Source organism: Thermoplasmatales archaeon (assembly GCA_014361245.1).
In the GTDB taxonomy this organism is placed as follows: Archaea; Thermoplasmatota; E2; order UBA202; family JdFR-43; genus JACIWB01.
In genome coordinates, this window is the sequence record JACIWB010000008.1 from 1 (window position 1) to 42,634 (window position 42,634).

Sequence of the window (42,634 nt, forward strand, 5' to 3'; positions counted from 1 at the left end):
TCCCATCCCATTTTAATCAAAAAAATGATGGGATCCTCTCTTTATTTTTTTATAAATTTTTCAGGCTACGAGTTATACCAAAAATGGTTAGCCTTTTATATGATGAAGCCTAATCTGTATCCGCCAATATCAACTAAAAGAAAAATCTATCTTTATTATGGAAAGAAGATTTTTAAATATAATATTTTCTTGTATCTTTCAAGATTTTCCTTAATAGAAATTGCAATGGTTCTTCATAGATGAAACAATGTTGACAGTGGTAGAACTGATGGAATACCTTGTATCTAATGTTGAGGAGATAGGTTTTCGGCATTAGGTTATTTCTGGAGGAATTATAAATTATTCAGGAGGAGTTATATTGCCAATAAAATATAGAACAAAAATTTTTTGAGATTTATTCTAGTGTTAATTGAGTTTTTGTGATACCAAAATTGAATGGCATAGAAATAACACATAAAATTAAGCGGGTGTATAAACAATTAGGCAAGGGACAAATGAATATATATAAACATTTAAAAATTTTATCAACATTTTAAGAAATTTTTAAATATTCAATTCCTATATCCCTTTTGATGCGTGCATTCATCGCAACATCGATATTTTGCTTTATAATCTGGCTTTTGCTCACATACGGCGGCTCAATCTGGGGGGTTGATGAAATAGTTGCTGGGGTAATTTTTTCTTTAATATGCGGTTTTGTAGCGAGAAAAATTTTTGTAAAGGAATTTAAACTTGCAAGTCCAAAAAGATGGGCTTTTATCATTGCTTATTTACCCCGCTTCTTTTATGAGATGGCAAAAGCAAATTTTGATGTTGCGTATCGTGTTATAACAGGAAAAATAAATCCAGGCATAGTAAAAATATCTCCAAACTTAAAAAGTGATCTTTCATTGACCATATTGGCAAATTCAATTACTCTCACGCCGGGCACATTAAGCGTTGATGTTGATGATGAAAGAAATCTCTATGTGCACTGGATAAATGTTGATGAAAAAATTTTAGAAAAAATGCCTCGCGATTATAAACCAATTTGCTCAAATTTCCCAGAATGGGCAAGGAGGATAGGAGAATGAATGTATTCATGCTTTCATTGGTAATGATATTCATATCAATTGCAATAGCGATGATAAGGATTTTATTGGGCCCAACAATTCCAGATAGGGTTGTAGGGCTTGATACTATAAACACGCTTGTAATAGCTGGTATGATTTTATTTGGGGTAGCAACTGAAGATGTAATATACATTGATGTAGCAATAGTTTATGCATTGCTTTCCTACATCACAACCTTATTCATAGCAAAATATCTTGAAGGAGGGAAAATATGATATGGGAAATAATATACATATTACTTGCAATAGGAATAATATTCAATCTGCTTGCCTCAATTGGCTTAATTCGTTTTCCTGATGTATATACCCGCTTGCACGCTGGAACAAAATGCACAACTTTTGGAAGTATATTTATATGCCTTGCAGCAATTGTTTATGGCTTATGGAAATGGTATAATGGTTATGCAAGCATGATTATAATATCAATTCACTCATTTTTTGCCCTGATAGCAATATTGCTTACAAATCCAACTGGAGCACATGCAATAGCAAGAGCAGCACATAAAAGCGGAGTAAAGCCAAAAAAAGCGGTTGTTGACGATTTGGAGGAGAAAAATGAGCATGTTTGAAATAATTCTAATCCTTCTTTCAATTTCAACTGTCTCTTCAGCATTAATAGCAATATGGTTCAAAGATTTGCTCGCGAGCATTATTTCTCTTGCTGTCATGAGTCTGTTACTTTCTCTTTATTTCTACATCCTTCACGCTCCAGATGTTGCGATAGCGGAGGCGGGCGTTGGCGCCTGCCTTACAACAGCGATAATGATAATGGCGGTTAAAGCGACAAAGAGAATGGAGGATGAAAAATGAGGCGAGTAGCGATTGTTGCTTTTGCAATCTTTCTTTTATTCCTTTTCTTCTCTGCATATGAAATAAGGGATTTTGGAGAGCCAGCGGACACAAGAATGGACGACAGAATAATAGGAATGGCGAAAGAAGTTAAGATAGAAAGAAGCGATGAAGGAATAAATTTTCTGGTTGATGGAGAGGAAAAAACTTTGCAGGAAGGGACAAAAAACATTTCAATCGGCAATTTCACATTTTATATTGAAGGAGAAAAAATAAAAATAAGCATCTATAATGAAACAGTTGATGAAATAAATAAGGATGAACTTCCTTATCAAGAAATTTTCTGGATATATGGGGCGGTAAAGGAAACAGGAGCAAACAATGCTGTTACAAGCGTTGTATTTGATTACAGAGGGTATGATACTCTTGGAGAAGCAACAATTCTATTTGCGGCAATTGCAGGGGTTCTAACCCTTTTCAGGAGGGAGAAAAAATGAAAAAAGAAGAAATGACTGTAATTGTTAAAACAATTGCTGGCTTGCTATTTCCAATTGCAATGATATTCTCCTTCTATGTGATAATGCATGGTCACCTCACGCCAGGCGGTGGCTTTCAAGGAGGGGCAATAGGTGCGTCGGCGGTTGCTTTGCTTGTTGTTGCTTTTGGAGTAAAATATGTTGAAAAAAAGAGTAGCGAGGAAAACATATCCACTTTTGAGAGTATGGGAGGAGCTATTTTTGTTCTTGTTGCACTTCTGGGTATTTTTATTTCTGCAACCTTTTTAACAAATTTCCTTGTTGGAAAAGAAATTTTTGGTAAAATACCGGGATGGGGTGAAGCACCTCTGAATAGTGGAGGAATTTTGCCAATTTTAAATATAGCTATTGGGATGAAGGTTATAGGCGGGTTATCTGCTGTTTTAATGATAATTGCCCTCGCCGCCAGGGAGGTGGAAGAATGATATACAACATTCCGTTTTTCACTGTAATTGCTCTGATTGCAATAGGTATGTATGCTGTAATTTTCAAAAGAAATCTTATAAAAATTGCAATAGGAATATCAATAATAGAAAGTGGGGTCAATCTATTTTTAATAACCCTTGGATATAGAGAAGGAGGAATTGCTCCGATATTTACAAACTTGCCACCTGATATAACTCCCGCTGATATACCTGAAAAAATGGTTATGCCAGTCCCTCAAGCATTAACTCTTACAAGTATTGTTATAGGAGTTGCAGTTCTTGCCCTAATTCTTGCATTTATAATGAGAATTTATAAGGAATATGGGACGCTTGATGCAAGGGAAGTAAGGAGGTTGAGAGAATGAACTGGCTTATAACACATTCACCCGCTCTGCTAATTCTTTTGCCATTGCTTGCGGCATTTTTGATGCCAATAATAGATAAAATAAATAAGAAAGCAAGAAATATTTTTGCCATACTCATCTTTATAATTGTAGAAATTCTGGTTATAATACTTGCTTTTGATATAATTAAAAATGGAATGCATGTATATGCAATAGGAGAAAAAAATCCCTTGCAGACAATACCAAGCCAGGCGGCGGTGCCCATAAGAATAGTTCTTCAAATAGATGCGATGGGCATATTTATGGGATTAATAAGTGCAACTGTTTGCTTGGCTGCATCTCTTTATTCTCTTGCATATATAGAAGAGGGGAAGGGCAAGGGAAAATTCTATACATTGCTTCTGCTAATTCTTGTCGGAATGCTTGGAATGGAATTTACAGGAGATATTTTCAATCTTTTTGTTTTTTATGAAATTCTTTCGATAGCATCAGCAGCCCTTATTGCTTATAGCAGAAAAGGGGAAGCAAGTGAAGGGGCTTTTAAATTTTTGGTGATATCAAGCATATCTGCTTTATTCATTTTGTTTTCAGTTGCCCTGTTTTATGGACAATATGACTTGCTAAATATAGCAGCTCTTGCAAAAAATATGAAATACACCCATCTTGATAAAATTGCCCTTGCTTTGCTTGTTTCTGCTTTTGCGATGAAATGCGGCTCCGTGCCAATGCATTTCTGGTGCCCTGATGCATATTCTGTTGCTCCTTCTTCAATAACTGCTACACTTGTTGCCGGCAGCCAGGCAAGCTTATATGCATTATTCAGAGTTTGCTTTACTCTTTATGGAGTTAAATTGGACCTACAGCTTATAGGAGGAGCATTGATTATTTTTGGATTACTTTCAATGTTTGTTGGAGTAACAATGGCAATTCCTCAGAAGGATATAAAGAGGCTCATGGCTTATCATGCAATAAGTCAAACAGGATATATGCTTCTTGGTGTTGGCGCTGGATTATATTTGCTTGGAAAACCTGAATTTGATAGCTATGGTATAAGGGCTATGGAAGGGGGAATCTTCCATATAATAAATCATGCAATGTATAAGGGATTACTATTCCTTACCGCAGGCGCAATATTTTATCGCTTAAAAACAAGAAATTTAAATGAGATGGGAGGGCTTGCTCATAAAATGAAATATACATCAATATTTTTCATAATAGGTGCTCTTGCAATAGCTGGTGTGCCACCATTTAATGGATTTGCCTCAAAATTAATAATATATGAATCTGTTTATAAAATAAGTCCTATACTCTCAATAATAGCAATGCTTGTTTCAATTTTAACCCTCGCATCTTTCGTAAAGGTATTTCACTCCGCCTTTATGGGACCAAAAATACATGATGTGGAGGAAGTTCCAAAAAGCATGCTTATTGGAATGTGTGTGCTTACTTTTGTTATAATATTTTTTGGGCTTTTCCCTGGCTTTATTGTTAATAATCTTGTTCATCCCGCGGCAATGGCTCTTGCAGAGCAGGCAAAATATCTGCAAGCAATAGGTGGTTAAATGTATGAAATAGCATGGCAACCAATAATATGGATAATATCCTTTGTTGTAATAGCAATAGTTGCCTATATAATAAGAGCGAGTGGAAAGGCTGATTACAAAGGAGGTGAGCAGGAAAAGCCATTTTTATCAGGAAATGAGGCGCCGAAGGAAGAAATGCATATAGGGGGAAGCAATATTTACTGGGGATTTCTTCATTCACTTGAAGGATATTATAATTCAATGAAAAAAATGCATAGCGGGATAATAAATGATTATGTCTCATGGTTTGTTCTTATAACCGCAATAATATTCATTTCGTTATTCTTAATGGAGGTGATAAAATGATTTCTAAATCCTTCAAGCGGGCTCTGTGGGTTTTTCATGTAAATAGTGGCTCATGCAATGGTTGCGATATTGAAATTATAGCTGCTCTTACCCCTCGCTATGATGTTGAGAGATTTGGAATAAAACTCGTTGCTTCCCCGCGCCATGCAGATGTCATTGCTTTTACTGGCCCTGTAACAAATGATATGGTTGATAAGGTTAAGAGAATATATGAGCAGACACCTGATCCAAAAGTTATTTTGGTTGTTGGTTCCTGCGGAATAAGTGGTGGAGTTTTTCATGAGTCATATCACCTTGCTGGTCCTATAGAAAAAATATTGCCTCAAGCTAAATGCTTTTATGTGCCAGGCTGTCCGCCTCGCCCTGAAGCAATAATCTATGGGGTTGTAAAAGCATGGGAATATCTGGAGGGGTTTGAATGAATGTTGATGAGATAATTCAAAAATTCAAGGAAAAAGGATACGAAGCATGGGTGAAAGAAAAGGAGGCGGGAGTGAAAATTAAGGCAAAAAAAGTGAGCATATGGGTGAGTGTTGATAGGGAAAAAATAAGAGAGGCGATAGAGTTAATGATAAATATATCTGACGATTTTCCCCATTTCAGTATTATATCTGCAAGTGATTTAGGAAATGATATTGAGTTAAATTATCACTTTACCGTTGATTATGGAAAAAATATGGAGGAAAAGATAGTTTCATTTAAAGTTATTATACCAAAAAAGGATTTGAGAATAAAATCAATAACACCCCTTATTCCCTCAGCAATATTTTCAGAAAGAGAAATAAAGGAAATGATGGGTGTTGAAATAGAAGAAATACCAGATGGAAGGCATATGTTCCTTACAAAAGACTTTCCAGATGGAGTGTATCCATGGAGAAGAGATGAAACATCACCAAAAGAAACAAATAAACTTTATGAGAATTGGAGGTGAGAAATGAAATATGAAGTTCCTGTTGGACCAATACATCCTGCATTGAAGGAGCCAATTCTTTTAAGATTTACTCTTGAAGGTGAAAAAATAGTTGATGTTGATGTGATTGCAAGCCAGAACCATAGAGGAGTTGAATGGATAGGAATGAATAGAAATAATCCAATACAAAGCATATATCTTGCAGAAAGGGTTTGTGGAATATGCAATTTTTGCCATCCTTCATGTCTTGTTATGGCAGTTGAAGAAATTGCGGGAATAGAAGTTCCAGAGAGAGCAGAGTATATAAGAGTAATACAGGCTGAGCTTGAGAGGATACACAGCCACTTGCTATGGGCTGGCGTCGCCGCCCATGAACTTGGTTTTGATTCATTGCTTCATTATGTCTGGATGGTAAGAGAAAAGGTAATGGATATTCTTGAAATAGTAAACGGGAATAGAGTAACAAAATCAATAATTATGTATGGAGGGGTTAGGAGGGATATTAAGGAGGAGCATATACCAAAAATAAGGGAAATGATAGATTATTACAGGCAGGGATTTAAAAAGATTGCAAAATTATTTTTGGAGGATAAAACAATAAAGATGAGGACAAGAGAAATTGGCGTGCTTACCAAGGAAGATGCTATAAAGCTATCTGCTGTTGGACCAACTACAAGAGCAAGTGGTGTAAAGAAGGATGTTCGCCAGGACATGCCTTACTTTGCTTATTCCGATTTTGAAGTTAAAGCAATAACACCTGATTTAATCACTGGCGAAATAATTGGAGATACATATGATAGAATTGTTGTAAGATTGCTTGAAGTTAGGCAGTCACTTGATATAATAGAGAAAGCAATTGAGGAAATGCCAAAGGGAGAAATATTATCGGAGCAGAAGGTTATTAAAATTTTAGCCCAGATAAAGAAAAGCGAGGGCGAGGCAGTTGCAAGATATGAAGCACCGAGAGGGGAGGATATACATTATGTAAAATTAAAAAGCAATTTTGAACAACTTTATTCATGGAAAATCAGGGCACCGACTTATATTAATATTCTTTCATGGCGCCCGATGTTGCTTGATATGCAGATTGCGGACATACCAATTGTTGCCGCATCAATCGACCCTTGCATGTCATGTACAAATAGGATCATTGTTGTAAAAAATAATAAGGAAAAAATTTTAACAGCGGAAGAACTTCATGAATTATCCGTGAAAAAAACGAGGAGGATGATGAGATGATTGAAAAAATATTTTTTGCGGTTATAGGATGTATTTTTATTGCCTTAATTTCAATATTTTTTGGTCTGCTTTTCAAAGGTATAGACCGCAAGATTGTTGCTAGGATGCAGAAAAGAGTTGGTCCGCCAATAAGGCAACCATTTCTGGATGTTGCAAAATTGATGACAAAAGAAAATATTGTTCCAGAAAATGCTGTAAGATGGATGTATAATCTGGCTCCCCTAGTATGTCTTGCATCAAGTATTCTACTCCTGCTTTACATTCCTATTCCAGGACTTGAAAAAATACAACTCAATGGAGAAAATGATATAATCTTAGTAGTTTATATTTTCATAATCCCAGCTCTTGCAATGGTGGCTGGTGGTTTTTCAAGCGGCTCGCCATTCGCCACCATAGGGGCGCAGAGAGAGATGGTAACGATGATATCTTATGAATTCCCTCTTGCCATAAGTGTAGTTGCGATTGCATGGAAGTTATCAACAATTTTTTCTGAAAATGTTTTCACAATTTCTTTTATTTCCAGTAATCCAGTGTTTAATAATGTTGGTTTGATTGGATTTATAGGTTTAATAATATTGCTTTTCTCCCTAATAATTGTAATACCTGGGGAAGTTGCAAAAATTCCTTTTGATGTTGCTGAAGCGGAAACAGAAATTGCTCAGGGTTTGGTTGTAGAATATTCTGGAAGAAATCTTGCATTATTTTATATGGCCGATGGTGTAAGAATTTTTGCAATGGCTTCTCTTGTTGTAAATATATTTTTCCCTTATAATATTTCAAATATAGTTGGCTTGACAGGTTATCTTGCCACAATTTCAGATTTTCTGTTTTTCCTTCTTAAAGTATTTTTATTGATATTTTTCTCTATTACAATGATTAGAGCAGGAATGGCAAGGTTAAGAATAACCCAGGTAGTTACTTCCTATTGGGTAACAATAACTTTAATATCTCTAATTGGATTATTATTGCTCATATGGGACAATCAGTTTGCAATATCTTTGCCATGGTGAGAAAATGTTTCCAATGCTAAAACAGCTAATAAGGCAAATGTTTGAAAAACCATTTACAAATAAATTCCCTGCAAAATATGCTCCAAAAAGCGTAAAAAATTTTTTGGAGAAAGTAAATGAAGGAAAAATAAAGATAAATCCACCTGTTGAAGTTCCAGAAGATTTTAGAGGAAAAATAGTTTATGAAAAGGAAAAATGTATTGGATGTAAAACATGCATAAAAGTATGTCCTGCAAAAGCAATTGAATTTAAAGAAAATGAAAAGAAAATAAGAATATATGTTGGGAGATGCATATTCTGTAGCCAGTGCAATGATGTTTGTCCGGTGAACTGTTTGCATATGAGCAAGGAATTCTTACTTGCAAGCGATAACAAAGCGGGAGAGAATTTAATTGTTGAATGAATTATCGTTTTAATCATGGGGCAAAACTTTTATAACATTTATATTTCCTTTTCATGGACTGGGGACTTAAAAACAGACTTTCTAGAATAATAAAGGGAGATAATAGAACAGTTATGCTTGCCGTTGACCACGGCTATTTTATGGGTCCAACAACTGGCTTGGAAAATCTTGGAAAAACAGTTTCTCCTTTGCTTCCATATACAGATAGTTTAATGCTAACAAGAGGTGCTTTAAGGAGATATATATCTCCAGAGATTGATATTCCAATTGTTCTTCGCATCTCTGGGGGAACAAGCATATTAAATAAAAATTTGCTTCATGAAGGTATAATAACATCGATGAAGGATGCAATAAGATTAAATGTTGCTGGCGTGGCTTTTTCCATTCTTGTAGGCGCAGAATTTGAGAGAGATACATTACTCAGTTTTGCAAAAGTAGTTGATGAAGCTGAAGAATATGGAATTCCTGTTGTTGCAGTTACTGCTGTGGGGAGAGAAATGGGAAAGGATGCAAAATATCTCAGCCTTGCTTCAAGAATAGCTGCTGAATTCGGTGCTCACATAGTTAAAACATATTATTGCGAGAACTTTGAAAAAGTTGTTGAAACTTGCCCCGTGCCAACAGTTATTGCTGGCGGCAAGAAAATCCCAGAAAAGGAGGCGCTTGAAATGACATATAATGCAATTCAGGCGGGGGCGGCGGGCGTCGACATGGGAAGGAATATTTTCCAGTCATCAAATCCCGTGGGAATGATAAAGGCGGTTAGAGCCATTGTTCATGAAAATGCGAATGTAAAGGAAGCATATGAAATATTTGAAGAAGGTTAGGTGTTTTTGATGCGCGTAGGGATGTATTATAGCAATAAGGATGTCAGAGTAGAGGAAATGCCAACTCCAGAAATAGGGGATAGAGAAATTCTTGTAAAAGTAAGAGCGAGCGGTATATGTGGAAGCGATGTAATGGAATGGTACAGGATAAAAAAAGCCCCTCGCGTTTTAGGACATGAAATAACTGGGGATATTGTTAAAGTGGGGAAGAATGTTAAAAAATTTAAGGTAGGGGATAGAGTATTTGTTTCCCATCATGTTCCATGCAATAAATGCAAATATTGCTTGGAAGGAGAGCACACAATCTGCGATACCCTCCGCTCAACAAATTTTGATCCAGGAGGATTTGCTGAATATATAAGGGTCCCTGAGATAAATGTTGATAGAGGGGTATTTATTCTTCCGGATGAAATTTCTTATGATGAAGGAGTATTTATTGAGCCACTGGCCTGTGTTGTAAGAGGATTTAAAATAGCTGATATAAGAGCAAATAAGACAATATTAATAGTAGGAAGTGGAATAGCAGGGTTACTTCAAATAAAGCTTGCAAAGGCATGGGGTGCGAAAAAAATAATAGCTGTCGATATAAATGATTATAGGTTAAAAAAAGCTGAAGAATTTGGAGCGGATTTGGCATTGAAGGCGGGAGAGGATATTGAGAAAAAAATAAGAGAATTTAATGACGGCTGGCTGGCGGACAAAGTTATTCTTTCTGCTGGTGCGGTAGATGCTTTTATTCAGGCATTGAAATGCGTTGAAAAAGGGGGGACGCTTTTACTTTTTGCCCCTCTTAAGCCAGATAAAGAAATACCCATCAATATTTTTGATATATGGAATAGAGGAATAAGAATAGTTTCCTCGTACGCGGGTTCGCCCGCTGACATATATGAAGCAATAGAAATTTTAAAAAATAAAAAAATAGAAGTGGAAGATATGATAACTCACAGGCTTAGCCTAGATGAAATTCAAAAAGGTTTCAACCTTGTTGCTGAAGCAAAAGAATCAATAAAAGTGATAATTTATCCTTAATTTGAATTTATGCTGGATTTTCATTTATTTTTAAATTTTCGATGGATTAAAATGTTAATTACCTTTCCCTCTCACCCTTTTCTCTTTACTTAATCTTTTACAATCATTTTCTGGAGGAAAGCAATTCCTTATTCCTGTACAATGAATTATAATTGAATTAGAATCTATTTAGTTTCCTTAATTATTTATTATTGCCCCTGAGCTTTTTTCTAAAATTTTACTTTCTGAAATATTGAGGTATGCTCCCGTCGGGATTTGAACCCGAGTCTTCGGCTCGAAAGGCCGAAATGATTGTCCGGGCTACACTACGGGAGCATGTAGCCCCGGGCAGATTCGAACTGCCGTCGGCGGGTCCAAAGCCCGCCATGCTTGACCGCTACACCACGGGGCTAAATTGCATGGTTTATATACAATCAAATATTTAACTTTTGATGGTTGAGCCAGGTGATTTGGTTGAGATAAGGAAAGGCGAAAAAATTTATAAAGGTATTGTTATGCCTCATCACTCTTTTAGCGGGAAGAATATAATGGTTATAAAACTTGAAAATGGATATAATGTTGGAATAAATATTAAGGGATGCGAGATAAAACTGATAGAAAAAGGGAGGAAAAAAGAAATTGAAAAAAGAGAAACTCCTTATTCAGAAGGAAAACCAGAAATTGCAATAATTGGAACAGGAGGGACAATAGCAAGTTATGTTGATTATGAAACTGGTGCGGTGCATCCCGCAACAACAGCTGAAGAAATTGCAATGAGCGCGCCAGAAATATTTGAAATATGTAATATAGAAGCAAAGATATTGTTTCAGAAATTCAGTGAAAATATAAAGCCAAAGGATTGGAGAAGAATAGCAAGGGAAGTTGCTAAATTTTTAAATTATGGAAAAAAAGGAGTCATAGTTACACATGGGACAGATACAATGTGCTATACTTCAGCCGCTCTTGCTTTCATGCTTAAAAATTTAAGCGGACCCGTTGTATTCACCGGCTCTCAGCGCTCTTCTGATAGACCGAGCAGTGATGCATTCCTTAATCTTATTTCCTCAGCAAAAGTTGCAACAACTGATTTGGGAGAAGTTGTTGTTGTTATGCATAGAAACATATCTGGGGAAATAGCAATTCATAGAGCAACAAAAGTAAGGAAAATGCATTCCTCGCGGAGAGATGCTTTTGTTTCAATAAATTCAAAGCCAATTGGTTATGTTGAAGAAAATGTAATTTTTAACCAGCCATATAATAGAATAAAAGAAGGAAAAGTTAAAGTTAAGGATGGATTAAATGAAAATGTATGCCTTATTTATTATTATCCTGGGATGAGGAAAGAATATTTTGAGAGAATAACAGATGGAAAAGATGGAGTTGTTATTGCTGGCACAGGACTGGGGCATGTAAATGATGAAATAATAAAGTCAATAAAAAAAATAACTTCAAAAGGAATTCCTGTTGTTATGACAACTCAATGTTTATGGGGAAGTGTAAATTTAAATGTTTATGCTACTGGAAGGAAGTTGATTAAAGCAGGGGTTATTGATGGAAAGGATATGCTTCCAGAAGTAGCATATATAAAACTGATGTGGGTTTTAAAAAATGAGAAAAATGTAAAGGAGGCAATGCAAAGTAATATTGCGGGAGAAATATCAGAGAAAAGAAGCGTTGATGATTTCCTGAGTAAATGATAAAATTTATATTCATATTTATATTCAATTTGGGATGGCGATGAATGAAGAAGAAATAAGAAGAGAAAGGATAAGAAGCCTTATAACGCCTGATGTTGTTGTTTGTAAGGACTGCAGGGAAAGATATAAAGAAGAGGTATCTTGCTCTATATGTGGAAAAAATATGCTTGATCCAAATTATAAAGGGCTTGTTTATGAGTGTCCTGTCTGTGGAAAGCTTTATTGTCAGGATTGCTGGGTTAAAATAGAAGAAAGGAAAATCCATTAGATTTTAAGATGGTAGCGGAAGAATATGGAATAGATAAGATTAAAGTACTTGATGGCTTAGAGGCGGTCAGGAAAAGACCAGCAATGTATATTGGCTCAACAGATGAAAGAGGGCTCCATCATTTAGTTGAGGAAGTTGTTGATAATTCTGTTGATGAGGCAATTGCTGGATACTGCAATAAAATAGATGTTGTAATCCATAGGGATGGAAGTATAAGCGTTGAAGATAATGGAAGAGGAATTCCAGCAGAAATACATGCTGAATACGGGCTATCAGGAATAGAAGTGGTTATGACAAAGCTCCATGCGGGAGGAAAGTTTGAAAAAGGGGCGTATAAGGTGGCGGGCGGACTGCATGGGGTGGGGGTGAGTGTGGTTAATGCTCTTTCTGAATGGCTTGAAGTGGAAGTAAGAAGGAATGGGAAAATTTACAGGCAGCGCTATCATAGGGGGAAGCCATTTAAGCCAGTTGAAATTGTTGGAGAGGCAAATGAAACTGGAACAAAAGTTTCTTTTCTGCCAGACGCAGAAATTTTTGGAAATCTTGCATTTGATTATCATACAATCCGGAGAAGATTGCAGGAAATAGCATTTTTGAATAGGGATTTAAGAATAAGAATTTTTGATGAGAGGGATGGAAGAGAAGATGTTTTTCAATATAAGGGAGGAATTTGTGAATTTATTGAACATTTGAACAAGAATAAAAATTCAATTCATCCAGTGATTTATTTTAATGGAAAAAGAGAGGATGTGGAAATTGAAATAGCATTTCAATATAATGATGGCTATACAGAAAATATATTAACATTTGTGAATAACATAAATACAAAAGAAGGAGGAACACATTTATCTGGCTTTAGATCAGCTCTTACAAGAGTTTTGAATGAATATGGCAAAAAGAATTTTTTCAAAAACAATGAAACATTTAATGGAGAGGATGTGAGGGAGGGTTTAACTGCTATAATAGCATGCAAAATTGAAAATCCCCAGTTTGAAGGGCAGACAAAAACAAAGCTGGGAAATAGTGAGGTAAAGGGAATTGTTGAAACAATGTTTTATGAAAAATTGATGGCCTATCTTGAGGAAAATCCATCGATTGCAAGGAAAATAATAGAAAAAGTTTTACAGACAGCAAGGGCGAGGGAGGCGGCGAGAAAAGCAAAAGAACTTGCAAGGAAAAAAAATTATATTGAGTCATTAACTTTGCCAGGCAAACTGGCGGACTGTGTTGAGGATGACCCGGATAAATGCGAGCTTTTCATAGTAGAAGGGGATTCTGCTGGTGGTTCTGCGAAGCAGGGGCGAGATAGAAAGTTTCAGGCAATTCTGCCGTTGAAGGGTAAAATATTGAATGTTGAGAAATCAACTTTTGAAAAGTTGCTCGGAAATGAGGAAATAAAGGCAATGATCTCTGCCATCGGAACTGGCATAGGAAATGAATTTGATATAAGGAAAATAAATTACAAAAAGATCATCATAATGACTGATGCGGATGTTGATGGTGCTCACATAAGAACGCTTCTTCTTACATTCTTCTTCAGATATATGCGGGAGCTAATTGAGAACGGATATATTTACATTGCACAGCCACCCCTTTACAGAATTAAGAAAGGAAGTGAGGAATACTATGCATACAGTGAAGAGGAAATGAGGAATATAGCAGGCAATGGAGCAACCATACAGCGCTATAAAGGTCTGGGAGAAATGAACCCAGAGCAGTTATGGGAAACAACAATGAATCCTTCGAAGAGAATACTGAAAAAAGTTGAAATAGAAGATGCAATAAAAGCAAATGAAATATTTACAATTCTGATGGGTAAAAATGTTGAGGAAAGAAGGGAATTCATAAAAAAGCATGCAAAGGAAGTGATGAACCTTGATATCTGATGAAAGAGTTTTTATAAGGGCTATTGAAGAAGAGATGAAAACTTCTTACCTAGACTACTCAATGAGTGTAATAATAGGAAGAGCCTTGCCAGATGTTAGAGATGGGTTAAAGCCAGTTCATAGGAGAATACTATACTCAATGAATGAAATGGGTTTGAGGCATAACAAGCCCTACAGAAAATCAGCGAGAATAGTTGGAGATGTTCTTGGTAAATATCATCCTCACGGTGACAAGGCAGTTTATGATGCATTGGTGAGAATGGCTCAACCTTTTTCAATGAGATACCCTCTTATAGATGGGCAGGGAAACTTTGGAAGCATTGACGGCGATGAACCGGCGGCGATGAGATATACGGAGGCAAGGCTTACGAGAATAAGTGAGGAAATGCTTAAGGACATAGATAAGGATACTGTTACATGGCGAGATAATTTTGATAGCACCTTAAAAGAGCCTGAATTTTTGCCATCTCTATTGCCAAATCTGCTTGTAAATGGCTCAACTGGAATAGCGGTTGGGATGGCAACTGAAATTCCACCCCATAACTTAAATGAGATTGTTGACGCAATAATGGCAATAATTGATAATCCTGATATAACAATTGAAGAATTATTTAAATATGTAAGAGGGCCGGATTTTCCAACAGGGGGGATAGTTTATGGAAGGAATGCAATATTGAATGCTTACAAAAATGGGCAAGGTATCATAAAAATAAGGGCAAAAACAAAAATTGAGGAGGACAGCATAATAATAAATGAACTTCCATATGGGGTAAATAAATCAAAATTGATTAAAGATATTGCAAATTTGGTTAAAAAGGGAAAAATAGAAGGAATTGCTGAATTGAGAGATGAGTCAGATAGAAGCGGATTAAGGATATTTATAAGAGTTAAAAAGGGTATTGATGCTGAGGTTGTGATGAATCAACTTTTCAAGCATACACAGCTTGAAAAGTCATATGGAATTTTAAACATTGCAATTGTAGATGGTATTCCAAAAATATTGAATTTGAAAGAGATGATTCTTGAGTATATAAAACACAGAAAAAATATAATAACAAAGAGATGTGAATATGAGCTTAAAAAAGCGGAAGAAAGAAAGCATATTCTTGAAGGACTTGCAAAAGCACTTGAAAATATAGATACCATAGTTGATATTATAAAAAAATCAAAAGATAGTAAGGAGGCGATGGAAAATCTGATAAAAGAGTTTAATTTTTCTCAAATACAGACAAAAGAGATTATATCTATGCCACTGTCAAAATTAACTTCTTTTGAAACAGATGAAATAAAGAAGGAAAAGATTGAGAAGGAAAATGAGGTTGAGAAGCTTAAAAAAATTCTTGGAGATGAGAATGAGATATATAAAATAATTAAGGAAGAACTTTCTTATTTAAAAAAGATGTATGGTGATGAAAGGAGAACTGAAATAGTTGAGGAGATGGGTGAATTTGATAGAGAAGATTTTATTCCCGAAGAAAATGTTGTTATAATTTTAACTGATAGAGGGTATATCAAGAGGGTGAAACTGGATGATTATAAAAGGCAGAGGAGAGGGGGAAAGGGAATTCTGGGGATGAGGGTAAAGGAAGAAGACGCAGTTTATAAAACAGTTATCTCATCAACACATGATATATTATTTTTCTTTTCATCTGATGGAAAAATATATAAGAAGAAGGCCTATGAAATTCCTCCAGGAGATAGATATTCAAAGGGAAGGGCAATAGCAAATATACTTCAATCAAATGAAATAAGAGAAATTTTACCTGTAAAAAGTTTTGATGATTACCTCGTCTTTGCTACAAAAAAAGGAATTGTTAAGAAAACATCTCTTAAAAAATTCATAAATATAAGGAGAAATGGATTGATTGCAATAAAACTTAAGGATGATGAAATCATAGGTGTTAAAATTTTAAAGGAAAATGATAAAATAGTTTTATCAACAAAAAATGGATATGCATGTGTTTTTAATGAAAAGGATATCAGGGCAATGGGAAGAAATGCAAGAGGGGTAAGAGGAATAAAATTAAGGGATGGTGACGAAGTTATATCTCTTGAAATAGGAAAAGATGATTTACTTACAGTAACTGAAAAAGGATACGGAAAGAGAACAAGTATAAGCGAGTATAGGACGACAAAAAGAGGGGCTAAAGGAGTAATTACAATAAAAATTATTGAGAAAAATGGTAAGGTGGTGAGTGTTTTATCTGTAAAGGATGAGGATGAAATTTTAATATCCACTTCTCAGGGAATGGTTGAGAGAATAAAGGTTTCAGATATAAGAAAGCAGGGAAGAAACACAATCGGAGTAAGATTGATGAAGCTGGATGAGGGGGATAAAATAAGGAGTGTATCCAAAATAAACTTTTAATGGGCCGGTGGATCAGAGGAAGATCGCCTGCTTCGCAAGCAGGAGGCCGCGGGTTCGAAATGCGCCACGAAAATCCCGCCCGGTCCATTAATCTTCTTTAAATCTTTCCCACTCGCTTATTAAGCATCCGCAATATTTTTGAGTGTAGAGCCCATAAACTTTTATAATTGCTCTTGCCTCGCCTGCTCCTTCTCTGAAATCTTTATAGTAAAACTTAATACCATATTTTTCTCCTATTTTCTCGCCCACTCTTTTTATTTCATTATGATATTGATTATGGGAAGAGAGCAGTGTTGTTGAAAAAGCATCAAAGGAATTATTTTTTGCATATTCTGCAGTTTTATTCAATCTGTATTCATAGCAATTTATGCACCTATCCGGTCGCTCAAAATTTTTTATTTGTTTCAGATAATCTTTAAAGTCATATTCTCCATAAATTATTTCAACATTTTCAATTTTTGAATATTTAATCAAAGCATCTTTCCTTGCTTTATATTCCATATAGGGATGTATATTTGGATTATACCAATAACCAATAACTTCATGTTCTTCCTCTCTCATTTTTTTATGTGGATATGCAAAACAGGGAGCACAGCATATATGCACTAAAATTTTCATAATATTAAACTTTTTAAAAATTTAATTTTAACTATCGAGAACACTTCAAAAAATTCTCGCCCCTGGATTGTAAATGGCTAAAATGCAGTTAAAACATTTCCAGAATCTCTTCAATCTTGCTTTGAGGATGTTTTTTAATGCCCATCTATATTGGAGCCCTATCTTAATTAGTGGCTTATTCTCGCGATAAACCAAGAAGCTATTGACAAATTTTATTACATCTATTACCATGCAACGCCTGTATTTTCTGGAATTAGTAAATAATTGGGCAGATTTATGATACCATTGCCTTAGGGCTTCATTATCCTGCATAGTAAAGAATGATGGCAATCATAATTTCTATCTTTTTCTTGTCCCAGCAAAAGATATTTTTTTCTAACTAATTCTATTAATTGGTGTAGCATTTCTTATTTTTTAAATTTTCAAATTCTTACAGTGCCACTATTGAGCGAAATTATTATAGAGTTGAAATTAATATCTATTCATGAAAAACAAAAAAATTGTTGTGATTGTAAGCGCTGTACTCATTGCAACAATTTTTTCTGGATGTATAGAGAGTGTTAAAGAGGTTGAGGGTTTTAATATAAAAACTGTTGAGCAATTAAGCTCGGAAAGAATTACTGATGAAATACCAGTAATAGTAGATGATGATAATCCATTTTATGCACTTATTGCAACTCCCGCATCCTTATATTATAATGGCTCTTCATTGCATGTTGCCCCTCTTTTAGTTGAAAATTTTGATAAACCATCAGGAGCTATTGAAAGATTTAAGAAAATTTATCCAGCGAGTTATAAAGAATTTTATGGAATAACAGCAGAAAATTTATCAATAGAGTTAAGCAAGTTATGGAAAAGAAGCGATGCAATTATGCTTATTGAAGAAAGTGAAAAAGGTTACAGCATGGGTGTTGTTGCGGTGCCGTTGGCTTGCTATTTGAATATTCCTGTTTTTGTTACAAATAATACCGATAGAATAAAGGATGATTTGAAAAGATTGAATGTAGAATATACTTTTGTATGCGGTGATTTGAAAGGTTATAAAACAACTTGGCGATTTAATAGTGTAGAAGAAATAAATGATTTTATGATTGAATTTTTGAAAACAAGATTTGGAGGGGTAAATTATATCACAATCACGAACCCAGCAGACACAAGGAGGGCGCAGGTATTAAACAGCACTACCTATGAATTTGAAAATGAGACATTATCTGCAAATGTTTTACTTGCTCAATCAATAAATGCGATATTAAATGGGTTTGCTCTTTTCTCATATAATCAATTTTTAATTCCAGATTATAAATATACACGCCTGAAAATAGATTTAATTAATGAAAATTCCGAATATGTAAGTGAATTAGGAGATGATTTAATATTATTAATTTATAATCCAGATGATGAAGTATATGTTTATACATCAACCGCAGCAGGCTTGCCAGAGGTGGAAGACGGGGATATAGTTGTGGATAAGGTTCATTATGAAACAATAATATATAACAAGCCAGGGGAATATTATGCAGAAGTTTTGGGGAGATGGGTTGCTTTTACAAGCGGAAAATATAGATTAAAGATAGATGTTGAAGAATTATCCCATCCTTATGAACCACTTATGAAAAATCTTTCATCGATGGCACCATATATAACCTCCTACCATAAAGGGATTGTCTTTGCAAAACCTGAATTTGCTTTTGCTGGAAATGAAGAGATTGGAATTGAAGGGGTTGTTTATCCATCAACAAATGAAAGGCTTGTTGAGCCATGCAACAGGCATGTTCTTGAAATACATAACCAGCTAAATAAAATTCTTTCAAAAATTGCAAATATATCAGATGAGAAAGAACTGAGAAATTTTTATGCAAATAATCCAATTTATATCGCAATAATGGCTGATCCAACAATGGTTCCGATGTTTTACTATCATAATCCAGATAGTGACAACATAATAGGAGTGCAACTTCCAAGCGATTTTATATACGGAAATATTGACCCAAATCCAGCAGATTTAGAAAATGATTCATTTACATATTATCCATTCCAGGAAAATGCTGTCGGAAGAATAACGGGATATGATGCCCAGGATTGCTCTGCTCTTATTGCAAGAACAATATTTTATAATGAGATAATAGATAAGCTTGGGGAATGGAAGAATAATGCAACAGTTCAAACAGGTGCTGGCTTGGAATTTCAGTGGATTCCTATCCTAACCTCTCTGTCAAATATCCTGAGTGGGGGGCATGAACCAACAAAATGGCCAACAGGAGAAAGTTTGTTTATAAATAAAAGATTAAGCAAAGATATGGAAGAAGGAGGTTTTGAAGTAAAAAGTACCCATCTTTTGGCATCGCAGAGAGAAGGTTTTAAGGATTTGGCAAGCTATACAAGCAGATTTAATATATTATTCCCGAACCTTATTGAATTTATAAGTGGTGAAAGAGTGGTTAAAGGAGGAGAATATCAGAGAAATAGCAATCTTATTTTTGTATTTAATCATGGAATTTATTATCTCTATGAATCAGGTGATGTTATTCTCGATTCCCTCGGTTTCCCACCTGTGACATGGACATCGAGATTTATTTCATTTGCTTCAAGTGGATTAACAAATCATGGAGCATATGCAGTGAGATACATTGTAAATGAAGAATATGGACCAAGTATTATTTTTGTTGAAAGCTGTATTGTGGGAAGAACAGATGGATTGCTTCCAGAGAATTGTCTCACCCAAGCATATTTACATGCAGGAATTAATGCAATTGTAGCATCTACAAGGGTTACTGCGGATCCAGGCTATATAGAACCCGGTCTAATTTTCAAGGGATTTGGAGCAAAAGGTTTTGTAAAAGCACTTATAAAATATTTAATAAAAGGTGAATTTCCCGAACCACATTTCGGTGCAGTCATAGCGGAAGATTTTATCCTAAACTTAAATAATAACGAGACGGTTGGGGTTGCCCTAAGAAATGCAAAGAATTCATATCTTCCAAAAGATGCAAATTCAACATTCCTATGGACTCCTCCTCTCACAAAAGCAAGATACGAAAGTGGGGCATATCTCGATAAAAAATATGTTTGCCTTAGAGAATTCAATTTATATGGTGACCCAGCTCTAAATCCATATCAGCCAATAAACAAGGGTTAATTAGTATTCCCTCCACCTGTTGTTGCATTTTGTGCATATATAAATCCTCGTCTCTGGCTCGTCTGCCGCCCTCGTCTGGCGCAGGATCCAGTATGCTTCATTATTCCCGCATTTAGGACATATTGTAGAGATTTTTGGTAAAAGAGATATTTCTTCTTCAATTACAATTGCATCGCTTTCCCTTCTTTTTGATACAACTTTTTTATTTTCCTTTTTTTGTGAGTGACCGCATTTTTTGCAGATCAATTCATCCCCTTTTGGATACATTAATGAGCCGCATTTCGGGCAGAGCATGCCTCAGAAGATAATTTTACTTTAAATTATTTTCCATTTTGTTTCTTTTCCTATATCTTCAAGCTCAATGCCCACATTTCTCAAGTCATCTCTTATTTCATCCGCAAGCTTATAATTTTTATTTTCCCTTGCTTCCTTCCTTATTTCAATAATTTTTTCTATTATCTTTTCGCTCTTTTTCTCTTTAATACCATATCTCTCAGCGAGAAGCAATAAAGAGCTTTCATCAATTTTTCTTTCTTCCTTAAATATATTTAATACGCTGGCAATACTTAGAAATTCATCAAGTGCAAATCTGCAAATCTCTTCCTTTGGTTTTTTTTCTTCCATCAAAAATCTATTTGTCGCTCTTACAAAATTGAAAATTTCCTCTACTGCTTTTGGAGTGTTGAAATCATCATCCATTGCCTTTTCAAAATTCATTTTTATGTTTTTTATTTCTTCGAGATAATTTTTCTCTTCCTTACTTAAATCTTTTTTCCTTAATTTTTTACTCTCGCCCGCAAACTCGTCCAGTTTTTCTTTCATATAAATAATCTTCTTAAGAGAATTTGATGCATTTTCAATTCCTTCCTCACTGAAATCTGCCGGGCTTCTGTAATGATAGGATGCAAAAAAGAAGCGTAAATTGTCTGCTCCCCATTCATCTATTGCATCTCTCAGATTTATTATATTTCCTAGAGATTTACTCATTTTTTCTCCTCTTATTTTTAAAAGCCCGCAATGAAGCCAGTAATTAACAAATCTCCTTCCATAAAATGCTTCTGATTGAGCAATCTCATTTTCATGGTGAGGAAATATTAAATCTTCCCCCCCGCCGTGTATATCAATTGGCACACCAAGATATTTTGAACTCATAACCGAGCATTCTATATGCCATCCTGGTCTGCCATCACCCCATGGGCTGCGCCATTTTGGCTCGTTTGGTTTTGCTGATTTCCAGAGAGCGAAATCTTCCTTGTTTATTTTTCCTTCGCCACTAACTCTTGCGCCCGCCATTATCTCCTGCATATTCTGCCTTGATAAAATTCCATATCCCTCAAATTTTTTAACACTGAAATAGACATCTCCATCGCTGAGATATGCGTATCCCTCATCAATCAATTTTTTTATGAAATCTATCATATCTTCAACATGCTCTGTTGCTTTTGGGTAAAAACTTGCTTCCCTTATTCCGAGCTTTTTCATATCCTCAAAGCATCTTTTTGCATACATATCCGCATATGCAGGTGCCGGCATGCCTGCTTTATTTGCCGCATCTATTATTTTATCATCTATATCAGTTATATTCTGAACATAAAAAACATCATATCCTTTATATTCAAGATATCTCCTTATTATATCAAATGCAACATATGTGCGTGCGTGTCCTATATGGGCATCGCTATATGTGGTTATTCCACAAACATACATTCTTACCCTTTTTCCTTCTAGAGGAATAAAAATCTCTTTTTTTCTGCTGAGGGTATTGAATATTTTGAGCATGAAATAAAATACTGATATTTAAAAAAACTTATGCATTCAGCATATTCTCGGTATTATCTCTCCAGTTGGCATCTCAAGAATTCTCTTGCCCCCTACTCTTGTATTTAAAATTACATAATTTCCATTACTTACCTCCCCTATTATTTCCGCATTTCTCCCATATTTATGCTTCCTTATTGCTTCAAGAACATCCTCCGCCTGCGAAGCCATCACTCCTATAACCATTTTTCCTTCATTTCCAACTGCATATGGGTCAATTCCAAGCATCTCGCAGGCGGCGAGTGTTGCTTCATTTATTGGTATTTTCTCCTCTTCAATATTAATTCTAACTCCAGATTTTTTTGCCATTTCATTAAGCGCGCTTGCTATCCCCCCTCTTGTTGCATCTTTTGCAGAAACAATTCCTCCAGCCTTTAATGCTTTTTCAATTAGTCCATAGAGAGGGGCAACATCTGATTTAACCTTTCCTTCAAAACCATATCCTTCTCTTTTTGAAATAATTGCAATTCCATGATCAGCAATTGTTCCAGTTAAAATTATTTTATCTCCTTCTCTCAAGCATGAATCAAGAAGCCATCTATTTCTCTTTGTTATTTCAAAATTTTCATCAAGCAGTTTTGTTGCCTTTCCTATTGCTGAAGTTGTTATAATCATATCCTTTACTCCCCCCCTCTCAACAACTTTTGTATCACCAGTAACTATCTCAACATCTCCTTCAATTGCTGTCTTGGATATGCTTTCAAGAATTTTTCTATATTTTTCTATTTCAAACCCTTCTTCCATAATCATTGCAAGAGCCATTGCAACGGGCTTAGCTCCAATAGATGCTATATCATTTATTGTGCCAGCGACCGCAAGCTTTCCTATATCCCCACCAGGGAAAAAAATCGGCTGAACAGTATGGCTATCTGTCGTAAAAGCAATTTCATCAAAAATCGCTGAATCATCCATTTCCTGTAATCCCACCTCTGCCTTCCTATTTTTGAATTCTTTAATTATGAATTCCTCTATTAATTTAGCCATTTCCCGCCCGCCAGCGCCGTGTGAGAGTTCTATTCTATGCATCTCTTATTCCTTCCTCCAAAACAGCAAATACAACTTCTCCTTCCGGGAGGTGTGGTGAATCTATAAGGCGTGCTATTCTTTTTCCACCTTTTGATTTCCTCAAATAAAGTCTGAACATTGCTGTATGCCCTACTATATGACCTCCTATTGGTTGGGTTGGATCACCAAAAAATACATCAGGGCGGGCTGCAACCTGATTTGTTACACATATAACAGCGTTATTTATTCTTGCAAATTTTAGTAGCGTATGCATGTGTTTATTAAGCTTTTGCTGCCTTTCTGCTAGCGAGCTTCTCCCAATATATTCCGCTCTAAAATGTCCTGTTAATGAATCAACAACTAAAAGCCTTACATTGTGCTCCTTAGCTATCTCATTTGCCTTCTCAACCAGCATCATCTGATGATTTGAATTGAATGCGGTTGCAACATGTATCTTCTTCAAAGCTTCTTTTCCATCCATTCCATAACCACTTGCCATCTGGATTATTCTTTCTGGACGGAATGTATTTTCTGTATCAATGAAAATTGCCTCTCCATCCAAGCCACCCTCCTCTTCCTTCAGCTGAACATTTACACATAATTGATGAGCAATCTGTGTTTTACCGGAACCAAATTCTCCAAAGAGTTCTGTTATTGCCTGCGTCTCGAATCCTCCACCTAGCAATTCATCAAGGCTTTTTGAACCAGTTGTAAGATGTTTTCTTTCCTTCAATCTTTCAAGCAATGTATCACCTGTTTCAAATCCTCCTACATCCGCTTTTTCTCTAGCTGCCTGTATTATTTTGAGGGCTGTTCCTTCGCCAATTTCAGCTATTTCTGCAAGCTCCGCAGGAGAAGCAACCGCAATTGCCATCAAATCATTATAACCTGCTTCTTCAAGCTTTTTTGCGGTGGCGGGCCCCACACCCGGTAAATCTTCAAGATCAATCATATTATCAAATTTCAATACATAGCAGATTTATAAAAGTTATCCCAATTCTGGCATATGGGGACTGTCAACTTAACACCTCCAGATTGTAAAGACAAGCCCAAGCCACACTCCACCGTTTCCAGAATCTTTTAACTCTTGCCTTGAATAAACTATACCATCCTTCTATAGCATTTCTTTCTCCAAATGTTTCATGCTTGTATTTCAATCCCAATCCCTGTAATGCCCACCTATACCATGGTCCTTTATCAACCAGTATCAATGGTTTATTTTCACACACATCTAATACTTTCCTGAGAAAATAATAGGCATCAAAGGATGTTCTTGTGGTGGAAACATGAACTGCAACATGGTTCATCATCAACATCTATTGCAGTCTCTTCTTTTTAACAATAAAAAAATCCTTGCATTTGTGATACATTTTCTTACTGCTTCATATGAAAATATTTCAAAATCTCTCAGAATTTTGCTGGTTTTTCTGTAGGATAGTCCAGCAAAATATAGAAGAATGGCCAGTGCCTTTATTTTCCAATCTTTTCTTTCCTCAAACCATTTTCACTTTATATTTTTTTTAAGTTAACAGTCCCGATTGTAAAAATCATTAATGTTATATATATCTAATTAATTAGGATGGGGAAGGGATGTATATAAAATGCATTACGCTTGAAAACTTTAAATCATTTGGAAATAAAATTAGCATACCCTTTCTTCCAGGATTTACAGCTATTACTGGCCCAAATGGCTCAGGAAAGTCAAATATAGTGGATGCAATACTTTTTTTGCTGGGCATAAGAAGCCCGAAAATGATAAGAGCGGAGAGACTCGTTGATTTAATATATAAAGGAAACAAGGAAGCAAATTATTGTAAAGTTTCAATCGTTTTTGACAATTCATCAAGAAAAATACCAGTTGATAGTGATGAAATTGTTCTTACAAGAAAAATAAAAATTTCCCCTTTGCCAGATAATCCATCAAATTTTTACAGCTATTTTTATATAAATGGAAAATCAGCTTCACTTAATGAATTCGTTGATTTGCTTTCTTCTGCCCATATTTCCCCTACCTGTATAGTTCAGCAAGGGGATGTAACTTCAATAGTTGAGATGGGGGATTTTGAAAGGAGAAAATTAATAGATGAAGTTGCGGGGATAGCCGATTTTGATAGAGATATAGAGAAAGCAAAAAGAGAAAGAGATGAAGTAGAAAAAAACATGGAACATATATCAATTGTCCTAGATGAAATAAAAAAGCAGTTAAGACAGCTTAAAAAAGAGAAGGATGAGGCAATAAAATATAAAGAAAAAGTGGAGGAATTTAATAAAACAAAAGCAATGCTTTCCTATAAAAAGAAGATTGAAATAGAAAAAGAGATAAAAGAGGTACAGAAACAGATAGATTATTATGAAAAAGAAAAAATAAATAATGAAAAAGAACTTTTTGAGTTGAAGAAAAAATATAAGGAAAAACAGATATCTTTCCAGGAAATAGAAAATAAATTAATGGAGTTGGGCGGCGAGGAAATTTTAAAAATAAAGGAAAAAATAGATTTTTTCAGGGAAGAAAATATAAAAGCAAAAGAAAAAATAAATTATTACAGGAAAGAAATTGCTGAGAAAAAAGGAGAAGCAGAGCAGATAAAGGGATTAATTAATAAGATAATAAAGGAAGAAGAAAAATGTGAAAATGCAATAGAAAACATTAAAAAGGAAATCGAAAAAACAGATAAAGAAATCTCTTTAAAAGAGAAGGAAGTTTCCCAGATAAAAGCAGAAATTGAGAAAACAGATGAAAAAACAGTCTCTTTGAGCAGAGAAATCGCAAAAATAAAAAAAGAAATAGAGAAGGCAAAAGAGGATATGCATTCATTACTACTTGAAAGAGATAGAACGGTTCAGAAGAGAGATGGATTATCAACAAAACTCAACGAATTAATGAATATCAAAAACAATTTTGATATAGAACTCAAGGAATTAAAAATGGAAATTGGGGAGGCACAGAAAGTTGAAAAAGAAAGAAGAGGCAGAAAGGAGCAATTAGAGAAAAAACTTTTCGAAAAAAAGAAGGAAGAAGCAAGCATTGGAGAAAAACTGAGGGAAGTTGAAAGAGAAATACTCAGATTGCAGAGAGAGTTATCAAAGCTCAAGCTAAGCGAGGATATATCATTTTCACCCTCAACAAAAGAAATTTTAAGGCTTAGGGATGAAGGTATAATAAGGGGAATACATGGTAGCATAGCCGAACTTGTAAAGGTAGATGATAAATATAGGAAGGCAATAGAGGTTGCGGCGGGCAGGCGGGCGGAGGCGGTGGTGGTGGAGAACGATGAGGTTGCGGCGAAGTGCATTGACTACCTTAAGAAAAATGATTACGGAAGGGTTACTTTTTTACCTTTAAATAAAATGGTTGCAGGGAAGCCAAGGGGGAGGGCTTTGCTTGTTATAAGAAATGAAAATGTTCTTGGTTTTGCAATGGATCTTGTATCCTATGATAAAAAATATGAGCCAGCGGTTTGGTATGTGCTTGGTGACACAATTGTCGTGAATAATCTTGATGCTGCCCGCTCATTGATGGGTGGCATAAGAATGGTAACTCTTGATGGAGAACTTATAGAACCTTCGGGAGCAATTACCGGAGGGAGCCTTCCAAAAGGAGGACTTTTTGAAATGTGTGATTTGAAAAAAAGCATGGAATTGAAATATAAACTCAGTGAGTTGAGTAGGGAGCAGGAAGAGCTAACCGATGCATTTATAAAAATAAAGGAAGAAATTGGAAAAATAGATAATGAATTAAAAATTTTGCCAGATTATAAACTAGAGGAAATTGAAAAATATGAGGTAAGGAAAAGAGAAATAGAAGGTAAATTAAAGGTAATAAATGATGAATTAAGGAAATTGGAGAACGAATTAAATGAAATTAATAGTGTTATAATGGACTATGAAGGGAAGATAAAGGAAAAACAGAATGAAATAAGTCAGCTTGAAGAATTAAGGAAAAGGAAGGAAGAGGAAGTCATAAGTATAGCAAGTGAGGAAAAAATCAAGAAAATAAATTTTCTAAAAGAAGAAATTGAAAAATTAAAAGAAGAAAGCAGAAATCTTATTGCTAATTTAAGAGGGAAGGAAAAAGAAAGGGAGGTTATTTTATCTCAGAAAAATGAAATAGAAAGAAGGCTCGGTGAAAATGAAATAAAATTAAAGGAAATGGAGAAAGAATTAGCTGAAGAAGAGAGGAGATATGATGAAAGTGGTAAAGAAATAAAGGCATATGAAGAAATTGAGAAAAAAATTATTTCAAAAACAAAGGGTTTGAGTGAGGAAAGAGATAAACTTTATAAGGAAATTGTTGAAATCGAAAAAATAATTGATAATTTATCAACAAAGATGGAGGCAACAATTGATATAATATCCAAAACTAAAGCAAGATTACCATCGCTTGAAAGTGCTCTTTCTGAGATAATGGATATAAATTATGAATTTAAGGAAGAGGAAATTTTATCAATCGATGAGATAAAAAAGAGAATGAAGGAATTAGAAGAAGCTATCCAAAAGATGGAACCTGTTAATATGAAAGCACTCGAGGAATATGAAAAACAGGAAGAAAGAAAGAAAAAATTTGAAGAAGATTATAACAGACTTAAGGAGCAAAGAGATAATCTGATAAAACTTGAGGAGGAAATAAAGAATAAGAAAAATAAAACTTTTTATGAAGTATTTAATGAAATAAGAAAAAATTTCATAAAAATATATAGTGAGTTGAGTGGTGCTGAAGGTGATTTAATTCTACAAAATCCAGAAAATCCATTTGAGGGAGGATTGACAATAAAGGTTAAGAAAAATGGAAAAACAATGAGTTTGTACTCTCTCTCGGGTGGAGAAAAAAGCATTGCATCTCTTGCATTTATATTTTCGATGCAGGCATATGAGCCCTCTCCCTTCTATATTTTAGATGAAATTGACATGTTCCTTGATGAAAAAAATGCAGAAAAAATAGCAAAAATGATTCTTTCAAATTCTTCCTCTGCTCAATTTATTGTTGTATCTTTGAGAAGAGTTACAATAAAAAATGCTAATCATATTTACGGAGTTACCATTTCGAATGGTGTATCAACAATTGTAGGGAATATAAATATAAAAGAATTGGAAAAAATGGCGGAAATAAAATGAAAGAAGAGTTAATAGACCACATACTGAAAAACAGGGAAATGTTCTACAATAAAAAAAATATTCAGAACTATATAGAGATGATAGAGAAGAAAGTATTCATTAAAAATCCTTTTGATAGGATTATAGCTATACTATTTGAGCTTGTTATTGAAAATGAAATAGACCCATTAAATGTTGATTTAATATCTTTTTCAAATTTATATATGGAAAAAGTAAGGGGGGAAGAAATAAATCTTTTTGTTGTGGGAAAAATAATTTCTATGGCATGGAAAATTTTAAGATTGCAAAGTGAAAGGGTTATAGAAAGTATAGAGAAAAAAGAAGTTGAGATTGATGTACCTGACTGGTATGGAGATGATGAAATATTCTATTACACCCAGAAGGTTATTAATGATGAAATCCCACTTGATTCCAAGATAAGAAGATGTCCTTCTGTCAGAGTTACAATATTTGACCTTATAAATGCGTTTGAGGAAGCAAGAGAAGAAATTGAAAAAAGAGGAAAAAACAGAAAAACAGTTGATAACAGGACAAATAATTTATCGCCACCCAGGGAACATATACACAAGGAAGATATTGAGGAAGACATAAAAAAATTGATGGAAAAATTAAGTAAGTTAAATGGAAAAGCAATTCCTGTTAAGAATCTTTGCTCCCGCAAGGAGGATATTGTATCTATACTCTTACCTCTGCTCTTTCTTGCCAAGGAAGGAAAAATAGTTATATGGCAGGAGAATTTTCCGTTTGGAGAAATATATATAAGGATGAAACATGGAAGTTAAAAAGATTATAGAGGCAATAATTTTTGCATCTGGTAAACTGGTAAGCAAAGACGATATAAAAAAAATTTTTTTGTTTAAGGAAAAGGAAATAGATGATGCAATAATGCAATTAAAAGAGCAATATAAAGATTCAGCAATAGAAATTATTGAAAGCGAAAACAGGTATGCAATGCAGGTTAGGGATAAATATGTTGAATATACAAAAAAGTTTGCACCGATGGAAATACCAAAAAATTTACTCAAAACTCTTTCAATAATAGCATATCATCAACCAATAAAGCAATCTGAACTCAGAAAAATTGTAGGAGAAAAGGTTTATGAACATGTTAGAGAATTGCAGAAGAAGGGCTTCTTAAAGTTAAAAAATCAGGGAAGAACAAAAATAATAGAAACCTCCCAGTTTTTCTATGACTATTTTGGCTTCGATAAAAAAGATAAGGAAAAAATAAAGAAGTCACTGTATGAGAGAGTTTTTTAGCCAAAAAGTGCTCCCAAACCTGCGGCTATTTCTTCCTCACTGACTTTCTTTTCCTCTTTCTTTTCCTCTTTTTTCTCTTCCTTCTTCTCTTCCGGCGCCCCTGCTGCTGGCATTGCTGGCATCACTGGCATTGAAGACGCTTTTGATATTATTTCATCTATGTTTACTCCTTCAAGAGAAGAGATTAGCGCTTTTATTTTTGCGTCATTTATTTCTACGCCCGCAGCCTGAAGCACCTTTTTCAAGTTATCTTCGTTTATTTCCTTACCCGCTGCATGCAAGAGCATTGCTCCATATATATATTCCATTTTTCAACCTCCGATTTTATTTTCTAATGCTTTAGCATGTAAATACGCTCTATTTATAAATGCTTCTATTGTTTTCCCGCTATATATATTTCTTTCTATTGCCAGATGATATGCTGAATTATATGCCTTTATTATAATTTGATTTATGGCATCCCTTGCAGGATAGCAGATTTCAACAGCAATATTAATTGCATTTGCAACACATCTTTGTATTTCCTCAAATATTTTAACGAGATCAACAGCAAGTATATCAGGTGTATAAATTATACCATTTTCAATAAATGCATTTATTTTTAGTCCTATCTCAATAGGCTTTATATCAAGCTTTCCAAGAACCTGAGCAATTTGTGGGGAAATAACTTCTCCTTTTTTAACAAGAACAACATCCTTTTCTATAACTACCTTGCCCTCTCTTATAGAAGCTGGTATGCCAGATTTTTGAAGCTCACCAACTATTGGACCTGGCTTGAAATTTGTCTCACCTTTTTTTATTATTATATCCTCGCTTGCAATTTCCCCTCCTTTCGCTGGTGCTTTAGTTCTTGCGCTTTCTATGAGCTTGTAAAGTTTAAAAGGATTAAGATTTGAGGCGATTATCGCACTTTCGCTTTCAATATAATCAGCGAGTTTTCCACTGCCGTTTGAGAGAGCTCTTTTTATGAGATTATTTTTAGATACCCTTATTACTGCCTTTCCTCTCAAACTTTCTCTTATTTTTTGCATCTGATAAGCAGGTATTCCTCTTATCCCCACAATTCCAACTACCTGGTATGAGGATATTATATTTTTGATTTCCTCTACTTCCTTTATTTTCCATTCAGCTGGCATTATATCACTCTCACAGGCAGACCCATTGTTGTTTTTATATAAGCCGAAGAAATATTCATTCTACCTCTTTCAAGTTTTCCCTCAATCCTGTGTAATACTGTTTCTATATTTTCTGCTATATCTTCGACTGGCATATTTTCTTTTCCTACCAGACAATGAATAACTGGCTTATCTTTCGAGCGTATCCTTATGCTCCTCCTCAACTTCCCCACAACCTCACCTATATTTACTTCTGGGGGGACTGGTTTTGGCATCTTCCCGCGGGGCGCAAGTATTTTACCCAAGCTTCTTCCTATGAGTGGCATAAGTGATGCTTCAGCTATGAATAAATCATATTCCTCCGCAAGACTTTTTGCTTTCTTTTTATCTTCCGCAAGCTCCTTTATTTCATCCGACATTATAACCCTATCCGCCACCTCTCTGGCTTTTAGAGCAAGTTCTCCTGTAGCAAAAACAGCAATTTTTGCATCTTTGCCTCTTCCTTTTGGAAGCTCTATTTCTTCATCTATTCTATTCTCGGGCTTGCTCAGATCCAAATCTTTTAGATTTATAACTAAATCTACTGACTGAATAAACTTCCTCTTTTTGTTATTCTTTTCGTCTATTGCATTTTTTACAGCTTCAACTATTTCTTTTGATGGCATAGTTCTAAAAGGCAATAACTTTTTATTATATAAAGGTTATTTAATTACCCTTATTCAAGCTGAAAAAAAAAGAAAAAAATATAAACAGATTATATTTTTGTATTATGCCTTGTGCAAAGAAGGGAAAAAAGGAAAAGAAAAAGAAAAAGTAGGGTGAAATAACTCATATTAAAAATTTCTTTTTTGTTTTAGATATTTTGTCTTATCAAAAAATTATTTATTTTTATTTTGCATTGAAAAACATGTATAAAAGAGAAGGTAATTTTATAATTGCAAAATTTGTTGATGGGGAAATAATTGAAAATTTTAAAAAATTATGTAAAGAAGAGAAAATAGATAGTGCTTTTATAATAAATGGTATAGGGATGCTTGAAGATGCTTTGATTGGATATTTTGATGGAGAAAAATATATCAAGGAAAGGATACATGAGCCTGTTGAACTTGTATCATTGCAGGGAAATATATGCATGATTGAAAATGAGTATGTAATTCATGCCCATGTTGTTCTGGGAAGAAAAGACCACAGTTTAAAAGGAGGGCATCTTTTTGAAGGAAAGGTAAAAATTGTAAATGAAATTATTATTTATGCACTTGAGAAAATAAAAATAAAAAGAAGGAAAAAGGGAGAAATTATGGAAATGGAGTTATAGACCATCCATAAAAAATTCCTGATGGTCAAACCATATGCCGGACTTGTGTAGATAATTTCTTTCTGCTTCAAGCAATTCTTTATGCATTTCTTCTTCTTTTGCAATATTATTAAACAACTCTTTTAATTTGGCGTCTTTGGCATTTTCACTTGCTCTTTTAAAATAATCATGAGCTTTCTTCTCGAAATCTATAGCATACTCGAGCGCCGCATACTCACCCGCCCTTGTAGAGAAATCAATTTTACCAAAGATATTGTCAATATCTATCTCCTTTTCAGTAAAATCTCCGAAAATATCTTTTGCAATTTCTCTGAATTTTTCCAGATGCCTTATCTCATCCTCAGCAAGTTTTTCAAACATTTTTTTACCATATATATTTTTGCAAAGAGAAGATGCTTTTTTATAGAATGCATAACCATTCTTCTCTAGCTGAAGGGCGATATTTATTTCTTCCATCTTACACCTCTTTAACTTTTTCAAGGATTATGGCTGGACATAGTCTTTTTATTCCATCTATTTTTCCTATTCTTGTTAATAGCTCGGAAAGCCTTCTTCCATCCCTAGCCCATATCTCCGCCATAATCATGTGGTCACCAGTTGAAATGCTTACATTTTTTGCCTCATCAATTTTTGATATTTCATTTGCTACTTCAAGAAGTTTTGTTGGCTCGACATCAACTCCAAGAAGGGCAATGCTGTTGTAACCTATTTTTTTTGGATCAACCACCGCAACATATTTCTTTATTATACCATTTTTTTCCAGATTATCTACTCTTTTCCTTATTGCCCCTTCACTAAGCCCCAATTCTTTTGCAATTTTTGTATATGGAGTTCTTGCATTTTTTTCAAGAATTTCAATTATTTTTTTATCTTTTTCGTCTAACATACAAATCTCTCATAAAATACCAATTAGTATATATTTTTTATGTTTTTTAAAATTTATCGTAAAAATTTTTATAAAAAATTCCCAAAAAATTTATATAATCGTAAATTATTATATAGCTGGTGATTAAAAATGGAAGAGAAAATTCCTCTAATAGGAGAAAGGTTTCCGGAAATGGAAGTGCAAACAACGCAAGGAAAAATAAAATTACCAGATTTTTATAAAGGAAAGTGGTTCATTTTATTCAGCCATCCAGCGGATTTTACTCCAGTATGCACAACTGAATTTGTTGCATTTCAGTTAAGATATGAAAAATTCAAGGAAATGAATACAGAACTAATAGGGCTTAGCATAGACCAAGTTTTCAGCCACATGAAATGGATTGAATGGATAAAAGAAAATATTAAAATAAACAATAAGCCAGTTGAAATAAAGTTTCCAATTATAGCAGATTCATCTGGCGAAGTTGCAAAAAGATTAGGGATGATAAGCCCGTTTAAAGGCTCAAATACAGTAAGAGCAGTTTTTGTAGTTGATAACAATGGAATAGTAAGAACAATTCTATATTATCCTCAGGAACTGGGAAGGAATATGGATGAAATTTTGAGAATAGTAAAGGGATTGCAGACAATAGACAGGCAAAAAGTGGCATTGCCCGCAAACTGGCCAAACAATGAAATAATTGGAGGCGACGCAATTGTGCCACCGCCCGCTGATGAAAATGCTGTTAAGGAAAGGCAAAAGATGGCTAAGGAAGGAAAGATAAAATGTTTTGATTGGTGGCTTTGCCATAGGAAGGTGGAAGAATGATTCCAGACAGGGTTTTAAAAATGCTAAATGCTCAGATAAATGCGGAGTTTTATTCCGCCTATCTTTACCTTTCAATGTCAAACTATTATGAATCAATAAATCTCAGGGGATTTGCTAAATGGATGAGGATTCAGGCAAAAGAAGAGATGGGGCATGCAATGAAAATATATGATTATGTTATTGCAAGGGGAGGGAGAGTAAATCTTATGAAAATAGAAAAGCCACCCCAAGAGTGGAATTCTCCACTTCATGCTTTTGAAGAAGCATATGCCCATGAAGTGAGGGTAACAAAAATGATAAATAATATTTATACTGCTGCGATGGAGGAAAAGGATTATGCAACAACTTCAATGCTGAAATGGTTTATAGATGAGCAAGTTGAAGAAGAAGCTTCTACAAATGAAATTGTTCAAAAAATAAAGATTGCTGGCGAGGAAAGATTGTTTTTGATTGATAGAGAGTTGGGAAGCAGGAAAGGAGGTGACTGAAATGGCTAATAGATATGAAGTATATAAATGTGAGATATGCGGAAATGTTGTTGAAGTTCTTCATGGAGGAAAAGGACAGCTTGTATGCTGTGGGCAACCAATGAAACTTATGGAAGCAAAGAAAGAAGAGCAGGGATATGAAAAGCATCTTCCAGTTGTGGAAAAAATGGGAAATGAAATTATAGTTAAAGTTGGAAGTATTCCCCATCCAATGGAAGAAAAGCATTTTATAGAATTGATAGAGATAATTACAAAGGATGGAAAAATAATGAGGAAATATCTAAATCCAGGCGAAAAACCAGAGGCAAGATTTCTGTCAGTGGAAATAAAGGAGGCAAGAGAATACTGCAACATTCATGGTTTATGGGCAAAGGCGATTTAATGGAAATAATAATTGATGTTAGAACAAGAGAGGAATATGTTAAGGAACATATCAAGGGAGCGATAAACATTCCTCTTTACGATTTAAATTTTTACACTGATTTCTTAAAAGGCAAGAAAATAAAGTTATACTGCGACAGCGGTCATAGGGCTGGGCTTGCAAAAAAACTGCTGAAGAGAGAAGGTATTGAAGCTGAAATTATAAAAACAGAAGAGAGGAAAAAATACAAAAAAGAAAAGGGAAAAATAATATGTGCATTGAATTATGTTTTTGTAAGAGAAGGAATGAGTGAAGATTTTGAAAAAAATATTAGCGAGCTTTGTAAAGCAACAGATGAGATGCACGGCTTTCTTGGAGGAAAACTGCTAAAAATTGACGGCATATCCTCTGCTGGGAGTGGGCTAAAAGGTGATTTAAGAAATGAGGAGATAAAACCCTTGAAATATATAATGATTACTTATTGGAGTAGCAAGGAAGCGCACGAAAAATCTCACAAAACAGAATTATTTATTAAGGCATTTGAAAAAATGAAAGAATATGTTGCGATGATGCCATATGAAGAATTTTATGAAATTTTGAGGTAATAAGATGAAAAAAATGACTGAAAAAGCTTTAAGTGATGCTTTTGCTGGCGAATCAATGGCTCATATGAAGTATATGATATTCAGCGAGATGGCGGAGGAGGAAGGATATAAAGATATAGCCCGCCTTTTCAGGGCAATTGCATTTGCAGAAAAAGTTCATGCAAGAAACCATTTAAAAAGCCTTAAAATGATAGGAAAAACACAGCAAAATCTTGAATTTGCGATAAACGGTGAAAAATATGAAGTTGAAGAAATGTATCCCGCATATTATGCAATAGCAAATCTGCAGAATGAAGAGAATGCAAAAAAATCAATTGACTACGCCCTTAAAGCAGAAAAGATTCATGTTAAATTATATGAGAAAGCTAAAAAAGGAGAAATTGAGATAGACGAAATATATATATGCCCAATTTGTGGTTACACTCATGTTGGCACTCCTCCAGAAAAATGTCCTGTCTGCAAGGCAAATAAGAAAAAATTTAAAAAATTTTAGGTGATAAAATGAAGAAATATAAATGTGTTGTATGTGGATATATATATGATCCAGAAGAAGGCGACATAGAAAATGGCATCCCGCCAGGCACCCCATTTGAGGCTCTACCCGCCGATTGGACATGCCCAATCTGTGGGGCGGGCAAGGAAGATTTTGAAGAAATATGAGCAGAGAGATAAAAAAGGATATATATTATGTGGGGGCAATTGACTGGCATCGCAGGCTGTTTGATGAGCTTATCCCTTTGCCAGATGGTACAACTTATAATTCATATTTGATAAGAGATGAAAAAATTGTTCTTATTGATACAGTTGATCCTAAAAAAGAAAATGAACTGGTTGAAAACCTTGAAGAAATAGGAATTCATAGAATAGATTATATCATTGCAAACCATGCAGAGCAGGATCACTCTGGTTCCCTGCCAGCAATAATTTCAAGATATAAAGAAGCGAAGATTTTAACAAATGAAAGATGCAAGGAATTTTTGAAAGATTTGCTCCTTATACCTGATGAAAGATTTATTACGATTAAAGATAAACAGGAAATATCAATAGGACATAGGAAATTGAAATTTTTCCTTACTCCATGGACCCACTGGCCAGAGACAATGATTACCTATGACATGGAAGACAAAATTCTTTTTACATGCGATTTGTTTGGCTCACATCTTGCAACGAGCAACATCTTCTCCAGAGATGAAAAATTATATTCAGCGGCAAAAAGATATTATGCAGAGATAATGATGCCATTCAGAAATAAAATAAAAGATTATATTTCCAGTATAGAAAAAATGGATATTGAAATAATTGCACCGAGCCATGGTCCAATATACAGAGAACCAGAATTTATATTAAATGCTTACAAGGAATGGGTTTCAGATAATGTAAAAAATGAGGTTGTTATAGCTTATGTTTCAATGCACGGAAGTGTTGAAAAAGCGATTTCTCATCTTACAAATGAATTGATAAAAAGAGGAATTGAAGTCAAGCCTTTTAATCTCACAAAAACAGATATAGGCGAGCTCGCAGTTTCACTTGTTGATTGTGCAACCCTTATAGTTGCATCTCCAACAGTGTTGGGCGGCCTGCATCCCGCAGCCATGCATGCGTTGTATCTTGTATCGTTACTCCGCCCCAAGGCAAGGCATCTATATCTTATTGCCTCATATGGTTGGGGAAGCAATGTGATGAAGCAGTTGGAAAATATGGGAATAAGACTCACTGGCTCGTTGATAATAAAGGGCTATCCCAAGGAGAAGGATCTGCATGCTATAAGAGAAATGGCTGAGGAAATAGAAAAGAAGCATTCTGGATTATGAAGCCTGAGGGACTAAGAGCAATAAGCAGAAAATTTAACAGACAGAGGGCGCCTGAATGCCGTGCAAAAACAATAAAAAATGAAGAAGATAGGATGGTTGTTGTTTTTAGTGGAACTGCAATTTTCTCCTGTTGTTTTGACGAACATTTTGAAGACTACAGACAAATGCTGAAGGAAATAAATGAAAATTATGAAATTGAAAAGGTGATAAAATATAAAAATTCCTTCATTGTTCTATACAAAAAATTATCTGATGCAATTTGCAACCCTCTTTAAACCTTCCTCTATTAAATTAAGATTTTCAACAAGCGGACCATAACTTATTCTTACTCCTTGTTTTAAGGTATCTCCAAAGCCTTTTCCTGGAATAAAAAGAACGCCTGTTTTCTTTAAAATTCTCTTTACAAATTCTTCTCCGTCTTCATTTACTTTCATAAGGGTATAAAGCCCTCCCTGCGGCGTGAGGCATGGCATATTCAGATATTCTTTTATGCAATTAACGGTGACTTCTGCCGCCTTCTTATAATCATTTTTTATCTTTTCTATGTATTTCTTCAAACTTTTATCTTGTATTGATTTTTCGATGTATGAGGTAAAAGCCATTTGATGCATCGTATCAGGGCATAATATCGTGCATTGCTGAACCCTTTCCATCGCCTCAATCACTTCTTCGTTTGCAATGAGCCATCCCAATCTTCTTCCCAGTCCGCGCCCCCATTTTGAATTGCTATGCAGTGCAATTAACTCAGGATAGTCCGATGGGCCAAAGGAAAAGTAGGCTGGAGGTTTTATAAAGCACTGTGTTTTGTATGCATAATCTATTATAAGATAAGTTTTGTTTTCATGGGAAATGTCCAAAATTGTTTTTACAAATCCGTCACTAAAAACCTGTGATGAAGGATTATCGGGGGATGGAAAAATAATTAATTTTGGCTTCTCTTTATAGTAGATATCCTTAAACTCCTCAGATAATTCATAATCTGGCTTATATTTCCATTCCTCTTCATCAAGAACTTTAAGTCTTATTATTTTTGCATCTTTATTTGCTAATTTTATCTGCCCGTTATAATTTGCATATGTCGGGTCAAAAATTAAAATTTTATCTTCCTTATCAAGAAGCGAGATAAATAAATCATGGGCAAGCTGGGTTGAAGACTGCCCGACAATAATATTTTCCTTTTCAGTTTTAACATCAAATAGCTCCTTTTCCATTTTTGAAATTGCTTCCCTGCATTCATCAAATCCAAGAGTAGGACTGTATGCTCCCGATTCATGAAACTTTTTTCTGTCTTGGCATATCTCCATATACTCCTCCCTTAATATCTCAGGTGAGTGATGTCCTACCCATCCCCCTCCAAAAGAAATTACTTCATCAGGGTCAAGCCCCATATTTATAATATTCTGTCTGCTGGCCATTTTCATTATCTGGCGGATAGGCGACGGCTCGTTAATCATTTCCCTTACAAGGCTGGATAAATACATAATGCTGTATATCAAATGCAATTATATTTTTTTTGTAACCTTATTTTCTTTATTTCATACACTTTCTTATCACCAAATGACTTTATTTCCGCATCAACTATTTCAATTCTATATCTGTAAATAGGGCAATCAACAACAAGTGTTTCATATTCTCCTCCTTCCCCGCTTATATTTACCCCGTATTTGGTGCTCAATTTCCTTAATTCATCTATAAATCTTTCATCTATAGCCCTCCCAAGAAATCTCTCGTCCATACCTTCTGCGGCAGTCGCAACAACAACACAGGAAAATCCCGCATTTATGATTTCATGAAGCAAATTCTCCTGATTCTTGCCCCATAAAGGAGCAAATGATTTGATATTCAATTCTTCTGCAACTTTTTCTATTCTTGTTTTTTGATATTCGCTTTCTATTGCGCCATACACAATTCCTTCAACATTTGCTTTTTTTATAGCTCTTCTTAAATCGTCAATCTCATCACCTGAGCCTTTTTCAAAAATAAGAGGAATACCCGTTGATTTTGATATAAAAGGAATAATATCGATATTTTCTACATGGTACATCCATGAAAAATTTCTTGCTTTAATTGTTATAAGACATTTTATATTCCATCCATAATTCATTGCAATATACATTGCATAAATTGAATCTTTTCCTCCACTTACAAGGCATCCAACATTCATCCTAAATCATGCTCATCTTTTATATCCCCAAATATTTCTTCTATAAGATCTTCCATTGTAACAAGTCCAAGAATTTTTCCATCAATTGACTTAATAATCGCCATATGTGTTTTTCTTCTCTGCATCTCTCTTAGAATATCATCCGCATTCATATAGGGATCAATCTTTATTATATTTCTGGTTATTTGCTTAATTTTTGTATTCTTATCAATTGAAAGGGCATAAATAGCGTCTTTTACATGAACCATTCCTATTATATCATCTTTACTTTTTCCATAAACTGGAAATCTTGAATACCCTGTTTTTAAAAATTTTTTTAGGAAAGATTCCACTGTTTCATTTTCACTGACACTTACTATTTTATCAGGTGGTATGCATATTTCTTTGACTTTTGTATCATTGAAATCAAAAATCTCTTCTATTAATTTCTTTTCATCTTTTTCTATTGTTCCGTTCTTCACACCTATATCAAGCATTATTTTTATTTCCTCCTCATCAACTTTTGATTTTTCATTTTCCTTTTTAATTATTTTTAAAATCATTTTTGAAAAAGAATGCAGGATTTTTGCTAACGGGTAAAAAATTTTTCTTATTAAATATAAATGTCTCGCTATCCTTATTGCGAATTTGTAATTATTAACACCGAATGCTTTTGGCAGAGCTTCTCCAAAAACTATTACAAAAAATGTCATCAAAGCAGTGATTGCTCCTATACCAAGACTTTTAAATAAATTTGCAGATATTACACCGGCAATAACTGAAGCAGTTACATTTACTATATTGTTGCAGATTGCAAGCGAGTTTATAACTTCCTCTGGTTTTTCAAGCAGTTTTTCAAGCAATATTGCCCTATTATTGTTTTTGAGTGCCTCGCCTTTTATTCTTATCCTGTCAACTGATACAAAAGCCATCTCTGCAGCAGAAAAAAATGAAGATAGGGCGAGTAATATGAATACAGCCATTGCAAGCATCAACCACAACATTTTCTTCTGATAAAAAAGGAATTATATAACTTTTTTGTTTTGTTGTGCTGTGTTGAACAATTAGTGGAGGCAAGGAGTTTCCACTAAATTTTGAAAAAAACCGAGTTTTTTTACAAATTGATGAGCATGGTATAGAACACAAATTTCATTTTTGTTTCCTGAAACATGCCTTTAGTAGTTTTTGCTTTTGTTGTTTCTCCAAATATTCGTTTCACTCCTGAGAAAAATGTTTCTGCAGCCCATCGTTGTCCATATTTGTATTTATCTCTCAATCCCTCATATCCAAGTTCTTTTCTTTCTCTTGTACATCTGGCTCTCGCAGGACAACCTTTTGCTTTTGTGGAAGCATTTTCTCTTGTTTTGATGATTGGCTCTATTCCCTGCTTTTTTAGATAACTAAAATTCTTTCTGCTATCATAGGATGCATCCCCATATATCCCTTTATTTTTTTATTGCCAATGGTTCTCTTTGCTTTCTCTACCAATGGCTCCAGCATTTCTCCATCTGCTGTTCTCTCGTCTGTTATTTCTAGAGCCAGCAGGTTTTTTTGTTTTTACATCCACAGCAATATGCACTTTAATCCATCCTTTTCTTACTTTCCATTTATGACGTATCCATTCTCCTCTGCTGGGGACTTTCATCCCTGAAGAATAGTATCTGCCTTCAGCTTTGGATATATTCAGGGAGCTTTCTCAAAAATCCTTCCATCTGGCGAAATGGAAGAAAAGCGATGTGAATGAAAGCAAGAAATATCATGAAAGACTCTGGAAATTTATATGGTCTTCCTCTCTTTTTATAATTCATTTCATCAAGTTCTTTATCCCATGTTTCCATAAAATCCAGAGAAATATACATTTCTCCTCTCCTCACCAATTGTTCATTATATTCTTTCCAATTTCTCTCGTCTGGCATCAATATCCCCTCTTATAGAAATGCTGCAAAAATAAAAAATTTTTACGATTTATTCAACACAGCCGTTTTGTTGTGTGTGCCTTTAAATTAATGAAAAAATTGAAAGGCATTAATTTCTGTATTCGCCAATCTTTATATATTAAAAAATAATTAATCCACATGGCAAGAATGCATGCAAGAAGAAAGGGTAAATCTGGCTCAAAAAAACCAGTGGAAAGAATTCATCCTGATTGGAGTTTAAAACCAGAGGAAATAGAAGAATTTATAGTAAAAATGGCTGAAGAAGGTAAAGAGCCTGCCATTATAGGTCTTATTTTAAGAGATGTTTATGGCGTACCTGATGTAAAAGCAGCTGTTGGGAAAAGAGTTACTGATGTGCTTGAGGAACACAAAATTTTATCCCCTCTGCCAGAGGATTTGACAAATTTACTTGCAAAAAGAGAAAATCTAAAAAAACATTTACAGGAACATAGGAAAGATTTACATAATCTCAGGAGACTACACCTCATAGAATCAAAAATAAATAGATTGATTAAATATTATAAGAGAGAAGGAAGAATTCCCGCGGACTGGACATATTCCTAACCCTTTTTTTGAAACTCAATTGCCTCTTCTAAACTTATTTCCCCCATAAGGACTTTTTTTGCCAATTCTTTTGATATAGTTATATTCTTACTCTTTAATCTACTTATGTGCTGGATATTTTTTATTTCTCCTTCCTTTGGTTCAACACGCATCTTATACCTTATCTCCTTCCCTGGTGCCATTGCTATTTTACAAGCAGAAATTGTATCATCGTCGAAAGATTGAATGAGCGATTCATCAACTATCTGAATTGAAAGATTTTCTTCCTGAAGTAAATTTATTATTCTATTTCTGACCAAGCCACCGCCATTTCCTATTTTTATTGTTATTTTTTCGGGCGGCACCTCATTAATAATCTCCTTGATAGATAAAATTACTTCTTTGGGATCTTTTACAACAAACTTTTTTATAAGCGTATTCCCTCTATAAACAGCCAGGCCTATTTTTTCTCCGGGATCTATACCAAAGAGTAGAATACCATTTTTCGATGCACTAAGGAGAGCTTTATCAATAAGTTTATCTATACTACACCCTTCCTCATAGCAAACAATTTTGTCAAATTTTATCCTTGATTTTTCTTTGTCTGATGTTATTATGACATCTATGCCATCTGGTATATTGTCATCATAAGAAAGAGTGATGAAAGGTATTTTTCTTTTTTTAAGTACATCAACAATATCGTAGTAAAATGAAAAATTTTCTGTTATTAACCCTATCATCCAGATTTATATTCTTCATATTATTTAAATCTTTATTTTTGTGGATTCTCCTCGAAATGAATGATATCTCTTATATCAAAATTTTATAAGAGCATATAGTCTATTTTGTCCAAGCTCTAAATTTATATCAGCTTTCATAGCTCTATTTTCATCTCCTCTTACAAAATTATAAATTATTCTCCTAAGACTAAGAAAAGCATTCGCTGAATCAAAAGATTTGAAGG

General features: G+C 34.5%; 50 protein-coding genes, 3 tRNA genes and 1 pseudogene. 35 read left to right on the top strand and 19 right to left on the bottom strand.

The window, feature by feature from the left end:
• The first annotated feature begins 572 nt into the window (after positions 1 to 572).
• From H5T45_02305 to H5T45_02380, 16 genes are read left to right on the top strand one after another with little or no spacing between them, the layout of a single operon-like run.
• Entirely contained in the window at positions 573 to 1,073 is a 501-nt protein-coding gene (locus H5T45_02305) for a Na+/H+ antiporter subunit E (protein ID MBC7128551.1), read from the top strand.
• The gene (locus tag H5T45_02310) at positions 1,049 to 1,327 is read left to right on the top strand and encodes a cation:proton antiporter (GenBank protein ID MBC7128552.1); all 279 of its coding nucleotides are present in this window, start codon (positions 1,049 to 1,051) and stop codon (positions 1,325 to 1,327) included. Before H5T45_02305 ends, H5T45_02310 begins: the two co-directional genes overlap by 25 nt.
• Positions 1,324 to 1,680 carry a monovalent cation/H(+) antiporter subunit G gene (locus H5T45_02315; protein MBC7128553.1) on the top strand — a complete coding sequence of 119 codons (357 nt, stop codon included), beginning with the start codon at positions 1,324 to 1,326 and terminating at the stop codon, positions 1,678 to 1,680. Before H5T45_02310 ends, H5T45_02315 begins: the two co-directional genes overlap by 4 nt.
• Complete coding sequence (locus tag H5T45_02320; GenBank protein MBC7128554.1) at positions 1,673 to 1,921, top strand: DUF4040 domain-containing protein; 249 nt, start codon at positions 1,673 to 1,675, stop codon at positions 1,919 to 1,921. The genes H5T45_02315 and H5T45_02320 overlap by 8 nt, the downstream gene beginning before the upstream one ends.
• The gene (locus H5T45_02325) at positions 1,918 to 2,397 is read left to right on the top strand and encodes a hypothetical protein (GenBank protein MBC7128555.1); all 480 of its coding nucleotides are present in this window, start codon (positions 1,918 to 1,920) and stop codon (positions 2,395 to 2,397) included. Before H5T45_02320 ends, H5T45_02325 begins: the two co-directional genes overlap by 4 nt.
• Entirely contained in the window at positions 2,394 to 2,861 is a 468-nt protein-coding gene (locus tag H5T45_02330) for a sodium:proton antiporter (protein MBC7128556.1), read from the top strand. Before H5T45_02325 ends, H5T45_02330 begins: the two co-directional genes overlap by 4 nt.
• On the top strand, positions 2,858 to 3,226 hold the full coding sequence (locus H5T45_02335) for an NADH-quinone oxidoreductase subunit K (GenBank protein MBC7128557.1): 369 nt from the start codon (positions 2,858 to 2,860) through the stop codon (positions 3,224 to 3,226). Before H5T45_02330 ends, H5T45_02335 begins: the two co-directional genes overlap by 4 nt.
• A complete protein-coding gene (locus H5T45_02340) occupies positions 3,223 to 4,767 on the top strand; it encodes an NADH:ubiquinone oxidoreductase (protein ID MBC7128558.1) in 1,545 nt (514 codons plus the stop codon). Before H5T45_02335 ends, H5T45_02340 begins: the two co-directional genes overlap by 4 nt.
• The gene (locus H5T45_02345; GenBank protein MBC7128559.1) at positions 4,768 to 5,094 is read left to right on the top strand and encodes a hydrogenase; all 327 of its coding nucleotides are present in this window, start codon (positions 4,768 to 4,770) and stop codon (positions 5,092 to 5,094) included. It begins immediately after the preceding gene.
• Entirely contained in the window at positions 5,031 to 5,516 is a 486-nt protein-coding gene (locus H5T45_02350; protein MBC7128560.1) for an NADH-quinone oxidoreductase subunit B family protein, read from the top strand. Before H5T45_02345 ends, H5T45_02350 begins: the two co-directional genes overlap by 64 nt.
• Positions 5,513 to 6,025: an NADH-quinone oxidoreductase subunit C gene (locus H5T45_02355; protein MBC7128561.1), complete on the top strand. Its 513-nt coding sequence runs from the start codon at positions 5,513 to 5,515 to the stop codon at positions 6,023 to 6,025. The genes H5T45_02350 and H5T45_02355 overlap by 4 nt, the downstream gene beginning before the upstream one ends.
• Before the next feature lie 3 nt (positions 6,026 to 6,028).
• Complete coding sequence (locus H5T45_02360) at positions 6,029 to 7,243, top strand: nickel-dependent hydrogenase large subunit (protein ID MBC7128562.1); 1,215 nt, start codon at positions 6,029 to 6,031, stop codon at positions 7,241 to 7,243.
• A complete protein-coding gene (locus tag H5T45_02365; protein ID MBC7128563.1) occupies positions 7,240 to 8,253 on the top strand; it encodes an NADH-quinone oxidoreductase subunit H in 1,014 nt (337 codons plus the stop codon). Before H5T45_02360 ends, H5T45_02365 begins: the two co-directional genes overlap by 4 nt.
• Positions 8,254 to 8,257: 4 nt before the next feature.
• Positions 8,258 to 8,656, top strand: coding sequence for a 4Fe-4S binding protein (locus tag H5T45_02370; GenBank protein ID MBC7128564.1), 399 nt, complete (start codon positions 8,258 to 8,260; stop codon positions 8,654 to 8,656).
• A 53-nt stretch (positions 8,657 to 8,709) separates the two neighbouring features.
• Complete coding sequence (gene lsrF, locus H5T45_02375; protein ID MBC7128565.1) at positions 8,710 to 9,483, top strand: 3-hydroxy-5-phosphonooxypentane-2,4-dione thiolase; 774 nt, start codon at positions 8,710 to 8,712, stop codon at positions 9,481 to 9,483.
• Positions 9,484 to 9,492: 9 nt separating this feature from the next.
• Complete coding sequence (locus H5T45_02380; GenBank protein ID MBC7128566.1) at positions 9,493 to 10,512, top strand: alcohol dehydrogenase catalytic domain-containing protein; 1,020 nt, start codon at positions 9,493 to 9,495, stop codon at positions 10,510 to 10,512.
• Positions 10,513 to 10,752: 240 nt separating this feature from the next.
• Here H5T45_02380 and H5T45_02385 read toward each other — a convergent pair.
• Together H5T45_02385 and H5T45_02390 are read right to left on the bottom strand one after the other, a co-directional pair.
• Positions 10,753 to 10,827 (bottom strand) — tRNA-Glu (locus H5T45_02385).
• Positions 10,828 to 10,830: 3 nt separating this feature from the next.
• Positions 10,831 to 10,903 (bottom strand) — tRNA-Gln (locus tag H5T45_02390).
• Positions 10,904 to 10,943: 40 nt separating this feature from the next.
• Between H5T45_02390 and gatD the strand changes: the two genes are divergently transcribed.
• The 5 genes from gatD to H5T45_02415 all read left to right on the top strand — a co-directional run bounded on the left by gatD (position 10,944) and on the right by H5T45_02415 (position 16,797).
• Positions 10,944 to 12,188, top strand: coding sequence for a Glu-tRNA(Gln) amidotransferase subunit GatD (gene gatD / locus H5T45_02395; GenBank protein MBC7128567.1), 1,245 nt, complete (start codon positions 10,944 to 10,946; stop codon positions 12,186 to 12,188).
• Between the two features lie 34 nt (positions 12,189 to 12,222).
• Positions 12,223 to 12,456: a hypothetical protein gene (locus tag H5T45_02400; protein MBC7128568.1), complete on the top strand. Its 234-nt coding sequence runs from the start codon at positions 12,223 to 12,225 to the stop codon at positions 12,454 to 12,456.
• Positions 12,457 to 12,464: 8 nt separating this feature from the next.
• Positions 12,465 to 14,342 (top strand): DNA topoisomerase (ATP-hydrolyzing) subunit B, encoded by a 1,878-nt coding sequence (gene gyrB, locus H5T45_02405; GenBank protein ID MBC7128569.1) that lies wholly within the window; start codon positions 12,465 to 12,467, stop codon positions 14,340 to 14,342.
• 34 nt (positions 14,343 to 14,376) lie between these two features.
• On the top strand, positions 14,377 to 16,710 hold the full coding sequence (gene gyrA, locus H5T45_02410) for a DNA gyrase subunit A (protein ID MBC7128570.1): 2,334 nt from the start codon (positions 14,377 to 14,379) through the stop codon (positions 16,708 to 16,710).
• Between the two features lies 1 nt (position 16,711).
• Positions 16,712 to 16,797, top strand: a tRNA-Ala gene (locus H5T45_02415).
• On the opposite strand, the gene H5T45_02420 is transcribed toward H5T45_02415, so the two are convergent.
• Complete coding sequence (locus tag H5T45_02420; GenBank protein ID MBC7128571.1) at positions 16,798 to 17,328, bottom strand: epoxyqueuosine reductase QueH; 531 nt, start codon at positions 17,326 to 17,328, stop codon at positions 16,798 to 16,800.
• 484 nt (positions 17,329 to 17,812) lie between these two features.
• Between H5T45_02420 and H5T45_02425 the strand changes: the two genes are divergently transcribed.
• On the top strand, positions 17,813 to 20,464 hold the full coding sequence (locus H5T45_02425) for a hypothetical protein (GenBank protein MBC7128572.1): 2,652 nt from the start codon (positions 17,813 to 17,815) through the stop codon (positions 20,462 to 20,464).
• On the opposite strand, the gene H5T45_02430 is transcribed toward H5T45_02425, so the two are convergent.
• The 5 genes from H5T45_02430 to H5T45_02450 form a co-directional block, all read right to left on the bottom strand.
• Positions 20,465 to 20,758 (bottom strand): transcription factor S, encoded by a 294-nt coding sequence (locus H5T45_02430; protein ID MBC7128573.1) that lies wholly within the window; start codon positions 20,756 to 20,758, stop codon positions 20,465 to 20,467.
• A 21-nt stretch (positions 20,759 to 20,779) separates the two neighbouring features.
• Entirely contained in the window at positions 20,780 to 22,243 is a 1,464-nt protein-coding gene (locus tag H5T45_02435) for a cysteine--tRNA ligase (GenBank protein MBC7128574.1), read from the bottom strand.
• A gap of 36 nt (positions 22,244 to 22,279) precedes the next feature.
• Complete coding sequence (hypE, locus tag H5T45_02440) at positions 22,280 to 23,308, bottom strand: hydrogenase expression/formation protein HypE (GenBank protein MBC7128575.1); 1,029 nt, start codon at positions 23,306 to 23,308, stop codon at positions 22,280 to 22,282.
• A complete protein-coding gene (gene radA / locus H5T45_02445; protein MBC7128576.1) occupies positions 23,301 to 24,239 on the bottom strand; it encodes a DNA repair and recombination protein RadA in 939 nt (312 codons plus the stop codon). The genes hypE and radA overlap by 8 nt, the downstream gene beginning before the upstream one ends.
• Positions 24,240 to 24,303: 64 nt before the next feature.
• Positions 24,304 to 24,594: an IS6 family transposase gene (locus tag H5T45_02450; protein MBC7128577.1), complete on the bottom strand. Its 291-nt coding sequence runs from the start codon at positions 24,592 to 24,594 to the stop codon at positions 24,304 to 24,306.
• A gap of 283 nt (positions 24,595 to 24,877) precedes the next feature.
• On the opposite strand from H5T45_02450, the gene smc reads away from it, so the two are divergent.
• From smc to scpB, 3 genes are read left to right on the top strand one after another with little or no spacing between them, the layout of a single operon-like run.
• On the top strand, positions 24,878 to 28,399 hold the full coding sequence (gene smc, locus H5T45_02455) for a chromosome segregation protein SMC (protein ID MBC7128578.1): 3,522 nt from the start codon (positions 24,878 to 24,880) through the stop codon (positions 28,397 to 28,399).
• Entirely contained in the window at positions 28,396 to 29,181 is a 786-nt protein-coding gene (locus tag H5T45_02460; protein ID MBC7128579.1) for a hypothetical protein, read from the top strand. The genes smc and H5T45_02460 overlap by 4 nt, the downstream gene beginning before the upstream one ends.
• Positions 29,171 to 29,659 carry an SMC-Scp complex subunit ScpB gene (gene scpB / locus H5T45_02465; GenBank protein ID MBC7128580.1) on the top strand — a complete coding sequence of 163 codons (489 nt, stop codon included), beginning with the start codon at positions 29,171 to 29,173 and terminating at the stop codon, positions 29,657 to 29,659. The genes H5T45_02460 and scpB overlap by 11 nt, the downstream gene beginning before the upstream one ends.
• Here the strand turns inward: scpB and rpl12p are convergent.
• The 3 genes from rpl12p to H5T45_02480 are packed head-to-tail and all read right to left on the bottom strand — an operon-like array spanning position 29,656 to position 31,439.
• Positions 29,656 to 29,967 (bottom strand): 50S ribosomal protein P1, encoded by a 312-nt coding sequence (gene rpl12p / locus H5T45_02470; GenBank protein MBC7128581.1) that lies wholly within the window; start codon positions 29,965 to 29,967, stop codon positions 29,656 to 29,658. The genes scpB and rpl12p overlap by 4 nt on opposite strands.
• Positions 29,968 to 29,970: 3 nt before the next feature.
• Positions 29,971 to 30,795, bottom strand: coding sequence for a 50S ribosomal protein L10 (locus H5T45_02475; protein MBC7128582.1), 825 nt, complete (start codon positions 30,793 to 30,795; stop codon positions 29,971 to 29,973).
• Positions 30,795 to 31,439: a 50S ribosomal protein L1 gene (locus tag H5T45_02480; protein ID MBC7128583.1), complete on the bottom strand. Its 645-nt coding sequence runs from the start codon at positions 31,437 to 31,439 to the stop codon at positions 30,795 to 30,797. Before H5T45_02480 ends, H5T45_02475 begins: the two co-directional genes overlap by 1 nt.
• 242 nt (positions 31,440 to 31,681) lie before the next feature.
• Here H5T45_02480 and H5T45_02485 point away from each other — a divergent pair, with 242 nt between their 5' ends.
• Positions 31,682 to 32,089: a DUF296 domain-containing protein gene (locus tag H5T45_02485; protein MBC7128584.1), complete on the top strand. Its 408-nt coding sequence runs from the start codon at positions 31,682 to 31,684 to the stop codon at positions 32,087 to 32,089.
• On the opposite strand, the gene H5T45_02490 is transcribed toward H5T45_02485, so the two are convergent.
• Positions 32,084 to 32,545: a ferritin family protein gene (locus H5T45_02490; protein MBC7128585.1), complete on the bottom strand. Its 462-nt coding sequence runs from the start codon at positions 32,543 to 32,545 to the stop codon at positions 32,084 to 32,086. The two genes, H5T45_02485 and H5T45_02490, sit on opposite strands and share 6 nt — an antisense overlap.
• 1 nt (position 32,546) lies before the next feature.
• Entirely contained in the window at positions 32,547 to 32,975 is a 429-nt protein-coding gene (locus H5T45_02495; protein ID MBC7128586.1) for an Lrp/AsnC family transcriptional regulator, read from the bottom strand.
• 129 nt (positions 32,976 to 33,104) lie between these two features.
• Here H5T45_02495 and H5T45_02500 point away from each other — a divergent pair, with 129 nt between their 5' ends.
• From H5T45_02500 to H5T45_02535, 8 genes are read left to right on the top strand one after another with little or no spacing between them, the layout of a single operon-like run.
• A complete protein-coding gene (locus H5T45_02500) occupies positions 33,105 to 33,782 on the top strand; it encodes a peroxiredoxin (protein MBC7128587.1) in 678 nt (225 codons plus the stop codon).
• Positions 33,779 to 34,270, top strand: a complete 492-nt coding sequence (locus H5T45_02505; protein MBC7128588.1) for a ferritin — start codon at positions 33,779 to 33,781, stop codon at positions 34,268 to 34,270. The genes H5T45_02500 and H5T45_02505 overlap by 4 nt, the downstream gene beginning before the upstream one ends.
• Position 34,271: 1 nt before the next feature.
• Entirely contained in the window at positions 34,272 to 34,652 is a 381-nt protein-coding gene (locus H5T45_02510; protein MBC7128589.1) for a desulfoferrodoxin, read from the top strand.
• Complete coding sequence (locus H5T45_02515) at positions 34,652 to 35,236, top strand: antibiotic biosynthesis monooxygenase (protein MBC7128590.1); 585 nt, start codon at positions 34,652 to 34,654, stop codon at positions 35,234 to 35,236. Before H5T45_02510 ends, H5T45_02515 begins: the two co-directional genes overlap by 1 nt.
• Before the next feature lie 4 nt (positions 35,237 to 35,240).
• Positions 35,241 to 35,729, top strand: coding sequence for a rubrerythrin family protein (locus tag H5T45_02520; protein MBC7128591.1), 489 nt, complete (start codon positions 35,241 to 35,243; stop codon positions 35,727 to 35,729).
• Between the two features lie 8 nt (positions 35,730 to 35,737).
• Complete coding sequence (locus tag H5T45_02525) at positions 35,738 to 35,896, top strand: rubredoxin (GenBank protein MBC7128592.1); 159 nt, start codon at positions 35,738 to 35,740, stop codon at positions 35,894 to 35,896.
• A complete protein-coding gene (locus tag H5T45_02530; protein MBC7128593.1) occupies positions 35,893 to 37,047 on the top strand; it encodes an FprA family A-type flavoprotein in 1,155 nt (384 codons plus the stop codon). The genes H5T45_02525 and H5T45_02530 overlap by 4 nt, the downstream gene beginning before the upstream one ends.
• Complete coding sequence (locus tag H5T45_02535; protein ID MBC7128594.1) at positions 37,044 to 37,322, top strand: hypothetical protein; 279 nt, start codon at positions 37,044 to 37,046, stop codon at positions 37,320 to 37,322. The genes H5T45_02530 and H5T45_02535 overlap by 4 nt, the downstream gene beginning before the upstream one ends.
• Here the strand turns inward: H5T45_02535 and H5T45_02540 are convergent.
• From H5T45_02540 to H5T45_02555, 4 genes and pseudogenes are all read right to left on the bottom strand, one after another.
• A complete protein-coding gene (locus tag H5T45_02540; protein ID MBC7128595.1) occupies positions 37,293 to 38,528 on the bottom strand; it encodes a pyridoxal phosphate-dependent aminotransferase in 1,236 nt (411 codons plus the stop codon). The two genes, H5T45_02535 and H5T45_02540, sit on opposite strands and share 30 nt — an antisense overlap.
• Before the next feature lie 11 nt (positions 38,529 to 38,539).
• Positions 38,540 to 39,211: a diphthine--ammonia ligase gene (locus H5T45_02545; protein ID MBC7128596.1), complete on the bottom strand. Its 672-nt coding sequence runs from the start codon at positions 39,209 to 39,211 to the stop codon at positions 38,540 to 38,542.
• On the bottom strand, positions 39,208 to 40,194 hold the full coding sequence (locus H5T45_02550; protein ID MBC7128597.1) for an HlyC/CorC family transporter: 987 nt from the start codon (positions 40,192 to 40,194) through the stop codon (positions 39,208 to 39,210). Before H5T45_02550 ends, H5T45_02545 begins: the two co-directional genes overlap by 4 nt.
• A gap of 110 nt (positions 40,195 to 40,304) precedes the next feature.
• Positions 40,305 to 41,106: pseudogene (locus tag H5T45_02555) on the bottom strand (IS5 family transposase).
• A 159-nt stretch (positions 41,107 to 41,265) separates the two neighbouring features.
• On the opposite strand from H5T45_02555, the gene H5T45_02560 reads away from it, so the two are divergent.
• On the top strand, positions 41,266 to 41,691 hold the full coding sequence (locus H5T45_02560) for a 30S ribosomal protein S15 (GenBank protein ID MBC7128598.1): 426 nt from the start codon (positions 41,266 to 41,268) through the stop codon (positions 41,689 to 41,691).
• Here H5T45_02560 and H5T45_02565 read toward each other — a convergent pair.
• Together H5T45_02565 and H5T45_02570 are read right to left on the bottom strand one after the other, a co-directional pair.
• Positions 41,688 to 42,410, bottom strand: coding sequence for a hypothetical protein (locus tag H5T45_02565; protein MBC7128599.1), 723 nt, complete (start codon positions 42,408 to 42,410; stop codon positions 41,688 to 41,690). The genes H5T45_02560 and H5T45_02565 overlap by 4 nt on opposite strands.
• A gap of 75 nt (positions 42,411 to 42,485) precedes the next feature.
• Positions 42,486 to 42,634 (bottom strand): hypothetical protein (locus tag H5T45_02570; GenBank protein ID MBC7128600.1); only part of this gene is annotated, 149 nt, incomplete at its 5' end.

Excerpts from the sequence above, each read along its gene's own strand:
- H5T45_02305 (MBC7128551.1), top strand. The coding sequence starts at position 573 with ATGCGTGCATTCATCGCAACATCGATATTTTGCTTTATAATCTGGCTT.
- H5T45_02310 (MBC7128552.1), top strand. The coding sequence starts at position 1,049 with ATGGGCAAGGAGGATAGGAGAATGAATGTATTCATGCTTTCATTGGTA.
- H5T45_02315 (MBC7128553.1), top strand. The coding sequence starts at position 1,324 with ATGATATGGGAAATAATATACATATTACTTGCAATAGGAATAATATTC.
- H5T45_02320 (MBC7128554.1), top strand. The coding sequence starts at position 1,673 with ATGTTTGAAATAATTCTAATCCTTCTTTCAATTTCAACTGTCTCTTCA.
- H5T45_02325 (MBC7128555.1), top strand. The coding sequence starts at position 1,918 with ATGAGGCGAGTAGCGATTGTTGCTTTTGCAATCTTTCTTTTATTCCTT.
- H5T45_02330 (MBC7128556.1), top strand. The coding sequence starts at position 2,394 with ATGAAAAAAGAAGAAATGACTGTAATTGTTAAAACAATTGCTGGCTTG.
- H5T45_02335 (MBC7128557.1), top strand. The coding sequence starts at position 2,858 with ATGATATACAACATTCCGTTTTTCACTGTAATTGCTCTGATTGCAATA.
- H5T45_02340 (MBC7128558.1), top strand. The coding sequence starts at position 3,223 with ATGAACTGGCTTATAACACATTCACCCGCTCTGCTAATTCTTTTGCCA.
- H5T45_02345 (MBC7128559.1), top strand. The coding sequence starts at position 4,768 with ATGTATGAAATAGCATGGCAACCAATAATATGGATAATATCCTTTGTT.
- H5T45_02350 (MBC7128560.1), top strand. The coding sequence starts at position 5,031 with ATGGTTTGTTCTTATAACCGCAATAATATTCATTTCGTTATTCTTAAT.
- H5T45_02355 (MBC7128561.1), top strand. The coding sequence starts at position 5,513 with ATGAATGTTGATGAGATAATTCAAAAATTCAAGGAAAAAGGATACGAA.
- H5T45_02360 (MBC7128562.1), top strand. The coding sequence starts at position 6,029 with ATGAAATATGAAGTTCCTGTTGGACCAATACATCCTGCATTGAAGGAG.
- H5T45_02365 (MBC7128563.1), top strand. The coding sequence starts at position 7,240 with ATGATTGAAAAAATATTTTTTGCGGTTATAGGATGTATTTTTATTGCC.
- H5T45_02370 (MBC7128564.1), top strand. The coding sequence starts at position 8,258 with ATGTTTCCAATGCTAAAACAGCTAATAAGGCAAATGTTTGAAAAACCA.
- lsrF (MBC7128565.1), top strand. The coding sequence starts at position 8,710 with ATGGACTGGGGACTTAAAAACAGACTTTCTAGAATAATAAAGGGAGAT.
- H5T45_02380 (MBC7128566.1), top strand. The coding sequence starts at position 9,493 with ATGCGCGTAGGGATGTATTATAGCAATAAGGATGTCAGAGTAGAGGAA.
- gatD (MBC7128567.1), top strand. The coding sequence starts at position 10,944 with ATGGTTGAGCCAGGTGATTTGGTTGAGATAAGGAAAGGCGAAAAAATT.
- H5T45_02400 (MBC7128568.1), top strand. The coding sequence starts at position 12,223 with ATGGCGATGAATGAAGAAGAAATAAGAAGAGAAAGGATAAGAAGCCTT.
- gyrB (MBC7128569.1), top strand. The coding sequence starts at position 12,465 with ATGGTAGCGGAAGAATATGGAATAGATAAGATTAAAGTACTTGATGGC.
- gyrA (MBC7128570.1), top strand. The coding sequence starts at position 14,377 with ATGAAAACTTCTTACCTAGACTACTCAATGAGTGTAATAATAGGAAGA.
- H5T45_02420 (MBC7128571.1), bottom strand. The coding sequence starts at position 17,328 with ATGAAAATTTTAGTGCATATATGCTGTGCTCCCTGTTTTGCATATCCA.
- H5T45_02425 (MBC7128572.1), top strand. The coding sequence starts at position 17,813 with ATGAAAAACAAAAAAATTGTTGTGATTGTAAGCGCTGTACTCATTGCA.
- H5T45_02430 (MBC7128573.1), bottom strand. The coding sequence starts at position 20,758 with ATGCTCTGCCCGAAATGCGGCTCATTAATGTATCCAAAAGGGGATGAA.
- H5T45_02435 (MBC7128574.1), bottom strand. The coding sequence starts at position 22,243 with ATGCTCAAAATATTCAATACCCTCAGCAGAAAAAAAGAGATTTTTATT.
- hypE (MBC7128575.1), bottom strand. The coding sequence starts at position 23,308 with ATGCATAGAATAGAACTCTCACACGGCGCTGGCGGGCGGGAAATGGCT.
- radA (MBC7128576.1), bottom strand. The coding sequence starts at position 24,239 with ATGATTGATCTTGAAGATTTACCGGGTGTGGGGCCCGCCACCGCAAAA.
- H5T45_02450 (MBC7128577.1), bottom strand. The coding sequence starts at position 24,594 with ATGAACCATGTTGCAGTTCATGTTTCCACCACAAGAACATCCTTTGAT.
- smc (MBC7128578.1), top strand. The coding sequence starts at position 24,878 with ATGTATATAAAATGCATTACGCTTGAAAACTTTAAATCATTTGGAAAT.
- H5T45_02460 (MBC7128579.1), top strand. The coding sequence starts at position 28,396 with ATGAAAGAAGAGTTAATAGACCACATACTGAAAAACAGGGAAATGTTC.
- scpB (MBC7128580.1), top strand. The coding sequence starts at position 29,171 with ATGGAAGTTAAAAAGATTATAGAGGCAATAATTTTTGCATCTGGTAAA.
- rpl12p (MBC7128581.1), bottom strand. The coding sequence starts at position 29,967 with ATGGAATATATATATGGAGCAATGCTCTTGCATGCAGCGGGTAAGGAA.
- H5T45_02475 (MBC7128582.1), bottom strand. The coding sequence starts at position 30,795 with ATGCCAGCTGAATGGAAAATAAAGGAAGTAGAGGAAATCAAAAATATA.
- H5T45_02480 (MBC7128583.1), bottom strand. The coding sequence starts at position 31,439 with ATGCCATCAAAAGAAATAGTTGAAGCTGTAAAAAATGCAATAGACGAA.
- H5T45_02485 (MBC7128584.1), top strand. The coding sequence starts at position 31,682 with ATGTATAAAAGAGAAGGTAATTTTATAATTGCAAAATTTGTTGATGGG.
- H5T45_02490 (MBC7128585.1), bottom strand. The coding sequence starts at position 32,545 with ATGGAAGAAATAAATATCGCCCTTCAGCTAGAGAAGAATGGTTATGCA.
- H5T45_02495 (MBC7128586.1), bottom strand. The coding sequence starts at position 32,975 with ATGTTAGACGAAAAAGATAAAAAAATAATTGAAATTCTTGAAAAAAAT.
- H5T45_02500 (MBC7128587.1), top strand. The coding sequence starts at position 33,105 with ATGGAAGAGAAAATTCCTCTAATAGGAGAAAGGTTTCCGGAAATGGAA.
- H5T45_02505 (MBC7128588.1), top strand. The coding sequence starts at position 33,779 with ATGATTCCAGACAGGGTTTTAAAAATGCTAAATGCTCAGATAAATGCG.
- H5T45_02510 (MBC7128589.1), top strand. The coding sequence starts at position 34,272 with ATGGCTAATAGATATGAAGTATATAAATGTGAGATATGCGGAAATGTT.
- H5T45_02515 (MBC7128590.1), top strand. The coding sequence starts at position 34,652 with ATGGAAATAATAATTGATGTTAGAACAAGAGAGGAATATGTTAAGGAA.
- H5T45_02520 (MBC7128591.1), top strand. The coding sequence starts at position 35,241 with ATGAAAAAAATGACTGAAAAAGCTTTAAGTGATGCTTTTGCTGGCGAA.
- H5T45_02525 (MBC7128592.1), top strand. The coding sequence starts at position 35,738 with ATGAAGAAATATAAATGTGTTGTATGTGGATATATATATGATCCAGAA.
- H5T45_02530 (MBC7128593.1), top strand. The coding sequence starts at position 35,893 with ATGAGCAGAGAGATAAAAAAGGATATATATTATGTGGGGGCAATTGAC.
- H5T45_02535 (MBC7128594.1), top strand. The coding sequence starts at position 37,044 with ATGAAGCCTGAGGGACTAAGAGCAATAAGCAGAAAATTTAACAGACAG.
- H5T45_02540 (MBC7128595.1), bottom strand. The coding sequence starts at position 38,528 with ATGTATTTATCCAGCCTTGTAAGGGAAATGATTAACGAGCCGTCGCCT.
- H5T45_02545 (MBC7128596.1), bottom strand. The coding sequence starts at position 39,211 with ATGAATGTTGGATGCCTTGTAAGTGGAGGAAAAGATTCAATTTATGCA.
- H5T45_02550 (MBC7128597.1), bottom strand. The coding sequence starts at position 40,194 with ATGTTGTGGTTGATGCTTGCAATGGCTGTATTCATATTACTCGCCCTA.
- H5T45_02560 (MBC7128598.1), top strand. The coding sequence starts at position 41,266 with ATGGCAAGAATGCATGCAAGAAGAAAGGGTAAATCTGGCTCAAAAAAA.
- H5T45_02565 (MBC7128599.1), bottom strand. The coding sequence starts at position 42,410 with ATGATAGGGTTAATAACAGAAAATTTTTCATTTTACTACGATATTGTT.